54 protein-coding genes, 2 tRNA genes and 3 pseudogenes (2 of these 59 cut by a window edge) are annotated in these 57190 nt (G+C 40.5%); 45 read left to right on the top strand and 14 right to left on the bottom strand.

What is annotated here, in order from left to right:
• On the bottom strand, nt 1-20 hold the 5' end (the start) of the coding sequence (locus SK637_RS02950) for a metal-dependent transcriptional regulator (RefSeq protein WP_033688330.1). Its footprint begins 631 nt before the window's first position; 20 of the gene's 651 nt are visible here — the first part of the coding sequence; its start codon is at nt 18-20; its stop codon lies off the left edge, out of view.
• Nucleotides 21-131: 111 nt separating this feature from the next.
• Between SK637_RS02950 and SK637_RS02955 the strand changes: the two genes are divergently transcribed.
• From SK637_RS02955 to SK637_RS02965, 3 genes are all read left to right on the top strand, one after another.
• Nucleotides 132-974, top strand: a complete 843-nt coding sequence (locus SK637_RS02955) for a metallophosphoesterase family protein (RefSeq protein WP_033688331.1) — start codon at nt 132-134, stop codon at nt 972-974.
• A 75-nt stretch (nt 975-1049) separates the two neighbouring features.
• Entirely contained in the window at nt 1050-1487 is a 438-nt protein-coding gene (locus SK637_RS02960; RefSeq protein ID WP_033688332.1) for an Rrf2 family transcriptional regulator, read from the top strand.
• A gap of 68 nt (nt 1488-1555) precedes the next feature.
• Nucleotides 1556-2575, top strand: coding sequence for a YdcF family protein (locus SK637_RS02965; protein ID WP_033688333.1), 1020 nt, complete (start codon nt 1556-1558; stop codon nt 2573-2575).
• A gap of 88 nt (nt 2576-2663) precedes the next feature.
• On the opposite strand, the gene SK637_RS02970 is transcribed toward SK637_RS02965, so the two are convergent.
• Nucleotides 2664-3737, bottom strand: coding sequence for a DUF2974 domain-containing protein (locus tag SK637_RS02970; protein WP_033688334.1), 1074 nt, complete (start codon nt 3735-3737; stop codon nt 2664-2666).
• A gap of 260 nt (nt 3738-3997) precedes the next feature.
• On the opposite strand from SK637_RS02970, the gene SK637_RS02980 reads away from it, so the two are divergent.
• The 4 genes from SK637_RS02980 to SK637_RS02995 all read left to right on the top strand — a co-directional run bounded on the left by SK637_RS02980 (nt 3998) and on the right by SK637_RS02995 (nt 9289).
• A complete protein-coding gene (locus SK637_RS02980) occupies nt 3998-4675 on the top strand; it encodes a response regulator transcription factor (RefSeq protein ID WP_033688335.1) in 678 nt (225 codons plus the stop codon).
• On the top strand, nt 4668-5642 hold the full coding sequence (locus tag SK637_RS02985; protein ID WP_033688336.1) for a HAMP domain-containing histidine kinase: 975 nt from the start codon (nt 4668-4670) through the stop codon (nt 5640-5642). The genes SK637_RS02980 and SK637_RS02985 overlap by 8 nt, the downstream gene beginning before the upstream one ends.
• 796 nt (nt 5643-6438) lie before the next feature.
• Nucleotides 6439-7950 (top strand): ATP-binding cassette domain-containing protein, encoded by a 1512-nt coding sequence (locus tag SK637_RS02990; RefSeq protein WP_004242726.1) that lies wholly within the window; start codon nt 6439-6441, stop codon nt 7948-7950.
• 289 nt (nt 7951-8239) lie between these two features.
• Nucleotides 8240-9289 carry a DUF389 domain-containing protein gene (locus tag SK637_RS02995; protein WP_033688337.1) on the top strand — a complete coding sequence of 350 codons (1050 nt, stop codon included), beginning with the start codon at nt 8240-8242 and terminating at the stop codon, nt 9287-9289.
• 243 nt (nt 9290-9532) lie between these two features.
• Here SK637_RS02995 and thrS read toward each other — a convergent pair.
• The 3 genes and pseudogenes from thrS to SK637_RS09735 all read right to left on the bottom strand — a co-directional run bounded on the left by thrS (nt 9533) and on the right by SK637_RS09735 (nt 12171).
• Nucleotides 9533-11474, bottom strand: a pseudogene (gene thrS / locus SK637_RS03005) (threonine--tRNA ligase).
• A 40-nt stretch (nt 11475-11514) separates the two neighbouring features.
• Nucleotides 11515-11723 (bottom strand): annotated as a pseudogene (locus SK637_RS10280) (hypothetical protein).
• Nucleotides 11724-11796: 73 nt separating this feature from the next.
• Nucleotides 11797-12171: a hypothetical protein gene (locus SK637_RS09735; RefSeq protein WP_033688339.1), complete on the bottom strand. Its 375-nt coding sequence runs from the start codon at nt 12169-12171 to the stop codon at nt 11797-11799.
• Between the two features lie 202 nt (nt 12172-12373).
• On the opposite strand from SK637_RS09735, the gene rpsO reads away from it, so the two are divergent.
• The 5 genes from rpsO to SK637_RS03045 all read left to right on the top strand — a co-directional run bounded on the left by rpsO (nt 12374) and on the right by SK637_RS03045 (nt 16676).
• Nucleotides 12374-12643 carry a 30S ribosomal protein S15 gene (gene rpsO, locus SK637_RS03025; protein WP_001018251.1) on the top strand — a complete coding sequence of 90 codons (270 nt, stop codon included), beginning with the start codon at nt 12374-12376 and terminating at the stop codon, nt 12641-12643.
• Between the two features lie 526 nt (nt 12644-13169).
• Nucleotides 13170-14216 carry a FecCD family ABC transporter permease gene (locus SK637_RS03030; RefSeq protein WP_033688340.1) on the top strand — a complete coding sequence of 349 codons (1047 nt, stop codon included), beginning with the start codon at nt 13170-13172 and terminating at the stop codon, nt 14214-14216.
• Between the two features lies 1 nt (nt 14217).
• Nucleotides 14218-14973 carry an ABC transporter ATP-binding protein gene (locus tag SK637_RS03035; RefSeq protein ID WP_033688341.1) on the top strand — a complete coding sequence of 252 codons (756 nt, stop codon included), beginning with the start codon at nt 14218-14220 and terminating at the stop codon, nt 14971-14973.
• Between the two features lie 19 nt (nt 14974-14992).
• On the top strand, nt 14993-16003 hold the full coding sequence (locus SK637_RS03040; RefSeq protein ID WP_033688342.1) for an ABC transporter substrate-binding protein: 1011 nt from the start codon (nt 14993-14995) through the stop codon (nt 16001-16003).
• Nucleotides 15984-16676 carry an alpha/beta hydrolase-fold protein gene (locus tag SK637_RS03045; RefSeq protein ID WP_033688344.1) on the top strand — a complete coding sequence of 231 codons (693 nt, stop codon included), beginning with the start codon at nt 15984-15986 and terminating at the stop codon, nt 16674-16676. The genes SK637_RS03040 and SK637_RS03045 overlap by 20 nt, the downstream gene beginning before the upstream one ends.
• Before the next feature lie 43 nt (nt 16677-16719).
• On the opposite strand, the gene SK637_RS03050 is transcribed toward SK637_RS03045, so the two are convergent.
• Nucleotides 16720-17469: a lysophospholipid acyltransferase family protein gene (locus SK637_RS03050; protein ID WP_033688346.1), complete on the bottom strand. Its 750-nt coding sequence runs from the start codon at nt 17467-17469 to the stop codon at nt 16720-16722.
• Between the two features lie 129 nt (nt 17470-17598).
• On the opposite strand from SK637_RS03050, the gene SK637_RS03055 reads away from it, so the two are divergent.
• The 6 genes from SK637_RS03055 (at nt 17599) to SK637_RS03080 (ending at nt 24707) form a co-directional block, all read left to right on the top strand.
• The gene (locus tag SK637_RS03055; RefSeq protein ID WP_033688428.1) at nt 17599-19935 is read left to right on the top strand and encodes a cation-translocating P-type ATPase; all 2337 of its coding nucleotides are present in this window, start codon (nt 17599-17601) and stop codon (nt 19933-19935) included.
• Between the two features lie 101 nt (nt 19936-20036).
• The gene (locus SK637_RS03060) at nt 20037-20714 is read left to right on the top strand and encodes a tRNA (adenine(22)-N(1))-methyltransferase (RefSeq protein WP_033688347.1); all 678 of its coding nucleotides are present in this window, start codon (nt 20037-20039) and stop codon (nt 20712-20714) included.
• The gene (locus SK637_RS03065) at nt 20701-21498 is read left to right on the top strand and encodes a Nif3-like dinuclear metal center hexameric protein (protein WP_033688349.1); all 798 of its coding nucleotides are present in this window, start codon (nt 20701-20703) and stop codon (nt 21496-21498) included. The genes SK637_RS03060 and SK637_RS03065 overlap by 14 nt, the downstream gene beginning before the upstream one ends.
• A 16-nt stretch (nt 21499-21514) precedes the next feature.
• Nucleotides 21515-22618 (top strand): NAD(P)/FAD-dependent oxidoreductase, encoded by a 1104-nt coding sequence (locus SK637_RS03070; RefSeq protein ID WP_033688350.1) that lies wholly within the window; start codon nt 21515-21517, stop codon nt 22616-22618.
• Between the two features lie 102 nt (nt 22619-22720).
• Nucleotides 22721-23740 (top strand): UDP-glucose 4-epimerase GalE, encoded by a 1020-nt coding sequence (gene galE / locus SK637_RS03075; RefSeq protein ID WP_033688352.1) that lies wholly within the window; start codon nt 22721-22723, stop codon nt 23738-23740.
• Nucleotide 23741: 1 nt separating this feature from the next.
• Nucleotides 23742-24707 (top strand): glycosyltransferase family 2 protein, encoded by a 966-nt coding sequence (locus tag SK637_RS03080; RefSeq protein ID WP_033688354.1) that lies wholly within the window; start codon nt 23742-23744, stop codon nt 24705-24707.
• 57 nt (nt 24708-24764) lie between these two features.
• Here the strand turns inward: SK637_RS03080 and SK637_RS03085 are convergent, their stop codons facing one another.
• A complete protein-coding gene (locus tag SK637_RS03085; protein ID WP_161970138.1) occupies nt 24765-24962 on the bottom strand; it encodes a ferredoxin in 198 nt (65 codons plus the stop codon).
• Between the two features lie 44 nt (nt 24963-25006).
• Here SK637_RS03085 and SK637_RS03090 point away from each other — a divergent pair, with 44 nt between their 5' ends.
• From SK637_RS03090 to SK637_RS03125, 8 genes are all read left to right on the top strand, one after another.
• A complete protein-coding gene (locus tag SK637_RS03090) occupies nt 25007-25498 on the top strand; it encodes an SAG1386/EF1546 family surface-associated protein (RefSeq protein WP_033688356.1) in 492 nt (163 codons plus the stop codon).
• Between the two features lie 9 nt (nt 25499-25507).
• Nucleotides 25508-26179, top strand: coding sequence for a (d)CMP kinase (cmk, locus tag SK637_RS03095; protein WP_033688358.1), 672 nt, complete (start codon nt 25508-25510; stop codon nt 26177-26179).
• Between the two features lie 130 nt (nt 26180-26309).
• Entirely contained in the window at nt 26310-26648 is a 339-nt protein-coding gene (locus tag SK637_RS03100) for a zinc ribbon domain-containing protein YjdM (protein ID WP_001061583.1), read from the top strand.
• A gap of 2 nt (nt 26649-26650) precedes the next feature.
• On the top strand, nt 26651-27280 hold the full coding sequence (locus SK637_RS03105; protein WP_033688359.1) for a Pr6Pr family membrane protein: 630 nt from the start codon (nt 26651-26653) through the stop codon (nt 27278-27280).
• Nucleotides 27281-27404: 124 nt separating this feature from the next.
• On the top strand, nt 27405-28556 hold the full coding sequence (locus tag SK637_RS03110) for an MFS transporter (protein WP_033688361.1): 1152 nt from the start codon (nt 27405-27407) through the stop codon (nt 28554-28556).
• A gap of 99 nt (nt 28557-28655) precedes the next feature.
• Nucleotides 28656-29405, top strand: coding sequence for a tRNA pseudouridine(38-40) synthase TruA (truA, locus tag SK637_RS03115; RefSeq protein ID WP_033688362.1), 750 nt, complete (start codon nt 28656-28658; stop codon nt 29403-29405).
• A complete protein-coding gene (locus tag SK637_RS03120) occupies nt 29395-30168 on the top strand; it encodes a bifunctional hydroxymethylpyrimidine kinase/phosphomethylpyrimidine kinase (protein ID WP_033688363.1) in 774 nt (257 codons plus the stop codon). The genes truA and SK637_RS03120 overlap by 11 nt, the downstream gene beginning before the upstream one ends.
• On the top strand, nt 30146-30607 hold the full coding sequence (locus SK637_RS03125; RefSeq protein WP_033688364.1) for an ECF transporter S component: 462 nt from the start codon (nt 30146-30148) through the stop codon (nt 30605-30607). The genes SK637_RS03120 and SK637_RS03125 overlap by 23 nt, the downstream gene beginning before the upstream one ends.
• A gap of 213 nt (nt 30608-30820) precedes the next feature.
• Here SK637_RS03125 and SK637_RS10075 read toward each other — a convergent pair whose 3' ends face one another.
• The 5 genes from SK637_RS10075 to SK637_RS03150 form a co-directional block, all read right to left on the bottom strand.
• Nucleotides 30821-31027, bottom strand: a complete 207-nt coding sequence (locus tag SK637_RS10075) for a hypothetical protein (RefSeq protein WP_033688366.1) — start codon at nt 31025-31027, stop codon at nt 30821-30823.
• 17 nt (nt 31028-31044) lie between these two features.
• Nucleotides 31045-32127 (bottom strand): M24 family metallopeptidase, encoded by a 1083-nt coding sequence (locus SK637_RS03135; RefSeq protein WP_033688369.1) that lies wholly within the window; start codon nt 32125-32127, stop codon nt 31045-31047.
• A 127-nt stretch (nt 32128-32254) separates the two neighbouring features.
• Nucleotides 32255-33037, bottom strand: a complete 783-nt coding sequence (gene gatD, locus SK637_RS03140; RefSeq protein ID WP_000263158.1) for a lipid II isoglutaminyl synthase subunit GatD — start codon at nt 33035-33037, stop codon at nt 32255-32257.
• Nucleotides 33037-34380: a lipid II isoglutaminyl synthase subunit MurT gene (murT, locus tag SK637_RS03145; protein WP_000770026.1), complete on the bottom strand. Its 1344-nt coding sequence runs from the start codon at nt 34378-34380 to the stop codon at nt 33037-33039. The genes gatD and murT overlap by 1 nt, the downstream gene beginning before the upstream one ends.
• Nucleotides 34381-34477: 97 nt before the next feature.
• A complete protein-coding gene (locus SK637_RS03150; RefSeq protein ID WP_023945448.1) occupies nt 34478-35794 on the bottom strand; it encodes an FAD-containing oxidoreductase in 1317 nt (438 codons plus the stop codon).
• A gap of 329 nt (nt 35795-36123) precedes the next feature.
• Here SK637_RS03150 and cshA point away from each other — a divergent pair, with 329 nt between their 5' ends.
• The 5 genes from cshA to SK637_RS03180 all read left to right on the top strand — a co-directional run bounded on the left by cshA (nt 36124) and on the right by SK637_RS03180 (nt 42126).
• Nucleotides 36124-37698, top strand: a complete 1575-nt coding sequence (gene cshA, locus SK637_RS03155; RefSeq protein WP_033688371.1) for a degradosome RNA helicase CshA — start codon at nt 36124-36126, stop codon at nt 37696-37698.
• A 252-nt stretch (nt 37699-37950) separates the two neighbouring features.
• Nucleotides 37951-38739, top strand: a complete 789-nt coding sequence (gene codY, locus SK637_RS03165; RefSeq protein WP_000940738.1) for a GTP-sensing pleiotropic transcriptional regulator CodY — start codon at nt 37951-37953, stop codon at nt 38737-38739.
• The gene (locus tag SK637_RS03170) at nt 38739-39314 is read left to right on the top strand and encodes a cysteine hydrolase family protein (RefSeq protein WP_033688373.1); all 576 of its coding nucleotides are present in this window, start codon (nt 38739-38741) and stop codon (nt 39312-39314) included. Before codY ends, SK637_RS03170 begins: the two co-directional genes overlap by 1 nt.
• A gap of 80 nt (nt 39315-39394) precedes the next feature.
• A tRNA-Leu gene (locus SK637_RS03175) sits at nt 39395-39480 on the top strand.
• Between the two features lie 243 nt (nt 39481-39723).
• On the top strand, nt 39724-42126 hold the full coding sequence (locus SK637_RS03180; RefSeq protein ID WP_033688375.1) for an SIALI-17 repeat-containing surface protein: 2403 nt from the start codon (nt 39724-39726) through the stop codon (nt 42124-42126).
• An 80-nt stretch (nt 42127-42206) separates the two neighbouring features.
• Here SK637_RS03180 and SK637_RS03185 read toward each other — a convergent pair.
• Nucleotides 42207-42507: pseudogene (locus SK637_RS03185) on the bottom strand (transposase); the annotation flags it as partial.
• Nucleotides 42508-42796: 289 nt separating this feature from the next.
• Here SK637_RS03185 and SK637_RS03190 point away from each other — a divergent pair.
• From SK637_RS03190 to SK637_RS03245, 12 genes are all read left to right on the top strand, one after another.
• Entirely contained in the window at nt 42797-44074 is a 1278-nt protein-coding gene (locus SK637_RS03190; RefSeq protein WP_033688376.1) for an ABC transporter permease, read from the top strand.
• 12 nt (nt 44075-44086) lie between these two features.
• Nucleotides 44087-44734 (top strand): ABC transporter ATP-binding subunit Vex2, encoded by a 648-nt coding sequence (gene vex2 / locus SK637_RS03195; protein ID WP_000173725.1) that lies wholly within the window; start codon nt 44087-44089, stop codon nt 44732-44734.
• Nucleotides 44735-44789: 55 nt separating this feature from the next.
• Entirely contained in the window at nt 44790-46169 is a 1380-nt protein-coding gene (gene vex3 / locus SK637_RS03200) for an ABC transporter permease subunit Vex3 (protein WP_033688377.1), read from the top strand.
• A gap of 142 nt (nt 46170-46311) precedes the next feature.
• Nucleotides 46312-46968, top strand: a complete 657-nt coding sequence (gene vncR, locus SK637_RS03205) for a response regulator transcription factor VncR (RefSeq protein ID WP_033688378.1) — start codon at nt 46312-46314, stop codon at nt 46966-46968.
• Nucleotides 46965-48293 (top strand): sensor histidine kinase VncS, encoded by a 1329-nt coding sequence (gene vncS / locus SK637_RS03210; protein WP_033688379.1) that lies wholly within the window; start codon nt 46965-46967, stop codon nt 48291-48293. The genes vncR and vncS overlap by 4 nt, the downstream gene beginning before the upstream one ends.
• Nucleotides 48294-48433: 140 nt before the next feature.
• Nucleotides 48434-49315: a class II fructose-bisphosphate aldolase gene (locus SK637_RS03215; RefSeq protein ID WP_033688381.1), complete on the top strand. Its 882-nt coding sequence runs from the start codon at nt 48434-48436 to the stop codon at nt 49313-49315.
• A 221-nt stretch (nt 49316-49536) separates the two neighbouring features.
• Nucleotides 49537-51759: an N-acetylmuramoyl-L-alanine amidase family protein gene (locus SK637_RS03220; RefSeq protein ID WP_033688382.1), complete on the top strand. Its 2223-nt coding sequence runs from the start codon at nt 49537-49539 to the stop codon at nt 51757-51759.
• A gap of 293 nt (nt 51760-52052) precedes the next feature.
• Nucleotides 52053-53045: an ABC transporter ATP-binding protein gene (locus SK637_RS03225; RefSeq protein WP_033688385.1), complete on the top strand. Its 993-nt coding sequence runs from the start codon at nt 52053-52055 to the stop codon at nt 53043-53045.
• 1 nt (nt 53046) lies between these two features.
• Nucleotides 53047-53865: an ABC transporter permease gene (locus tag SK637_RS03230; protein WP_033688387.1), complete on the top strand. Its 819-nt coding sequence runs from the start codon at nt 53047-53049 to the stop codon at nt 53863-53865.
• 1 nt (nt 53866) lies between these two features.
• On the top strand, nt 53867-54652 hold the full coding sequence (locus SK637_RS03235) for an ABC transporter permease (RefSeq protein WP_033688391.1): 786 nt from the start codon (nt 53867-53869) through the stop codon (nt 54650-54652).
• Between the two features lie 100 nt (nt 54653-54752).
• A tRNA-Thr gene (locus SK637_RS03240) sits at nt 54753-54825 on the top strand.
• Nucleotides 54826-55014: 189 nt separating this feature from the next.
• Entirely contained in the window at nt 55015-55323 is a 309-nt protein-coding gene (locus tag SK637_RS03245) for a hypothetical protein (RefSeq protein ID WP_033688392.1), read from the top strand.
• A 79-nt stretch (nt 55324-55402) separates the two neighbouring features.
• Here SK637_RS03245 and SK637_RS03250 read toward each other — a convergent pair whose 3' ends face one another.
• On the bottom strand, nt 55403-55762 hold the full coding sequence (locus tag SK637_RS03250) for a DUF3397 family protein (protein WP_033688394.1): 360 nt from the start codon (nt 55760-55762) through the stop codon (nt 55403-55405).
• Between the two features lie 91 nt (nt 55763-55853).
• On the opposite strand from SK637_RS03250, the gene mnmL reads away from it, so the two are divergent.
• Both mnmL and mnmM read left to right on the top strand, forming a co-directional pair.
• Entirely contained in the window at nt 55854-56810 is a 957-nt protein-coding gene (gene mnmL / locus SK637_RS03255) for a tRNA modification radical SAM protein MnmL/YtqA (RefSeq protein WP_033688430.1), read from the top strand.
• Nucleotides 56794-57190: the 5' portion of a tRNA 5-(aminomethyl)-2-thiouridylate-methyltransferase MnmM gene (mnmM, locus tag SK637_RS03260; RefSeq protein ID WP_033688396.1), read on the top strand. Its footprint extends 161 nt past the window's final position; the window shows 397 of its 558 coding nt (coding positions 1-397); it begins with the start codon at nt 56794-56796; its stop codon lies off the right edge, out of view. Before mnmL ends, mnmM begins: the two co-directional genes overlap by 17 nt.

Genomic DNA, 57190 nt, shown 5'->3' on the forward strand with positions numbered 1-57190 from the left:
TCTTCTTTATTCGGGGTCATTCGTTTCCTCTTGTCTAATATCTTTATCTAGTATATCAAAAAAAGCTAGATTTCTCTAGCTGTGACTTTTTATGTTATACTTATTGCAAGAGAAAAAACGAGGAGATGGATATGACGAAAATAGCTCTTCTTTCAGATATTCATGGCAATACCACTGCTTTAGAGGCAGTTTTGGCAGATGCTCGGGAGCTAGGAGTGGATGAATACTGGCTTTTGGGAGACATTCTCATGCCAGGAACAGGGCGTAGAAGGATTTTGGACTTGTTGGATCAACTACCGATTACGGCTAGAGTTTTGGGAAACTGGGAAGACAGTCTGTGGCATGGTGTCCGTAAGGAATTGGATAGTACTCGTCCCAGTCAACGCTATCTCTTACGCCAGTGCCAGTATGTTTTAGAGGAAATTTCCATAGAAGAAATTGAACTGCTCCACAGTCAACCACTCCGGATTCATCGTCAGTTTGGGACTTTGACGGTAGGAATTAGCCACCATCTTCCTGATAAGAACTGGGGGAGAGAGTTGATTCATACTGGAGCGCAAGAGGATTTTGACCGCTTGGTGACCAATCCGCCTTGTGATATTGCTGTTTATGGTCATATTCACCAGCAGTTGCTTCGTTACGGGACTGGTGGGCAATTGATTGTCAATCCGGGTTCAATTGGCCAGCCTTTCTTTCTAGATGCCCAGTTGCGGAAGGACTTGCGGGCCCAGTATATGATTTTAGAGTTTGATGACAAGGGCTTGGTAGATATGGACTTCCGACGGGTAGACTACGATGTGGCAGCTGAATTGCAGTTGGCTAAAGATCTTAAACTTCCCTATTTTGAGGTTTATTATGAAAGTCTGGTCAATGGTATCCACCATACTCATCATCAGGAATTTTTGAGAGAACTGGCCCAGAAAGAGGGCTATGATAGGGAATTAGATGCCTGGTTAAAAGGTGGTAATGATTGACATTACAACTAAAAAGGGTATAATAATAGAAAAAGAAGAGTAGAGGCAGGGTAGCCTCGTAAAAAGGAGAAGAGGATGCAAATTCCAAGTAGATTTACCATTGCGACTCATATGCTGATAATTATCGCTCTCAAGGGGCAGGAAAACAAGGTGACCAGTGATTTTCTGGCTGCTAGTGTCGGGGTCAATCCTGTTATTATCAGAAAGACCTTGTCCCAGTTGAAGAAGGCAGAGCTGATTTCAGTAGCGCGCGGAACGGGTGGAACAGAGATTGTTAAGGATCTCAAAGACATTAGTCTATTAGATGTTTATCAGGCGGTTGAGTGTCTTGGTAAGACAGGTCAACTCTTCAGTTTCCATGACAATCCAAATCCAAATTGCCCAGTCGGATCTCATATTCATGATGTTTTGGATCAAAAATTGGAGAGAATTCAGTTAGCTATGGAGGCAGAGCTTGGTCAGACCAGTCTAGAACAAGTCGTGGCCGATGCAGAGAGTCAGATGAAGGAGTAAGAGGGGTAGATGCCCTCTTTTTTTCTTTGGATAATTATGATAGAATGAACTCATAAAAGGAGGAAGAAATGTATCTCGTTATAGGAATTGTATTAGCATTTATAGTGTCATTTTGGAAGGATAATAGAAGTTTGTGGAATCCAGTATTATTCTTATTATCCCTCATTTCCAGTTATTTTTATCTAGGCTACCTTTTTTATCAAAATGGGTATGAGAAGATTCATTTCGCTTTTTTTATATTTCCCTTTATTTTACTTCCTTTTTTGCTTTTTCTAAGTGGCATCTTTCTAATCTATAATGGGGTCATTTTGTTGAAGCGAGAGGGACGTTCAAAGGCTAATTATCTCTCCATGCTCCTTGGAATAGTCATTTTGCTATTTTTTGCTTTGATGTCATTTCGATTGGGAGGACGACATGAATTATTTTACACCAATCACTTTCTAAATATTTTATTTGCATTTATTGCTTATTCTTACTTTATTTTTGGTTTTGCTTTTGTGGCTTTTATTCTGTACTCTATCTTATATCTCTTTATTCCTAAGAAGAAGCATTATGATTTTATTATCATTCATGGTGCAGGTTTGTTAGACGGAGAAAAGGTAACACCTTTGCTGAAGAGAAGAATTGATAAGGCAGTGGAAGCTTATCACAAGTCTAAGAATCCTCATATCAAAATCATTTCCAGTGGTGGTCAAGGAGGAGATGAGAAGATTTCTGAAGCGCAGGCCATTACAAACTATCTTCTTGAAGAGACAGATGTTCCCCAAGATGCGATTATTCTGGAAGATCAATCAAGGACTACCTACGAGAACCTTCTCTTTTCTAAGAAACTTGGTGAGGAACTGGTAGCCAAACCTCAATTCCTCTTTGTTACAAATGACTATCATGTTTTTCGTACCAGTACCTATGCGCGTAAGTTAAATATGAAGGGAGATGGCCTCGGATGTAGGACGGCAGGCTACTACATACCATCTGCTTTTATTCGGGAGTACGTAGCGCTCTGTGTCAAGATGAAATGGCTCTTCCTTGCCTTATATGTCCTGCTGTTAGTTATCATTTTGTTAGCCTATAAAGGGGTTATTTGGTAGTTAGATTTTATTAAAAAAGACTTAGAATGCACATGAAAGTCTGTGTTCTAGGTCTTTTGTTTTATATACATTTGATTTTTGAAAGCTACTATCTATTCTTCCAGGCTTGGTAACGGGTATCAATTAATAATTGGGTAAGACGTCCCATAGTTTCCCTTTCTTCTGGAGTGAGGAATTGAACTTGGACGAATAGATGACGAATGTGTTCGATAGCTTTTAAGGAAGACAGGTCATTGATGGAGCTAATCCCAGCATCTAGAATGGTGCCAAAGAAGAGGTCGAAATAGAGCTGGAGTTCCTCATCAGGGACTGTGGCCACCCATTCTTTGAAGGTTATGTCAATTTGTTGGCTATCACTGTTGGTTTTATCCAGTTGGACGAAGTGCTTGTCCTCAATCTGCCAACTAAAGGTATCGTGCTGGGCGATACCACCCAAGGCAGTACTGTGCACGATGATTTGGTGGTTAGGAATTTCCATCATCATACCGATAATAGACCCTTGTGGGATGAAGACCTTGGTTCTATCCATTATCCTTTGATAGCCCTCGGTTTGTGTCAGTTCTTTGTGGAGACCAGGCGCATCAAAGGTATAAACTGCTGTGATTTGATTTTGTAAACTTTTCTCAATTTGACTAGCCGCATAGATGGCTAGATTGCCTCCCTTGGAATGCCCAGCCAGAATGACCTTTTGCTTAGGATGTTGGGCAAAAAAGTTCTTTAAATAGCGGAGAGCGTGCTTTTGAGCAGGAATTTCCTTCATATAGGTCAGGTGGAAATCTTCCTTCCAGCCAATGATACTATCATCTGTCCCACGAAAGACAATCAGATAGGTATCGAGAGTGAGGCGGTAGGTCATAGCCGCAAACTGTTTTTGCAATTCAGGATCAATGTCATTGATAAAATGGGAGAGTTTGCAATTTTTGAAGCGCTTGTGTTGAGATAGCTCATCCAATAGCTGGAGACGATTTTTGCTGGTCAACATGTTAGGCTCCCTTGGAACCTGAGGTACCAGGTCTAAAAGTCGCTGAGGAACTGTAGAGACCAGATTATCAAAGGAGAGGTAGGTGGTTTCTGTTAAGGCTAGAATATCTAATTCATTCAAAGGAAGGTCGTAAAAGGAATCGTAAGCGACATCTTTCAGATAATCAAAAATATTGACCATAAGAGCTCCTTTCTTTTCTTTATCTTATCAAATTTCCCTCAAATTAGCTAGTAGGGTTGCCTCACTTTGTTATCTAAAAACAAGCTATTTCAAATTCATACTCTTCGAAAATCAAATTCAAACCACGTCAACGTCGCCTTGCCGTACTCAAGTACAGCCTACGGCTAGTTTCCTAGTTTGCTCTTTGATTTTCATTGAGTATCAGTTTCAGATCTTCTAGCATGGAAAAATCTGTTATAATAATAGAAAAGGAGAATCAGATGCACAAGATTTTATTAGTAGAAGATGATCAGGTCATTCGTCAACAGGTCGGGAAAATGCTCTCTGAATGGGGATTTGAAGTGGTTCTGGTAGAAGACTTTATGGAAGTTTTGAGTCTATTTGTTCAGTCGGAGCCTCATCTGGTCCTCATGGATATTGGATTGCCCTTTTTTAACGGCTATCACTGGTGTCAGGAAATTCGCAAGATTTCCAAGGTGCCTATCATGTTTCTGTCTTCGAGAGACCAGGCTATGGATATTGTCATGGCAATCAATATGGGGGCGGATGACTTTGTGACCAAGCCTTTTGACCAGCAGGTTCTTTTAGCCAAGGTTCAGGGCTTGTTGCGTCGTTCCTATGAGTTTGGGCGTGACGAGAGTTTACTGGAATATGCTGGTGTTATCCTCAATACCAAATCAATGGATTTACATTATCAAGGGCAAGTCTTGAATTTGACTAAGAATGAATTCCAGATTTTACGCGTTTTGTTTGAGCATGCGGGCAATATTGTAGCGCGTGATGACCTCATGCGGGAACTTTGGAACAGTGACTTTTTCATTGATGATAATACCCTCTCTGTCAATGTGGCTCGTTTGCGTAAAAAATTGGAAGAGCAGGGCTTGGTAGGATTTATCGAGACCAAGAAAGGGATAGGGTACGGACTGAAGCATGCTTGATTGGAAACAATTTTTTCTAGCCTATCTGCATTCCCGTAGTCGTCTGTTTGTCTATCTGATTTCTTTGACGTTTCTGGTCTTACTCTTTCAGTTTTTATTTGCCAGTTTGGGAATTTACTTTCTCTACTTTTTCCTCTTGTGTTGCTTTGTAACCATCTTATTTTTCACTTGGGACATATTGGTAGAAATGCAGGTCTATCGTCAGGAACTTCTCTACGGTGAGAGGGAAGCCAAATCTCCTTTGGAAATAGCTTTAGCAGAAAAATTAGAAGCGCGTGAGATGGAACTCTATCAGCAGAGGTCAGACGCAGAAAGAAAACTGACGGATTTGCTGGATTACTATACCTTGTGGGTCCATCAGATAAAGACCCCCATTGCAGCCAGTCAACTCTTAGTTGCAGAAGTAGCCGACCGCCAACTGAAGCAGCAATTAGAACAGGAAATTTTCAAGATTGACTCCTATACCAATCTAGTCTTACAATACCTGCGTTTAGAAAGTTTTCATGATGATTTGGTCTTAAAGCAGGTTCAAATTGAGGACTTGGTCAAGGAAATAATTCGTAAATATGCTCTTTTCTTTATTCAAAAAGGCCTAAATGTCAATCTACATGACCTTGATAAAGAAATCGTGACGGATAAAAAGTGGCTGCTAGTGGTCATTGAACAAATTATCTCAAATAGTCTCAAGTACACCAAGGAAGGTGGTCTGGAGATTTATATGGAAGGCCAGGAACTCTGTATAAAGGATACAGGAATCGGGATAAAAAACAGTGATGTCCTCCGAGTCTTTGAACGTGGTTTCTCAGGATATAATGGACGCCTAACCCAACAGTCATCTGGACTTGGACTTTACCTATCTAAGAAAATTTCTGAAGAATTGGGTCACCAGATTCGTATTGAGTCTGAGGTTGGAAAAGGAACGATAGTGCGGATTCAGTTTGCTCAAGTGAACCTAGTCCTTGAGTGAGCAGAGACAATGAGTTTTTACCCAATCTCTTTTTGCTATATTTCAGGATATTTGAAGACTGTTTTTTACAAAACCAATAATAGAATTTTTAATACAGAATATAGTATAAATACTGGTTCAAAGTGAAGTTTTGTATGCTTTATACTTTTGTTGAGTATAAAATCTATAATCTAAGGGTGAATTACAAAAATTAATTTGAGATGAAGTGAATTGTAGACTTGGGAAATGTCTCCTATTCGATTTCAGAATGAATCGTTGATACAGGATTAAAAGAACTGCAGCTTTCTTTTTATTTTGAATGAGATAGGTGTATATAGATTTGTGTAACTGGTGTAGAACTGTTTCCAAGAATTTATTGAATGTATCGAATACACACATTCTATTGATTTTGAACCAGTTTTTAATTTCTAAATGTTATAATAGTTTTATCAAGTAAAAGGAGACTGCCATGATTGGAGACAATATAAAATTCTTACGAAAATCACATAATCTGATATAACCAGATTTTCACGGATTGTGGGTGTGTCACGAAATAGCCTAAATCGTTAGAAAAACTGAAAAAGCTTACTTTCAATAGAAGTATTAGAAATATTCATTTTACATCTATCAAAGAAACATGGGATAGACCTATATTTTACAAAATAGCAAATTATATTTTGAATGATAGTAAAAACGGCAGTACTTGTGTGATTTACAATTATTGCACTCAATGTCCGAGTATCGCACTATCTGAAATAGGGAATAGTAGAGATTGTTCTGCGATATGTAAAAAACGCATTAGCAAGGAGTATCGTATATGCTACCATATCTTAAAACTATTAGATGGTATCTCTTCTTTAATTTTCTTTTTGGTGTAGTATCGAATATCTGCACAGCTTTGTTACCGTATTTCACGCAGGCATTAATCAAAGGGGATTATCAAGTAGCTCTATATGGTTACTCTATGTCAGTGGCAGGCTATTTGAGTTGTAACTATATCCAAATGATACTTGATTGGAAGCAGGGGATTATCTTTTCGACTACTTTGAAAAATGAGTGGTTTCGTTCACTTCTGGGACTCAGTCACCACGATTTCAAGCAGAAAACAGTAGCAGAGTATATTTCCTATCAATCTAATGACCTAGATTCGTTGGAAAAGGATTACCTTCCTCCATTGATGAGTTTTATCAAACAAATTTTACGTATCATCATTTACGCTTTCATTATTAGCAGAACAATTAATCCTATTGTATCACTGATTTTAATCTTTTCCACTGGAATTAGTATTCAAATTCCTAAAATCGTTGGGAAGTTGACCGCTAATCGTAGACAGGTTTACTTGAAAAAACAAGGAGATTACTATCGAACTTTGGAGGATTTGCTCATGGGACATCATTTGGTAAATAAACTAACTATGTCGCATTTTTTGAATCAACAAAAGAGTTCTCTAAAGAATTTGCAGGATAAGTATTTTAAGTATGGTTTGACAAAAATTACAGGCATCTTATTGACAGGTGTTTCTTTTGAATTCATTAGTCTTGTTCTGTTTATTTATTTAGCCTACTCTCTATCTCACCAGCAACTCGGTATTCCTGAGGTGGTGGCGAGTTTCGGATATATTAATGCTTTTTCTGAACCAATACAGGAAATCCTTTATGATTTACAAATGTTAGAGTCTGTAAAGCCTGTAATCAAGAGTTTTCAAAACATTGTTGGGAGACCCGTTTCAGTTCAAGCACCTCAACATTCTTTTGATACGATTACTTTGAAAAACATTTCCAAACAACTGGGAGAATCAAAATTGATAATTACTTCCGCTACGATTCAAAAAGGGGATAAAATTGCGCTTATTGGTAAGAATGGGTCTGGAAAAAGTAGTCTTCTCAACATTTTAAATGGAACAGATGAAGATTTTGAAGGACAAATTGTGCTAGATGGGCTTGTTTTGGACCATCTTTGGGGAAGATTCGGTATGATTCTGCAACAAGAACATACATTTATTTCGAGTTATGAAAATAATGTAACGCTATTCAATAGTTTCAATGAAAAATTCAGAGAAGAAGATTTTGAAAAAATTCCACCACAATCCCTGTCAGGTGGTCAGCAACAACGAATGTATTTAAATCGTGAGAAAAATCGTAAAAATCCATTGCTTATCCTAGACGAACCTTTCTCTGCCTTGGATACTAATCAGTTTAAAATGGAATTGGAAAGAGTTCTGGAACTACCAAGTGCCGTCATTGTTACTTTACATCGCCAAAACGAATTATTAAGTAAGTTTGACCAAGTTTGGGAAATTAAGAATGGAGAACTTGTAATTTTGAAATAGCTAAATTATAAAGAATAAAACGCATAGTATCAAGGTTCAGGAGATACCGTTTTTCTTTTTATAATAAGGAATCTAAAATTTCTTGCTTCCTCTATCTATTCAATTGATAGGTTTCGTCAGAGAAAGACTATAAAATTTTTGATATAATGTTAAGGATGGACTGACGGATACTTAAAGGATCATTTTCAAAAGAATAACAGATGGGAAGAAAAATATGTAAGATTGGACAGAAACTTCTCTACCATCATCCATGCAGAAACAAGATTATATGAAGTAAAAGGAGTAACCAATGACCGGAAACTATTCAACACGTGAATACCGTGAGAAATTATATGATGATCTTCATGTTCGATTAAGAGATATAGGGATTTTGATGTGTGCGATTTTTATTGCCTCTATCGGCCTAAATATGAATTCAACAGCTGTCATTATTGGAGCTATGCTGATTTCCCCTCTTATGACACCGATTGTTGGACTCGGATTTGGTTTAGCTATTTTTGATACGCGTTTAATCAAGCAATCTCTAGAGGTTTTATTTACTCAAGTATTGGTCAGTTTGCTTGTCTCGGCTCTGTATTTCTGGATTTCTCCCTTATCTTATGAAAGTAGCGAATTGATTGCACGAACCTCTCCAACCATTTGGGATGTGCTCATTGCTATTGCTGGTGGGATAGCAGGCGTAATTGGTTCAAGGAAAAAAGAAGCAAACAATATCGTGCCAGGAGTAGCCATTGCAACAGCTCTGATGCCACCTATCTGTACTGCAGGTTACGGTTTAGCTAATGGAAATGTACGATTTTTATTTGGAGCTCTCTATCTTTTCTTGATCAACTGTGTTTTTATCATGCTAACCAACATTGTTGGAACAAGAATTTTAATGAGAAAATCTCCCTTAAGTTCATTTAAAGAGCTCAACATTAAAATGAGAATTGGGTTGATATCCTTGATTGTATTATTGATTCTTCCAGCTAGTTATTCAGCAGTCACTCTGACGATAGATCAAGCGCGAAAAGAAGGAATCAAACAGTTTGTAGGAAAAGAGTTCGCCAATCACACGGTCATTAATCAAGTCTACAAGTCAAGGAACAATGAATTGGTCTTGACGGTTGTTGGAGATCCGATTTCAGAAGAAGAATTAGAAACGCTCCACCAAAAACAAGCCTCTTACGGTATTCAATCTGTTCAATTGAAAGTCAATCAAGTCCATAATTCGACAAAATTAGACAGTGATACGACCAAGGAATTTTATGAAACCATTAACAAGTATATCAATCAAAAACTCTCTGAAAAGGATTCACAAAAAGATCTCGTAAAAGAAAATGAAGCAGACAAGGATTGAAGATATTGACCTTATCTAACTCATGAAAGCAAATCTTGTGTGGTGGTTTGGTCAATCACTACTAGCTCGGATTAAATAATACTCTTCGAAAATCAAATTCAAACCACGTCAGCGTCGCCTTACCGTACTCAAGTACAGCTTGCGGCTAGCTTCCTAGTTTGCTTTTTGATTTTCATTGAGTAAAAATATAAAAAGCAACAGCTGTTTCAGTTGTTGCTTTTTAGCTAGCTAGGATTTTATCTCTTATTTCTCAACGCGTGATTTGTTGGCGATATCAGCTAGGATAGCTTGAACAAAGTCATCTACTGAGACAGTTTGTGTTTCTTTTTGGCCATAGCGACGAACGTTAACAGTTCCGTCTTCCATTTCCTTGTCTCCAACGATCAATTGGTAAGGAATCTTGCTTGTTTGTGAAGCACGGATCTTGAACTGCATTTTTTCATTGCGCTCATCTACGTCTGCACGGACACCACGGTCACGGAGTTTCTTAGCTACTTCCCATGCGTAGTCTACGTGTTTTTCGTTAGATACTGGGATGAGGGTTACTTGGTGTGGTGCAAGCCATGTTGGGAAGGCACCCTTGTAGTTCTCAATCAAGATAGCTGTGAAGCGTTCCATAGTTGAGATAACTCCACGGTGGATCATAACTGGACGGTGCTCTTCACCATCAGCTCCGATGTATTTAAGGTCGAAGCGTTCTGGAAGCAAGAAGTCAAGTTGGATAGTAGAAAGAGTTTCTTCTTTTCCAAGAGCGGTCTTAACTTGAATATCCAATTTTGGTCCGTAGAAGGCTGCTTCACCTTCGGCTTCAAAGTAGTCCACGCCCATTTCATCAAGGGCTGCACGAAGCATGGTTTGAGCATTTTCCCACATCTCATCGTTGTCAAAGTACTTGTGAGTATCTTGAGGGTCACGAAGAGAGAGGCGGAAGCGATATTCAGTCAAGTTGAAGTCTTCATAAACATCGATAATCAACTGAAGAGCACGTTGGAATTCTTCTTGGATTTGTTCTGGAGTCACAAAGAGGTGACCATCGTTGAGTGACATTTCACGTACACGTTGAAGACCAGTCAGGGAACCAGATTTTTCGTAGCGGTGCATCATACCGATTTCAGCGATACGGATTGGCAACTCACGGTAAGAGTGAACATGGTGTTTGAAGACTTGGATGTGGTGCGGACAGTTCATTGGACGAAGGACAAATTCTTCCCCGTCACCCATGTCCATAGTTGGGAACATGTCTTCTTGGTAATGATCCCAGTGACCAGAAGTCTTGTAAAGTTCAACAGAAGCAAGTGGTGGAGTGTATACGTGTTGGTAGCCTGAAGCCAACTCTTTGTCAACGATATAGCGTTCTAACTCACGACGGATAGTCACCATTTGGCAACCAGAATGGAAGTCCTTGACCAACTTCTTGAGAAATCATGAAGAGGTCAAGCTCTTTACCAAGTTTACGGTGGTCACGTTCCTTAGCTTCTTCACGCATTTGGAGGTAGTTTTTCAAGTCTTTTTTGTCAAACCAAGCTGTACCATAGATACGTTGCATCATAGCGTTATCACTATTTCCACGCCAGTAAGCACCAGCTACATGGAGAAGGTGGAAGATTTGGATACGGCCTGTTGATGGGACGTGAGGGCCACGGCAAAGGTCTACATACTCACCTTGACGATAGATAGTCAAACCACCTTCGTCTTCAGAGTGTTCTTCAATCAATTCCAACTTGTAAGGGTCGTTTTTAAAGATTTCACGTGCCTCGTCTTTAGTCACTTCTTCACGAATTGATGGGAAGTTTTCTTTGACAATTTTTTGCATTTCTTCTTCGATGCGAGGAAGGTCTTCGTTAGAGATTTGACCAGCTGTGTTGTCAGTATCGTAGTAGAAGCCGTCCTCGATGGCTGGACCAACACCCAAGTGAATGTCTGGGAAAAGACGACGAGCTGCTTGGGCAAACAAGTGAGCGGCTGAGTGACGCAAGATTGGAAGGGCATCTTCGTGGTCAGGTGTCACAATTTCGATGCTTCCATCTTCAGTGATAGCACGAGTAGTGTCGATGAGTTTGCCGTTAAATTTACCAGCAAGAGCTTTTTTAGCTAGGGAATTGCTGATAGATTGGGCTATTTCAAAAGTAGTAACGCCAGATTCGAATTCACGAACAGCGCCATCTGGGAAAGTAATGTTAATCATGATGTTCTCCTTACTTATATTATTGACGAATGTGTTAACCCTATTCTGAAAACAGAGACAGAGGACTGTGAAAGCTAGAAAAACAAAGAGCGACATCCTCAAAAGGACGTCGCAACGTGGTTCCACCTTCATTTATGTTCCTCAAAAAAGAGGGACACCTCTGATTGGCTCTAACGTGGCCACCGTTTTATGTTTTCATAAAAAAGTCAAGAGTAGTATCAGTTTAGGCTCTCTATGCGTTTCCAGCAACCACGCACTCTCTAGTAGAAAGGGACTAAGTGACTTGTCTCTATGGATTATTATAGCATGATTGTGAGATTTTTCAAGGATTTTGTGAAAGTTTTTTGTTTTTCATTTTTTGTAGAATATGCTTGATACCAATACCGGAAGCCAGACCCATCAGAGCCAAGGTTTCATAGGCTAAAAAGTAAAACCAGATAAATTCACCAAAGGTTATGATAGTAAAGCAAAAGAGCAGTCCGTTACCAATTAACCACCAAAGTGAGAAACGGACACGGTAGCTATAAAGTAGCGATATAATCAAGATTACCAGAGGTGTAAAGAAGAGAATATTATTTACGTAGAGACTCTTGAGCAAAAGGGGGTCAGAAACAACTAGCAAGAACAACTCATAAAGTGGCCAATAAAAGAAAAAGATGACCAGATAGTAGGGGAGATGGGAATAGAATCTAGGCATGCTAATCACCTCGTTTAAAAACAGATAACTTAGATTTCTTGCTATAATTATTATAGCATGTTTAAAACAAGAAAGTAAATCTGTTGACAAAGAAGTTAGTTATTGGTAGAATAGGGATTGTCGTAAAGACAAATAACTTCTTCTTGGTTACAGGCATGCCAACCTGTCACTCGGATGAAGCCAAATAAAAAGGAGAAACATCATGGCAATCTCAAAAGAGAAAAAAAATGAAATCATCGCACAATATGCACGTCACGAAGGTGATACAGGTTCAGTAGAGGTTCAAGTTGCTGTCCTTACTTGGGAAATCAACCACCTTAACGAACACATCAAACAACACAAAAAAGACCACGCTACTTACCGTGGATTGATGAAAAAAATCGGTCGCCGTCGTAACTTGCTTGCATACTTGCGTAAAAACGACGTTAACCGTTACCGTGAGTTGATCAACTCTCTAGGACTTCGTCGCTAATCTGCTTTATTTTCCACTTACATTGCGTTGTCACCTTACCTCGATATACTCAAGTATAATCTTCGGTTACGGTTCCTAGCACTGTAAGGTAAAATAAACCAGATATTCTCCCTTCGGGGAGATTTTTTTGTTTCACTAAAAATTTTGTACAACCTTCGCCTCGTCGCTAGTCTATAAACGGTTTATCCAGCAAGACTGGAGCTCTCTGATTTTTAGAGGGCTTTTTGTTTTTATCTGCTTGCTTAAGCCGTGTTCAATTGAGCATATCTTGATAATGAAGCTACTCTAAATTGGATAGCTTTTTTGTATGGATTTTATCCCAATCTCAAATCAGCTCTCTGACTTCAGAGGGCTTTTTTTGTTGTCACCTTACCTTGATATGCTCAAGTATTATCTTTGGTTACGGTTCCTAGCGCTGCAAAACCAACTATATTCATTTGTTCTCATCTTGTTACACAGTTGAAAATATGGTATACTTTTTATGAGATTTTTCTAAATTTTTAAGATTCTATCAAAGGAGGTTTGCATGCTTTCCAAATTTTCTGGAAGCCGACAAGACCAGCAATTTGTGTTACTTTTAGTTATTTTGCTAAGTATTTTAGGGATTTCTCTCTTTCTAGCAGTTTCAATGGGATCCGTTGCGATTGAACTAGGAGATACCTATCGGATTATTTTGAGCAGGTTGGGATTTCCTCTTGAGATAGGAGAGGTTTCCAAGTCTACTCTTGCCATTGTATGGAATATGAGATTCCCTCGAGTATTGTTAGGTCTGATAGTAGGAGCAGGCCTTTCTATGTGTGGTAGCGTGATGCAGTCTACAGTGAACAATCCCATCGCAGAGCCTTATGTCTTAGGAATCTCTGCGGGTGCAACTCTAGGTGCAACCTTGAGCATCATTCTTGGTTTAAAAGTGATGATTAGCCTTGGAGCTTTTCTTGGAGCTATTTTAGCAACAATTGCTGTCCTCATCATTGCCTCTATGCAGGGAAGGATGACAACTTCCAGTCTGATTTTATCGGGAACGGTGGTCAACGCTCTCTTTCTGGCCTTTTCAAACTTTATTATCTCAGTTGGGGCTAATGCGGACAGTGTGATGACCATTAAGTTTTGGACAATGGGTTCGCTCGCTGGGACTACCTGGTCTGACTTAGTCCTGCCAACTATAGTAGTGGGAATGGCCTTTCTATTTTTCGCTACCCAGTATCGTGTTTTTAATGCCATGATGATGGGAGATGAGGCTGCTTTAACTTTGGGAATTCCTTTACGCTTTTATTGGTATCTTTATGTGACAATGGTGGCTGTGCTGACAGCAGTCTTAGTGGCAACCTGTGGGATTATTGGATTTGTCGGTCTGATTACTCCTCACTTAGCTCGAGGGTTAGTAGGAACGAATTATAAGAGACTTTTTCCTGTTGCGACCATACTGGGTGCCCTCTTTGTCATCTGGGCAGATGTACTCTCTCGTGTCACTATTCCAAATGCTGAGTTGCCGATTGGTATTTTCACGGCCTTGGTAGGTGCTCCCTTCTTTATTTACATTGTTGGAGGTAGGCGAAGGGAGGTGAGGGGCTGATATGGACTTGATTTGTCAGGATGTCCACTTTGGACTGGGAGAGAAGAAAATCCTCAAAGGAGTCTCTCTTAAGGTTGAGGGGAATCAATTTCACACGATATTAGGACCAAATGGAAGCGGGAAAACCAGTCTACTTAAACTCCTTTATCGTCAGGAAAAGGTGGACAAAGGCTTGATAAGCCTAGATGGAAAGCCTCTGGAACAATGGACGCTCAAAGAAACAGCCAAGCAAATGGCAGTTGTGACCCAGTTTAACCAGCTGCAGTTTGATTGTACAGTTGAGGAAATCGTCTTGCTGGGAAGAACTCCCCACCTCTCTTTTTTACAGAAGGAAAGGGAAAGGGATTTTACACTCGTTCAAGATGCCCTCGTTAAGGTGGATATGCTCGAGAAGAAAACTCGTCTCTATTCGTCTCTGTCAGGGGGAGAGAAACAGCGAGTCTTACTAGCCCGCGCCTTGGCGCAAGAACCGACTCTCTTGCTACTGGACGAACCAACCAATCACCTGGATATCAAGTATCAGCTAGACTTGTTGGCCATTGTGAAGGAGCTCAAGGTCAATGTTCTAGCTGTCCTGCATGATATTCAACTTGCTTGTCGCTATTCGGATTATCTCTATCTAATGAAAGAGGGAGAAATCCTTTACCAAGGGACTCCAAAGGAGACCATCACCCCTGAGTCATTGCAAACTGTATACGGAGTTCAAAGTCAGGTTACTTGGACTGAGGATCAGCAAGCCATGATTTACTATTTATAAGAATGAAAAGGAAAACAAGATGAAAAAAACACTCAGTATTTTACTGGTAACAGTAGCTACCCTAACCATGGCAGCTTGTGGCAACACTACTACAGAAAAAGCTACGACACAATCAAGCGCAGAAACAAGTCAAAAGGCCAGTACAGAGACGACTTATCCGCTAACGGTCAAAACCTATGATGCAAAAGGAACTGAAGTTGAACAAGTTTTTGACAAGGCACCTGAAAAAGTGATCACCAACAATCTTTCAACTACTGAAATCTTATTGGAGTTGGGGTTGAAGGATAAACTTGCTGGCATGCTCAACCCTGACAATGCTGTAACAGATAAATATAAGGACGCGATTGCGACTATTCCTCAAATCGGCGATAAAAAAACAGTCTCACAAGAGACAGTTCTTTCTTATGAACCAGACGCTGTGATGGGTCGAAACATGATGTTTTCTGAAAAATCCTTGGGGACAGTTAGCACTTGGAATGAAAATAAAATCCCAGTCTATACGCAAAAAGCTTCTCTCTCAACGATTCAGCAAGATTTGGGGAATATTGTAGAAGATGTCAAAAATATTGGAATGATTTTCAATGTTCAGGACAAGGCCAATGAATACGCAGCCCAATTACAAGCTAAAATTGACGCTGTTAAGAAAGCAAATCCAGCAAGTCAAGGTGAAAAGAAAAAGGCTTTGATTATGGTTGCTTATAATGATGAAACCTTCGGTGCCTACAAGTCTGCTTTGCAAGAAAGTTTGCTGAACCAACTTGGTTATACCAACGTTGCTACGGGGACATCAGGCTTGACCTTGGAAAATCTCGTGTCAATGGATCCTGAGTTGATTATCTATGTGACCAGCGACCGCAATAAAAAATTGGATGAAAAAGCAGTAGAGTTGATGAAGGCAAATGCTGTTTTAGAAGGTGTTCCTGCTATTAAGAATCAAAAAATCATGACTATCTCTTACGATGAGTTGATGGATTACGGTCCAGCAGTGATTGATTCCCTTGAGAAAATCAATGACTTTATCAATAAATAATGAGTTTGATTGGGAAGGAATCCAAGTCCAGGTCAGCCTGCCTTCAACCTATGATCCCAATCAAACCTATCCGGCTATTTTATTGAATGATGGAAACTTGGGCTTTCTATCGTCTCTTTCTGAATCTGTGATTTTAGTGGGCTTGGCCTCTAAAAATCGCTTAGACGACTACACTCCCTGGGCGACATCAGCTCTGAGAGATGGAGCTCCAGATTTTGGAGGTCAGGTCAAGGTCTATCATGATCATTTATTTGGAGGTCTTTTAGACAAGTTGCAGTCACTTTATCGCCTGGACGAAACTCGCCTTGCTTATGGAGGCTACTCACTAGGTGGTTTGGCGGCAGTCTACAGTCTTTTCAGCTTTGACAAGGTTTCCTGTGTCTTTTCGATTTGCGGTTCCTTTTGGTATCCTGATTTTGTGACTTACTGCAAGGAAGAAAATGTGAAAAATTTGGACTGTTTGCTGTATTTACAGAATGGTCAAACAGAAGGAGCACACCATACTAATCGATTAGCTCAAGCACCAGTCTATGCTGAGAAAATCCATACCAGTCTTCAGAAATGCTATCCGAACGGTCAGTTTGTCTTTGATCCTTATGGACACCATGAACAAGTAGCTGAACGCTTTCTGGCCTTTTCTGGCTGGTTGGCCCAAAAATGGAAAATCGAATAAAAGATTTATCCCTTGGCTTTTGCCAAGGGATTGTTGTATTTATTTAACCAAGGTTTTCTCTCTTTTTATCTGGATTCCATATGAAGCTTGCGATAAAGCTAAAGATGATGGTTAGGATAGCGAGGATAATCGCAAGGATGAGGGCAGGGATGCGGATAAACCACCAGAGTGGGTTTGGTTTTTTATCATTGTGCCATTGTTTCGTTTCGTCGTCCAGACGTTGAAATTCTGCTTGGATACGATTGGCGACTGTTTCAATGCCTTCATCATTCATTTTCTTGATATCTGAGATATCGATTGGATTTCCAAAGTTCATATCGACACGCTCACGGCTAACTAATCCCTTCAAAGTCATGGGACCGGTGTAGGTAACCGGCATGATACGGACCTTGGCCATTTTGGCAATCAGGGCTACGCCACCCTTGACATCGTTTGAGTGACGGCTCCCGCTTGGAAACATGATGAGAGAGCGGTCACTTTTTTTGAGAACATTGATAGGATATTTGATGGCAGAAGCACTAGGATTTTCACGGTCAATAGGAAAGGCACCACACATACGAATCCACCAACCAAAGATACGGTTGGTAAAGAGTTCTTTTTTTGCCATAAAGATAAATTGTTTTGGTTTGGTCGCAAAGGCCATGTAAACAGGATCCCACCAGGTACGGTGAGGGGCAACCAGAATATAATTTTCATCTTGAGTAGGAATTTTATCAGTATTATGATAGTGGGCATTGCCATTGATGGACCATAGGAGCAATACAACCAATCCACGTAAATAAGTATAAAACATGCGATCTCCTTCGATTATTTTCTTATTATTATACCTTATCAAAGGAGGGCTGGCAAACTTTTCCCTTGACCAGGTCCATATTTGGGATGAGATTAGAATTCTTTTAGAAAAAATGATATGATAGAATTTATGGATAAAAATAAGATTATGGGATTAACCCAAATAGAAGTTAAGGAAAGACAGGCTAAGGGCTTTGTCAATGATTTTACTGCATCGGCCAGTACTAGCACTTGGCAAATCATCAAACGAAATGTCTTTACCCTTTTTAACGCTTTAAACTTTGCCATTGCTTTGGCCCTTGCCTTTGTGCAGGCTTGGAGCAATCTGGTCTTCTTTGCCGTTATCTGCTTTAACGCTTTTTCTGGAATTGTGACCGAGCTGCGGGCTAAGCACATGGTGGACAAGCTCAATCTCATGACCAAGGAAAAGGTCAAGACTATTCGTGATGGCCAGGAAGTTGCTCTGAATCCTGAAGAATTGGTGTTAGGAGATGTCATTCGCCTGTCGGCTGGAGAGCAGATTCCCAGTGATGCCTTGGTTTTGGAAGGCTTTGCGGAAGTCAATGAAGCCATGTTGACTGGTGAGAGTGATTTGGTGCAAAAGGAAGTGGATGCCTTGCTTTTGTCAGGAAGTTTCTTGGCCAGTGGGTCAGTTTTAGCTCAAGTTCACCATGTCGGTGCAGACAACTATGCTGCCAAACTCATGCTGGAAGCTAAGACCGTTAAACCAATCAACTCTCGTATCATGAAATCGCTGGACAAGTTAGCAGGTTTTACTGGAAAGATTATCATTCCCTTTGGTCTAGCTCTCCTGCTAGAAGCCTTGATCCTAAAAGGCTTGCCTCTTAAGTCGTCCGTTGTAAATTCGTCGACAGCCCTTTTGGGGATGTTGCCCAAGGGAATTGCCCTTTTGACCATTACTTCGCTTTTGACTGCGGTGATTAAGTTGGGCTTGAAAAAGGTCTTGGTGCAGGAGATGTACTCTGTTGAGACCTTGGCGCGCGTGGACATGCTCTGTCTGGACAAGACGGGTACCATCACCCAAGGAAAGATGCAGGTGGAAGCTGTCCTTCCTTTGACCGAAGAGTATGGAGAATCAGTACTTGCTAGCATCTTGGCCAGCTATATGGCCCATAGTGAGGATAAAAATCCAACAGCTCAAGCCATTCGCCAGCGTTTTGTGGGAGAAGTTACTTATCCTATGATTTCGAATCTTCCCTTCTCAAGCGACCGCAAGTGGGGAGCTATGGAATTGGAAGGTCTGGGGACAGTTTTCTTAGGGGCGCCTGAGATGTTGTTGGACTCTGAAATCCCTGAAGCCAGAGAGGCCTTGGAGAGAGGGTCACGTGTCTTGGTCTTAGCTCTTAGTCAGGAGAAATTAGACCATCACAAACCACAGAAACCATCTGATATTCAGGCTCTGGCTTTGCTGGAAATCTTGGACCCCATTCGGGAGGGAGCAGCAGAGACGCTGGACTATCTCCGTTCTCAGGAAGTAGGACTCAAGATTATCTCTGGTGACAATCCAGTTACGGTGTCTAGTATTGCCCAGAAGGCTGGTTTTGCGGACTATGACAGTTATGTAGATTGCTCGAAAATCACGGATGAGGAATTGGTTGCTATGGCTGAGGAGACAGCTATTTTCGGACGTGTTTCCCCTCATCAAAAGAAACTCATCATCCAAACACTGAAAAAAGCAGGGCATACAACGGCTATGACAGGGGATGGAGTTAATGATATTCTGGCCCTTCGTGAGGCGGATTGTTCCATCGTAATGGCGGAGGGAGATCCTGCGACTCGTCAGATTGCCAATCTGGTTCTCTTGAACTCTGATTTTAATGATGTTCCTGAGATTCTTTTTGAAGGTCGTCGTGTGGTGAATAATATTGCCCACATTGCACCGATTTTCTTGATAAAGACCATCTACTCATTCTTGCTCGCAGTTATCTGTATCGCCAGTGCTTTACTAGGTCGGTCTGAGTGGATATTGATTTTCCCCTTCATTCCGATCCAGATTACCATGATTGACCAGTTCGTGGAAGGGTTCCCACCATTCGTTCTGACTTTTGAGCGAAATATCAAACCTGTCGAGCCAAACTTCCTCAGAAGATCCATGCTTCGTGCTCTACCAAGTGCTCTCATGGTAGTGTTCAGCGTTCTTTTTGTGAAAATATTTGGAAGTAGCCAAGGTTGGTCTGAGTTAGAAATTTCAACTCTACTCTATTATCTCTTGGGGTCAATTGGTTTCTTATCTGTATTTAGAGCCTGCATGCCATTTACCCTATGGCGTGTCCTCTTGATTGTTTGGTCAGTAGGAGGCTTCCTAGCCACAGCTCTCTTCCCAAGAATTCAAAAACTGCTTGAAATTTCAACCTTAACAGGACAAACATTACCTGTTTATGGTGTCATGATGTTGGTCTTTACCGTGATTTTCATCCTGACTAGTCGCTATCAAGCCAGAAAATAAAGAAAGGCTGCAATCTGTGGATTGCGGTCTTTTTAGGTACAAGATTGCCAGCTGAAATGTGGTATAATAAGAGGTAATAGAGTTTTGGAAAGAGAGAGAAGATGATTTCAAAGAGATTAGAATTAGTGGCTTCTTTTGTGCCACAGGGAGCCATTTTACTAGATGTGGGGAGTGACCATGCTTATCTGCCTATCGAGTTGGTGGAGAGAGGCCAAATCAAAAGCGCCATTGCAGGTGAGGTGGTGGAAGGTCCCTACCAGTCTGCGGTCAAAAATGTTGAGGCTCACGACCTAAAGGAGAAAATCCAGGTTCGTTTAGCCAATGGCTTGGCAGCATTTGAAGAGGCAGACCAAGTGTCTGTCATTACCATTGCTGGTATGGGTGGCCGTTTGATTGCTAGGATTTTAGAAGAAGGCTTGGACAAGCTGGCTAATGTAGAGCGTTTGATCCTCCAGCCTAATAATCGTGAAGACGACTTGCGTATTTGGCTACAAGAGAACGGATTTCAGATTGTAGCTGAAAGCATTTTAGAAGAAGCTGGCAAGTTTTACGAGATTTTGGTGGTGGAAGCAGGACAAATGAAGTTATCAGCCAGTGATGTCCGCTTTGGTTCCTTCTTGTCCAAAGAAGTCAGCCCAGTCTTTGTCCAAAAATGGCAAAAAGAAGCAGATAAGCTAGAATTTGCCCTCGGACAAATCCCAGACAAAAATCTGGAAGAACGTCAAGTTCTAGTAGATAAAATTCAAGCCATCAAGGAGGTTCTCCATGTTAGCAAGTGAAGTCATTAAACGTTATGAAGCCTTTTGTCCTCAGGAATTTTCTATAGAGGGAGACAGTCGTGGTCTGCAAATCGGCACTTTAGACAAGGATATCCAAAGAGTCATGGTGGCTCTCGACATTCGTGAAGAGACGGTGGCAGAGGCTATTGAAAAGGGTGTGGATTTGATTATCGTCAAGCACGCGCCTATCTTTCGTCCTATCAAGGACTTGGTAGCCAGCCGTCCGCAAAATCAGATTTACATTGATCTCATCAAGCATGACATCGCAGTTTATGTCAGCCATACCAATATTGACATCGTTGAAAATGGTCTCAATGATTGGTTCTGTCAGATGCTAGGTATCGAGGAAACGACTTATCTGCAGGAAACTGGCCCTGAACGTGGGATTGGACGTATTGGGAATGTTCAGCCTCAGACTTTTGGGGAATTGGCCCAACATGTCAAGCAAATCTTTGGTCTAGATAGCCTTCGAATGGTGCATTATCAAGAGAATGATTTGCAGAAATCTATTTCAAGAGTAGCAATTTGTGGTGGAAGCGGGCAGTCTTTCTATAAGGATGCTTTAGCAAAGGGGGCAGATGTCTATATCACTGGTGATATCTATTACCATATTGCTCAGGATATGCTGTCTGATGGTTTGCTAGCATTGGACCCAGGTCACTATATAGAAGTGCTTTTTGTGGAAAAAATTTCTGCACTCCTTACTCAATGGAAAGCTGAAAAAGGCTGGACAATCGATATTGTACCTAGTCAAGCATCGACCAATCCTTTCCACCATATCTAGTTAGAAAGTGAAAACAATGAAAAAAGTTGCTATTATTGGAGCAGGGATTGTAGGTGCAACAGCTGCCTACTACCTCTCGCAAGAAAGTGACCTAGAGGTGACCGTTTTTGACCATGGACAAGGTCAAGCTACCAAGGCCGCAGCAGGAATTATCAGCCCTTGGTTTTCCAAACGCCGCAATAAGGCCTGGTACAAAATGGCGCGCTTGGGGGCTGACTTTTATGTGGATTTATTAGCTGATTTAGAGAAGTCAGGACAAGAAATCGACTTTTACCAGCGTTCGGGAGTCTTTCTCCTGAAAAAGGATGAAACTAAGTTGGAAGAACTCTATCAACTAGCCCTCCAGCGTAGAGAAGAATCTCCTTTGATAGGGCAATTAGCCATTCTGGACCAAGCATCAGCTAATGAATTATTCCCTGGCTTGCAGGGATTTGATCGCTTGCTCTATGCTTCTGGTGGAGCGAGAGTAGATGGCCAGCTCTTGGTCACTCGTTTACTAAAAGCTAGTAAGGTTGAAGTGGTGAGAGAAGAGGTGGGTCTAAATCCTTTATCAGCAGGCTACCAGATTGGAGACCGCGTTTTTGAACAGGTTATTTTAGCGACAGGTGCTTGGTTGGGGGACTTGTTAGAACCCTTGGGTTATGCTGTGGATGTCCGTCCTCAAAAAGGACAGCTCCGAGATTATCAACTTGCCAAAGACATGGAAGCTTACCCTGTTGTTATGCCAGAAGGGGAGTGGGATTTGATTCCTTTTGCAGGTGGGAAATTATCCCTAGGCGCTACTCATGAAAATGACATGGGATTTGACTTGACCGTGGATGAAACCTTGCTCCAGAAAATGGAGGAGGCAGCCTTGCCTCACTACCCAGTCTTGGCAGTGGCGACTTCAAGAGCTGAGCGTGTGGGAATCCGTGCCTATACCAGTGATTTCTCACCTTTCTTTGGGCAGGTGCCTGAATTGGCAGGTGTTTATGCTGCTAGTGGACTAGGTTCATCAGGCCTCACAACTGGTCCTATCATTGGTTACCATCTAGCTCAACTGATCCAAGAAAAGGAGTTGACCTTGGAACCTGAAAACTACCCAATTGAGAACTATGTCAAACGAGTAAAAAGCGAATAAGAATTTTACTGAAATTTTATCCTACCCTCTAGGATGGCAAATGACATTCCCTATCAAAAATGGTAAAATAAGAAAAAATAATCCGAGAATCGAGGAAAGAAGATGCAAGAAAAGATTTTGGTAACGGGTGGAGCTGGTTTTATCGGAACCCACACTGTTATTGAGTTAATCCAAGCAGGTCATCAAGTTGTTGTGGTGGATAACCTTGTGAATAGTAATAGAAAAAGTATAGAAGTTGTTGAAAGAATCACAGGAGTTGACATTCCCTTTTATGAGGCAGATATCCGTGATACAGATACCCTCAGAGACATTTTCAAACAAGAAGAACCAACAGGAGTTATTCACTTTGCTGGTTTGAAGGCTGTCGGTGAATCTACCCGTATTCCTCTTGCCTACTATGACAACAATATTGCTGGAACTGTTAGCCTTTTGAAAGTTATGGAAGAAAACAATTGTAAAAACATCATTTTCAGTTCTTCTGCGACAGTTTACGGGGATCCGCACACAGTACCCATCTTGGAAGATTTCCCACTTTCAGTGACCAACCCATATGGCCGCACTAAGCTTATGCTTGAGGAAATTTTGACAGATATCTACAAGGCAGATTCAGAATGGAATGTGGTCTTGCTTCGTTATTTCAACCCAATCGGAGCGCATGAGAGTGGTGATTTGGGAGAAAATCCAAACGGTATTCCAAACAATCTCTTGCCATATGTGACTCAAGTAGCCGTTGGAAAATTAGAGCAAGTGCAAGTGTTTGGAGACGATTACGATACGGAAGACGGAACTGGTGTTCGCGATTATATCCATGTTGTTGATTTGGCCAAAGGTCACGTTGCAGCTCTGAAAAAAATCCAAAAAGGTTCAGGTCTAAACGTTTATAACCTTGGAACAGGTAAAGGCTACTCAGTTCTTGAAATTATCCAAAACATGGAAAAAGCAGTGGGACGTCCAATTCCTTACCGCATTGTAGACCGTCGCCCAGGGGATATTGCTGCCTGCTATTCAGATCCTGCAAAAGCCAAAGCAGAACTGGGCTGGGAAGCAGAATTAGACATCACCCAAATGTGTGAAGACGCATGGCGTTGGCAAAGCAAGCATCCAAATGGATTTGAAGACTAAGATGGTGATGTCAATCATTGTCCCCTGTTTAAACGAAGAGGAAGTACTTCCTCTTTTTTATCAGGCTTTGGAAGCTTTACTTCCAGATTTGGAATCGGAAATCGAGTATGTCTTTGTCGATGATGGATCGAGCGATGGGACCTTGGAACTCTTAAAGACCTATCGGGAGCAAAATCCGGCAGTTCATTATATTTCTTTCTCGCGAAATTTTGGCAAAGAAGCTGCTCTCTATGCAGGCTTGCAATATGCGACAGGAGACCTAGTGGTGGTAATGGATGCAGACCTCCAGGATCCTCCTAGTATGTTGCTTGAGATGAAAGCCTTACTAGACCAGAATGCAGATTTAGACTGTGTAGGAACACGGAGAACTAGTCGGGAGGGAGAACCCTTCTTTCGCAGTTTCTGTGCTGATCTCTTTTATGGCTTCATGAAAAAAATTAGTCCAGTAGCCCTGCCGTCAGGTGTCCGTGATTTTCGCATGATGAGACGGTCTGTAGTCGATGCTATTTTAAGCTTGACTGAGTCCAATCGTTTTTCGAAGGGACTCTTTACCTGGGTCGGCTTTAAAACCCACTATCTGGACTATCCAAATGTCGAAAGGCAGGCTGGCAAGACCAGTTGGAGTTTTAGGCAACTCTTTTTCTACTCTATTGAAGGGATTGTTAACTTTTCAGATTTTCCCTTGATTATCGCCTTTGTGGCAGGTCTCCTATCTTGTTTTATTTCTCTACTAATGACCTTTTTTGTTGTGGTTCGGACCCTCATTTTGGGCAATTCGACATCAGGTTGGACATCTCTGATGGCTGTTATTCTCTTCCTTGGTGGGATTCAACTCTTGACCATTGGGATTCTTGGCAAGTATATTAGTAAGATTTATCTAGAGACTAAAAAAAGACCACTTTATCTCGTCAAAGAAAAAAGTGACCTTCCTGATTTTACAGAAAAAAATAAAGAGAAAAGACTATAATTTTGCATGGAAATATGCTAAACTAGAAGGAGTGGAACGTTCTTGTCGATATTAGAGTTAATCTTTAATCAAGGCATGTGTCGGACAGTTTCTAACAGCTTCTACAACGTCCTGACTAGGAGAGATTTCTTTTTCTAGTTGGTCAGGGTCATCGTAAAAACGCACGATTCCATTATCGTGGTAATCAAATAATTCAGAATAAGTTTGGCAAAGCCCACAGGCGATGCAGCGTTCAGGTATAAGTGTGATTTTCATATTTATATTGTAATAAGAAAAGTAAAAAAAACAAGGAGTAAGGTATGGCAAAAGAACCGTGGCAAGAAGATATTTATGAGAATCAAGAAGAAACAAGATCAGAACGTCGTAAGAGAGAACAAGGTGGAGGAGTGCTGGCTAATCGTATCTTGACTATTCTAGCAAGTATTTTCTTTGTGATTGTAATCGTGATGATTATTGTTCTGATCTATCTTTCGTCAGGTGGGAGTAATCGCACAGCAGCCTTGAAAGATTTTCACGATTCAGATACAAAAGTAGAGCAAGTTTCTTCCACTTCTAGTAGTAGTTCAGAGCAGGCATCTTCTAGTTCAGAGGAGAAGGTAGAAGAGTCATCCAGTAGTTCAGAACATCCAACTGATCCAGAAGGGACTACAAAAGTTATGGCTGGAGAAGGAGAAGCAGCTATTGCCGCTCGTGCAGGAATCTCGATTGCTCAATTAGAGGCTTTGAATCCTGGACATATGGCTACAGGATCTTGGTTTGCAAATCCTGGAGATGTGATTAAGACTAGATAGGAGTCATAAATGAAGACGATTCAAATTGCTATCGATGGTCCAGCTTCAAGCGGTAAGAGTACGGTTGCTAAGATTATTGCTAAAGATTTTGGGTATACCTATCTAGATACAGGTGCCATGTATCGTGCGGCGACCTATATGGCTCTGAAACACCAGTTAGGAGTGGAAGAGATTGAGGAACTTTTAGCCTTATTGGACCAGCATCCAATCAGCTTTGGGCGTTCAGAAACTGGAGAACAGCTTGTCTTTGTAGGAGATGTGGATATTACCCATCCTATTCGTGAAAATCAAGTGACCAATCATGTTTCTGCTATTGCGGCAATTCCTGAAGTACGTGAGAAACTAGTTTCTCTTCAACAAGAGATTGCCCAGCAAGGTGGGATTGTCATGGACGGTCGCGATATTGGAACTGTTGTATTGCCACAAGCAGAACTGAAAATTTTTCTAGTAGCTTCTGTTGATGAAAGAGCAGAGCGTCGTTACAAGGAAAATATTGCCAAGGGAATTGAAACAGACCTTGAAACCCTAAAAGAGGAAATTGCTGCGCGTGACTACAAGGATAGTCATCGTGAGACTTCGCCTCTCAAACAAGCAGAGGACGCTGTCTATCTTGATACAACTGGCTTGAACATTCAGGAAGTAGTTGAAAAAATCAAAGCAGAAGCTGAAAAAAGAATGTAGATATAGAAAAGCCGATAGATTGATATCGGTTTTTTTCTATATTTGTCAAAATGCTGATTTTAGGGTATAATAGTTGCTGTTCGAGAAATTTTGATTTTCAAAGAATAGTGAATGATGATAAGGAGAAACCATGAACAACTTACCAAATTGCCCAAAATGTAACTCAGAGTATGTCTACGAAGACGGTGCCCTACTGGTTTGCCCAGAGTGTGCTCATGAGTGGAATCCTGCTGAAGTTGCAGATGTAGAAGAGGGCCTTGTTGCTATCGATGCCAACGGGAATAAATTGGCTGACGGTGATACTATAACCCTCATCAAGGATTTGAAAGTAAAAGGTGCGCCAAAAGATTTGAAACAAGGGACGCGCGTGAAAAATATCCGCATCGTAGAAGGCGACCACAATATCGACTGTAAAATTGATGGCTTTGGTGCCATGAAACTCAAATCAGAGTTTGTGAAGAAAATTTAAGCATGTCAAAGAATTATAAACTTGTATTTTATAGCCGTATCTTCTTGTTTCTAGCGGCTTTTACGGGAGTTTATCTTGAAATCGCCAAGCATGGTGGATTTGGGATGCTTCTCTATTACACGGTTCTGTCCAATCTCTTAGTAGCGATTTTTACGCTCTATCTCCTAAAGGTTATGAGCCGTTTAGGTGAAAACTGGCAAAGGCCAAGTCTCTTGCGCTTAAAAGGTGGGGTCACTATGAGTATCATGATTACCTGTGTGATTTACCATTTCCTCTTGGCACCCATAGCGACTAATTTCTATACCCTAGAAAATTTCCTTTGCCACTATATCGTTCCCCTCTGGTTTTTAGCAGATACCCTCTTTTTTGACAAACAGGGTCAATACAAGATTTGGGATCCAATTGTGTGGACGATTTTACCCTTGCTGTATATGATTTTTGCTCTTTTTAATGGCTTGGTACTGAAACTTGATGTTCCTAATTCTAAGGTCAGTCCCTTCCCTTACTTCTTTTTGAATGTGAACAAGGGGTGGGATGTCGTGTTCAAGTGGTGTCTGATTATCTTTGTTGCCTATATGGTGGCAGGATTTATCTTCTACTTTATCAAGCAAATCAAGAGAAAGTCATCCTAAGATACAAGGGATTCATTTTCAAGTTTAAGAAGGAGTCTATACACCAAAGAGGCTTCTTCTTTTCTTGCTTGTTTGATAACTATCAAAAAAGTAGAAGATTAAGAGAAATATAGAAAGAGATTTCATGAAACAATTTTTAGAACGGGCCAGTATTTTGGCTCTCTCCCTCGTTTTGATTACCTCCTTTTCCATCTCGAGTGCCCTGCCAGCCATGTTTGACTATTATCAAGGCTATCCTAAGGAACAAATTGAGCTCTTGGCGAGCTTGCCATCCTTTGGAATCATGATTATGTTATTATTAAATGGTTTCTTAGAAAAAATATTTCCTGAGCGCTTACAGATCAGTTTGGGATTGCTGATTTTATCACTAAGTGGAACGGCTCCCTTTTGGTATCAAGCCTATCCCTTTGTCTTTGGAACACGGATTCTTTTTGGCTTGGGAGTTGGGATGATCAATGCCAAGGCCATTTCCATTATCAGTGAACGCTATCAAGGAAAAACGCGAATTCAGATGTTAGGGCTACGCGGTTCTGCAGAGGTTGTTGGGGCTTCTCTCATTACCTTGGCAGTCGGCCAATTGTTGGCCTTCGGTTGGACAGCTACCTTCCTAGCCTATAGTGCTGGATTTTTGGTACTGACCCTTTATCTGCTCTTTGTCCCTTATGGAAAGGAAAAGAAAGAAGTCAAGAAAAAAGCGAAGGAAGTAAGTCGCTTAACTCGAGAAATGAAAGGCTTGATTTTTATCCTAGCTATCGAAGCGGCAGTTGTAGTTTGTACCAACACGGCTATTACCATTCGTATTCCAAGTTTGATGGTGGAAAGAGGACTGGGAGATGCTCAGTTATCTAGTTTTGTTCTTAGTGTCATGCAGTTAATCGGGATTGTGGCTGGGGTGAGTTTCTCTTTCTTGATTTCTATCTTTAAAGAGAAACTGCTCCTATGGTCCGGTATTACCTTTGGCCTAGGGCAAATTGTGATTGCCTTGTCTCCATCCTTGTGGGTGGTAGTGGCAGGAAGTATTCTGGCTGGCTTTGCCTACAGTGTAGCCTTGACGACGGTCTTTCAACTGGTCTCTGAACGAATTCCAGCTAAACTCCTCAATCAAGCAACTTCATTTGCTGTATTAGGCTGTAGTTTTGGAGCCTTTACGACTCCATTCGTTCTAGGTGCAATTGGCTTACTAACTCACAATGGAATGTTGGTCTTTAGTATCTTAGGAGGGTGGTTGATTGTAACCTCTATCTTTGTCATGTACCTACTTCAAAAGAGAGCTTAGGATTGGTTTCCTAAGTTTTTCTTTTTGTGAATTTTGTACCCAGACAATAGTTGTTTTAGAATCTTGTTTACAGACTATTTTCTTGATAAAATAGAAGTTATGACGAGATATAAAGCAACTATTTCCTATGATGGTTACGCCTTTGCTGGTTTTCAGCGCCAGCCCCATGCGCGTAGTGTTCAGGAAGAAATTGAAAAAACCTTGACGAGACTCAATAAAGGGCAAGCCATTACTGTTCACGGTGCTGGTAGGACAGATAGTGGGGTTCATGCTCTGGGACAGGTGCTTCATTTTGATCTACCTTATCAGATGGATGAGGAGAAGCTCCGTTTTGCTTTGGACACCCAGTCTCCTGAAGATATTGATGTGATTTCGATTGAGCTTGTGGCGGATGATTTTCATTGCCGTTATGCCAAGCATAGCAAGACCTATGAGTTTATCGTGGATAGAGGACGTCCCAAAAATCCTATGCGCCGTCACTATGCCACCCACTTTCCTTATCCGCTTGATGTGGAACGGATGCAGATTGCAATCAAGAAGCTAGAGGGAACACATGATTTTACAGGTTTTACAGCCTCTGGGACTAGTGTGGAGGATAAGGTTCGTACCATTACAGAAGCTAGTTTAACAGTCGATAAGACGGGCCAGTTTTTGACTTTTACCTTTTCAGGAAATGGTTTCTTGTATAAGCAGATTCGCAATATGGTGGGGACACTGCTCAAAATCGGCAACAAGCGTATGCCAGTAGAGCAGATTGACCTCATCTTGGAGAAAAAGGACAGGCAGCTTGCAGGTCCCACTGCAGCACCAAATGGTTTATATTTAAAGGAGATTCGTTATGAAGAATAATCGTATTTTAGCACTTTCAGGAAATGATATTTTTAGTGGTGGTGGTTTGTCCGCTGATTTGGCTACTTATACCTTGAACGGCTTGCATGGCTTTGTAGCAGTGACTTGCTTGACAGCCTTGACAGAAAAAGGCTTTGAAGTCTTTCCAACTGACGATACCATTTTTCAACATGAATTAGATAGCTTGCGTGATGTGGAATTTGCAGGTATTAAGATTGGTCTTCTACCAACTGTCAGTGTGGCTGAGAAGGCCTTGGACTTTATCAAGCAACGCCCAGGAGTTCCTGTGGTATTGGACCCTGTCTTGGTCTGCAAGGAAACACACGACGTAGCAGTTAGTGAACTCTGCCAAGAGTTGATTCGCTTTTTCCCTTATGTCAGTGTGATTACGCCTAATCTTCCTGAAGCAGAATTATTGGCTGGTCAGGAAATCAAAACCTTGGAAGACATGAAGGCTGCAGCTCAGAAATTAAATGACTTAGGAGCGCCAGCAGTCATTATCAAGGGAGGCAATCGCCTTAGTCAGGACAAGGCTGTAGATGTCTTTTATGACGGACAGACCTTTACAGTCCTAGAAAATCCCGTTATCCAAGGACAAAATGCTGGCGCAGGTTGTACCTTTGCCTCTAGCATTGCCAGTCACTTGGTTAAAGGTGATGAACTTTTACCAGCAGTAGAAAGTTCTAAGGCTTTCGTTTTTCGTGCTATTACACAAGCAGATCAGTATGGAGTAAGACAATATGAAGCAAACCAAAACAACTAAAATCGCCCTTGTATCCCTATTAACCGCTCTTTCTGTGGTTCTAGGCTATTTCTTAAAAATTCCAACACCGACAGGCATTCTAACTCTTTTAGATGCGGGTGTCTTCTTCGCGGCCTTCTACTTTGGTAGTCGTGAAGGGGCTGTAGTCGGAGGACTAGCAGGTTTCTTGATTGACCTCTTATCAGGCTATCCTCAGTGGATGTTATTTAGCTTGGTCAACCATGGCTTGCAGGGATTTTTCGCAGGATTTAAAGGAAAAACTCAGTGGTTAGGTCTCGTTTTGGCAACTATTGTTATGGTTGGGGGCTACGCCCTAGGTTCAACTTTAATGAATGGCTGGGCTGCAGCCCTACCAGAAATCCTACCGAATTTCATGCAAAATATGGTAGGGATGATTGTAGGATTTATTCTTAGTCAAAGTATCAAGAAGATTAAGTAATACTCTTTGAAAATCTCTTCAAACCAGGTCAGCTTCACCTTGCCGTAGATATGGTTACTGACTTCGTCAGTTCTATTCACAACCTCAAAACAGTGTTTTGAGCAACCTGCGGCTAGCTTCCTAATTTGCACTAGTATAAAGAGGCTGAGTCAAAAGTCTTTCAAATAAGAAAAACGCATAGTATCAGGTCTTGAAACCTTGATACTATGCGTTTTATTGTGGGAAGATTTTATACTCTTCGAAAATCTCTTCAAACCGCGTCAACGTCGCCTTGCCGTAGATATGGTTACTGACTTCGTCAGTTCTATCCACAACCTCAAAACAGTGTTTTGAGCTGACTTCATCAGTCTTATCTACAACCTCAAAACATTGTTTTGAGCAACCTGCGGCTAGTTTCCTAGTTTGCTCTTTGATTTTCATTGAGTATTAGATGAATATTAATCAAAATAAAGCAAGTCTTTGCTGGTGCTTGTAAAGAGGTCAAAGCCATCCTTGGTAACAACACCGCAGTCTTCAATACGAACACCGACTTTACCAGGGATATAGATACCTGGTTCAACAGAGAAGCACATGCCTTCTTCGATGACCATGTCGTTTCCTTCCATGATGGATGGGAATTCGTGGACATCCATACCGATACCGTGACCGAGACGGTGGTTGAAGTACTCGCCGTAACCAGCTTTTTCGATGACCTCACGAGCAGCACGATCCACTTCATGGGCAGTCACACCTGGTTTGATAAAGTCAAGAGCAGCTTGTTGAGCTTCAAGAGTCAAGTTATAAATGTCTTTCTTGAATTGGTCTGGTTTACCAACAGCGACTGTACGAGTCATATCTGAAGCATAGCCGTTGACCAGAACACCGAGGTCAAAGAGGAGAAGAGCATCATTTTCAACCTTATTAGCTGCTGGAATACCGTGTGGATTTGCAGCATTATCACCAGTCAAGACCATGGTGTCAAAGCTCATTTCATAACCTTCACGCTTCATAGCAAAGTCAATTTGAGCGATGATATCTGTCTCTGTCTTATCAAGAGAAATATTATCAAAACCAACCTTAACTGCCTTGTCCGCATAGAGACCTGCAACCATCATTTTTTGCACTTCATCAGCTGATTTGATGAGGCGCATGCGTTGGATACGAGGAGTGAGGTTTTCAAACTCAGCAGTTTCAAAAACAGTTTTTAAACCATGATATTTGGTCAAGATGAGATTGTCAAACTCAACAGCAACACGTTTGAAGTCAAGTTGTGGAAGAGCATGTTTCATTTTTTGCCATGGATTTTCAGAATCCACATAGCCCACAACTGGGAAGGAAACAGTGCTGCTTGCACGCTCAACCTCAAGGGCTGGGACAAAGAGGAGGGGTTCCTGATCCGCTAGGACAAAAAGGAACATTTGGCGTTCATGGGGATCACTGTAAAAGCCAGTGAGGTAATTGATTGTGACGGGGTCAGATACGACAGCGACGTCTAGTTTTTCTGATTCAAGATATGTTACGATTTGTTGTAATTTAGACATATGCTACCTTCTTTCTACCCCTCTATTTTGGCAAAAAATGAGAGAAAATGCAAGGGAGAAGGGTAAAAGAAAAGACAAAAAGAACTCCGACAAGATAACGGAGTTCTTTGATATAGTTTCACTTTGTTTAAGAAAAGTCAGCTTTGCTTTTGACGTCGCTGTATTCCTCAGCGATTTCTTGGCTGAGAATGTCCTCATAAGCAGGGAGTTGAATGTCCTGACCATATTTCTTCTTAAGGGCAGTAGTGACTAGGCGATAAGCTAGATTGGCATTACGAGAGAGGATAGGGCCGTGGAAGTAAGAACCAAAGACATTCTTATAATGAACCCCTTCGCCGACTTTTTCTTCGTTGTTTCCATTTCCATAGACAACCTGTCCTAGTGGTTTTTGGTCATTTGAGAGGAAGGTACGGCCCTGATGATTTTCAAAACCATAGTAGGTTTCATCGAAATCTTCATTATGAATCTTGATGTCCCCGATAAAACGGTTATTGGTCTGGTTGAGCGTGTAGTGGCCCATGACCCCTAGTCCTTCGATGCGTTTGCCTGAAGCTTCAACATAATATTGACCCAATAGTTGGAAACCACCACAGATAGCGAGAACTACACCGTCGTTTTGGATGTAGTTATCAATGCTTTCTTTTTTAGCAGGTAGATCGTCTGCAATAATACTTTGTTCAAAGTCTTGACCGCCACCGAAAAAGACAATGTCGTAGTAATTTTCATCAAAATCATCATGAAGTGAAACGATGTCAATGGTCACATGGGCTCCCAGTTTTTCAGCCACATACTTGAGCATGAGGATGTTTCCATTGTCCCCATAGGTATTCATGAGGTTACCGTAGAGGTGGGCAATGTTGAGCTGATAGGGGTAATTTCCAGCTTTTGAGGAAAGTGAAGTATAAACCATTAGTTCATCTCCTTTCTAACAATCTGACGACTAGCCAGCAGTTCGCGGAATTCAAGCATAGCAGTATAGGTAGCCAAGATATAGGCATGCTTGCAGTCTTGGTTTTCAATGGTTTTAAGAACTTGTTCCAGATTACTTGTCTCAGTAATTTTATCAGCTGGATAGCCAGTTACTCGTAGACGACGAGCGATTTCAGAATGGCGAACACCGCCAGCATTGATTTCAGGAATGTCCATGTCAGTAATTTGTTCAAAATCAGCATCCCAGATCCAGCTAGTATCAATTCCATCAGCATAGTTGGCATTAAGAAGAACAGATAGACTAAATGGATAAGGTGCTAGTTTAATCATCTCGATAGCTTGGGTCGCACCGACTGGATTTTTAATCAAGACGAGGGTACATTCCTTATTACCAATATGGAAGGTTTCTTGGCGTCCAAAGACAGCACGGCTCTTATCAAATCCCTGCTTGATGAGTTGCGAATCTGCACCAAGGAAACGGGCGATAGCAACCGCAGCTAGGGCGTTGTAGATATTGTAGAGACCACCGATTTGAATACCGTATTCTTGTCCGTCAATGACAAAGCGAGAGCGATTGTTGGTTAACTCAACCAGTTCTGTCAAGCGATAGTCTAATTCAGGACGTTTACATTCGCAACCTTCACAGATATAGGCACCCAAGTTTGCATAGGTATTGTGCTCGTATTTGAGGATACCTTGACAGTCAGGACAGAGAATCCCTTCTGTATTGTAGTGAGCCAGTTGGGCGGGGCCTTTCTCCAAGTCAAAACCAAAATACTGTACGGGATTTGGGATAGCTGGCTTGTAGAAAAGCGGACTGTCTCCATTAAGAAGAACAGTGGCAGTAGGCACCTTACGAATAGCATCCAAAATCATCTTGTAAGTTGTGTAAATCTCACCATAGCGGTCCATCTGGTCACGGAAGATATTGGTGATAACAAATAAGCTTGGCTGGATATAGTCACAGATACGAGATAGACTGGCTTCATCGATTTCTAGAACGGCAATATTTTTACCAGTTTTAGACGATTTGGCAGTTAAGAAGGTCGTTGCGATCCCTGTAATCATGTTGGCACCGCTTGGGTTGGTCAGAACTTGACCATAAACCTCTTTTAAAATGCCGACAGTGAGGGCAGTTGTCAAGGTTTTCCCGTTGGTTCCAGTGACCACGACAATCTCGTAGTTCTTAGCTAGGTGTTGTAAAATATCTTTATCAAATTGAAGGGCGAGTTTTCCTGGGAGCGTACTTCCACGGCCAAGACGGCTTAAAACGAAGTGGGAAGAACGCCCAGCAAGAAGGCCCAAAGTAGTTTTTAATTTCATGTTTCTATTATATCATAAAAGAAGGAAAAGACAGATTTGAGGTTCCGCAGAAGTAAAAACAGCCCCAAGAGGGCTGTTCGATACGATTAAACTCAACTTAAATCGCAAACAAGTCATTCAAATTCTCAGCTAAGGTTGGGTGAGTGAAGATTTGTTTTGTGAAGTAAGTGTAAGGAATCTTGTTGTCCATAGCAACAGTGATGATGTTGATGATTTCTTGAGAACCTTCTGAGAAGATGCTTGCTCCAAGAATTTCTTTTGTTTCAGTATTAACCACAGCTTTGAAAGCTCCTCGAAGGTCTCCGTTTACGTGACCACGAGGCATTGCTGCAACAGGGATTTCCTTAACAGCGTATGGAAGTTTCAAATCAGCTGCTTGGCTTTCAGTCAAACCAACTTGTGAAAGGGCAGGTGTGATGAACATAGTATTTGGTACATTGAGACGGTCTTCAAGTGTGTAGCTGCCATCTCCAGCAAGGTAGCTGTATACAACACGGAAGTCATCAAGTGAAATGTAAGTAAATTGAAGGCCACCGTTGACATCTCCAACTGCAAAGACACCAGGAACGTTTGTTTGACAATGTTTGTCTACTTTAATAGCGCCACGTTCAGTTAGTTCAATATCTGTATTTTCAAGTTGAAGTGGTTCTACATTTGGTTTGCGTCCTGTCGCGTAGAGAAGGGCATCAAAACGGTAAGTTTCATTTTCTGTTACGACAAGCACTTGTTCACCGTCATTTTTAATTTCAGTAGTACGGATGTTTTGAAGCAATTCAATACCGTCTTCTTCCATGTATTGCTTAGCAAGAGCTGCGATGGAAGGTTCTGCACGAGGTAGGAAAGTATCCAAGGCATCTAGGACTGTAACCTTGCTTCCAAGTTTGTTGTAAAGGCCTGCAAATTCAAGACCGATATTTCCACCACCAAGGACTCCAAGTTTTTCAGGTAATTTGTCCAAGTTTTGGATACCTGTTGAGTCAAAGACGTTTTTGCTTGTAGCCAGTCCAGGGATTGGCAAGACGTTTGAAACAGCACCAGTGTTGATGACGATTGTTTCAGCGGTCAGTTCTTTCTTTTCATCACCAGCTTGGATTTCGATGACTTTATTTGAAAGGAAGTGAGCTTCCGCATCAAAGATATCTACGCCTGTACCAGCAACAGTAGCATAGTTTTTACCGTTTAGGCGACCAGTGATAGTGTTTTTGGTAGCAATCACTTCTTCAAAAGACAAGTCTTTCTCAGCAGCAACTAGCAAAGTTTTAGTTGGGATACAACCGATGTTGATACAAGTTCCACCGTACATAGCTTTGCTACGTTCAACGAGGGCAACTTTTTTGCCAGCTGAAGCCAATTTACCTGCTAGTGTTTTACCAGCTTTACCAAATCCGATAACGATTAAATCATAAGTTAACATTTAGAGTTCCTCCTATTCGATTTTCATTCTAGCACAAGAAAAAAACTTTTGCACAATTCTGCTACGCTTTAAAAAAGTTTATGAAATAGTGGAAATTATAGCCTTATTTTATCAGAAAAATCGTTTACATGAGTTTATCGATGGATTGGGCTATCTTTTGCTCTGTTCTTGTGTTATACTAGATAGGTTGCAAAGAAAACAGTACTTTTCTTTTGTGGAAAAGAAGCAACACGATTTTATATCCAGTATATGAAAATACGTCATAAAAAGAAAAGTATAAACTAAGCCCTATAGGGTGGCTTCGCACCACCTTTAGAAAGAAGAATAACGTGAAATTTAATGAATTAAACTTGTCTGCTGATTTGCTAGCAGAGATTGAAAAAGCTGGTTTTGTAGAAGCCAGTCCGATCCAAGAACAAACTATTCCCTTGGCCCTTGAAGGCAAGGACGTTATCGGTCAAGCTCAGACTGGTACAGGAAAAACTGCAGCCTTTGGCTTGCCAACTCTTGAAAAAATTCGTACAGAAGAAGCGACTATCCAAGCCTTGGTCATCGCTCCAACTCGTGAACTAGCTGTCCAAAGTCAAGAAGAACTCTTCCGCTTTGGTCGTAGTAAGGGAGTCAAAGTTCGCTCAGTATATGGCGGATCAAGCATTGAAAAACAAATTAAGGCTCTTAAATCTGGTGCCCATATCGTGGTGGGAACTCCAGGTCGCCTCTTGGACTTGATTAAACGCAAGGCCTTGAAATTACAAGATATTGAAACTCTTATCCTTGACGAAGCGGATGAAATGCTCAACATGGGCTTCCTTGAAGACATTGAAGCTATCATCTCCCGTGTCCCTGAAAACCGTCAAACTTTGCTTTTCTCAGCAACTATGCCAGATGCCATCAAACGTATCGGTGTTCAGTTTATGAAAGAGCCTGAGCATGTCAAGATTGCGGCTAAGGAATTGACAACAGAATTGGTTGACCAATACTATATCCGAGTCAAAGAACAAGAAAAATTTGATACCATGACTCGTCTTATGGATGTGGAACAGCCTGAGCTTGCTATCGTATTTGGTCGTACCAAACGTCGTGTAGATGAATTGACTCGTGGACTTAAAATCCGTGGTTTCCGTGCAGAAGGAATTCATGGAGACCTAGACCAAAACAAACGTCTTCGTGTCCTTCGTGACTTCAAAAACGGAAATCTCGATGTTTTGGTTGCGACAGACGTTGCAGCGCGTGGCTTGGATATTTCAGGTGTGACCCATGTCTATAACTACGATATTCCACAAGATCCTGAAAGTTATGTTCACCGTATCGGTCGTACAGGTCGTGCTGGTAAGTCAGGTCAGTCTATTACTTTCGTATCACCAAATGAAATGGGCTACCTCCAAATCATTGAGAACTTGACTAAGAAACGCATGAAAGGACTCAAACCTGCAAGTGCAGAAGAAGCCTTCCAAGCAAAAAAACACGTAGCTCTCAAGAAAATCGAACGTGATTTTGCAGATGAGACTATCCGTGCCAACTTTGAGAAATTTGGTAAGGATGCTCGTAAGCTAGCTGCCGAATTTACTCCAGAAGAATTGGCAATGTATATCTTGAGTCTGACAGTCCAAGACCCAGATAGCCTTCCTGAAGTGGAGATTGCACGTGAAAAACCACTGCCATTTAAACCATCAGGTAATGGCTTCGGTGGTAAAGCTAAGGGAGGTCGTGGAGGCCGTCGTGGGGACGACCGTCGAGACCGTGATCGCCGTGGCAATGGTCGTCGTGATGATTTCAAAAAAGGAAGTCGTGGCAATGATCGTTTTGATAAGGAAAAACGTTACCGTAAGGATAATAAAAAACCACGCAATACTTCAAGTGAAAAGCAAACAGGCTTTGTGATTCGTAACAAGGGCGATAAATAAGAAAAAGCGGTTCAAAATGAATCGCTTTTTTATATAAGGAGACCGAATGGAAAAGAAAGATAAATAATATATATATTATCTTCTTGTAATATTATAATACACAAAAATATGGGGCTTGTCAATAGAAAAGAAGCAATTTAATTAAAAATATTCTTGTTTTTTTAATTGCAATTAAATAAGCAATTTTCAGATAATAATTGAAAATTCAAGCTGTTTATGTTATAATGATAGCGATTAAATTCGAGGTGAAAAATGGCACATTTATTAGAAAAAACTAGAAAAATTACTTCTATCCTGAAGCGCTCAGAGGAGCAGTTGCAGGAAGAACTTCCCTACAATGCGATTACCCGTCAATTGGCAGATATTATTGACTGTAACGCCTGTATCGTCAATAGCAAGGGACGTCTCCTTGGTTATTTCATGCGTTACAAAACCAATACAGATCGTGTAGAGCAATTCTTCCAAACTAAGATTTTCCCAGATGACTACATTCAAGGTGCGAACATGATCTACGATACAGAAGCCAATCTGACAGTTGATCATGATTTAAGTATTTTTCCTGTGGAAAGTCGTGCCGACTTTCCAGATGGTTTGACGACTATTGCACCGATTCATGTATCAGGGATTCGCCTTGGCTCTTTGATTATTTGGCGCAATGATAAAAAATTCGAAGATGAGGACTTGATCCTTGTTGAGATTGCCAGTACCGTGGTTGGGATTCAACTCCTTAATTTCCAACGTGAAGAAGATGAGAAAAATATCCGTCGCCGTACTGCTGTTACCATGGCGGTTAATACTCTGTCTTACTCCGAACTTCGTGCTGTTTCAGCCATTTTAGGGGAATTAAATGGAAATGAAGGGCAGTTGACTGCGTCAGTGATTGCAGATCGTATCGGAATTACTCGCTCTGTGATTGTAAATGCCCTACGTAAACTTGAGTCTGCAGGGATTATTGAAAGTCGCTCACTTGGAATGAAGGGAACCTATCTTAAGGTCTTGATTTCAGATATTTTTGAAGAAGTGAAGAAAAGAGATTACTAATGACTAAGGCTTTAATTTCGATTGATTATACAGAAGATTTTGTTGCTGATAGTGGAAAATTGACAGCAGGTGCTCCAGCTCAGGCAATTTCGGATGCCATCAGCAAGGTAACTCGATTAGCTTTTGAACGAGGAGATTACATCTTCTTTACAATAGATGCTCATGAAGAAAACGATTGTTTCCATCCAGAAAGCAAGCTGTTTCCTCCTCACAATTTGATTGGGACTAGTGGACGGAATTTATACGGAGATTTGGGAACCTTTTATCAAGAGCATGGTTCAGACAGTCGTGTCTTTTGGATGGATAAACGCCATTACTCAGCTTTTTCAGGGACTGACCTGGATATCCGTTTGAGAGAGCGGAGAGTGTCTACTGTTATCTTAACAGGTGTCTTGACGGATATCTGTGTCTTGCATACAGCTATAGATGCCTATAATCTAGGATATGATATCGAGATTGTTAAACCAGCTGTTGCTTCCATCTGGCCTGAAAATCATCAATTTGCCCTAGATCATTTCAAAAATACACTCGGAGCTAAGTTAGTAGATGAAAATCTAAATGAAATTTCAGAGTAATTTGGTAGATGAAATGAAAAAAATTGAAAAAAAGTGTTGACAAGCATCCTAAAAGTTGATATACTAGTAAAGTAATCGACGCGGGGATGGCGGAATTGGCAGACGCGCAGGACTAAGGATCCTGTGACCGCTTTAGGTCGTGAGGGTTCAAGTCCCTCTCTCCGCATAGGATAAGAGTTAGCTTAGGCTAGCTCTTTTGTTTGGCTCTTTGTCAACTTTAGTGGGTTGAGAAAACCTAAGATCTAGAAAGGACGAAATTCGTCCTTTTTTTGATATTGTCGAAACACTACATATTGAGGTTGATGTAAACTGGTATATAGTTCCCAATTTTTATTTCACGATTGTTTCTATTGCTTTAATTTTTATGATATAATGTAATAAATTATAAAATTTAAGGACTGGTTTCATTATGTTTAAAAAAGAGCAAAAAGAAAAATTTTCTTTTCGTAAGTATAAGAACGGACGTACTGATTCTAAATTAATTGGTGCGACTGTTTTAGCTGTAGGGATTGGTTTGTCTGTTGGAGCAAATGCTGTTCAGGCTGACGTTGTATCTAGCAATAACAGCTCAGCAACTTTGGTTAGTGACACAGCGAAGGTTTCGTCTGCATCATCAGCTACATTTAGAGATGATGAGAACCCCTCTAATGTCGTAAAAGTAGATGCAATATTAGATAAAGATGTTGCTGAACCAACAAAAGCAAATAAAAGCGTTGGAGAGTCTGATGGTGCAGACGTATTAAACTTAAAAGCAGAAGCTACTGTAAATTACAAGTTAGATTCTGATGGATCTGTTTTGAAATCAGAAAAGGTTCAGCTTGGTTCTGGGACTGTAACGACTCCTTATGATAAAAAAGGACTTGCTTACGATACGGACGGTAAGAACTATCGTGAATCTGTTGTAGAAAAAACAGGTAGTTCTTTATCAGATGCAACAGGCAAAGAAAAACAAATTAAAGCAAACGGTAAAACTTATGAATATGTTCGTTCAGAGCTAGAAGGAACTAATAGCTTTAATTATGATAAGACTAAGTTCAATAATATTGAAGCTGCTGTATCTCCAGAGGGATTGCAAAATAAAGCTGGGGAAGTTGATTACACTAAGCTGACTGGTAAGGTTTATATTGTTGAAGAAACTGCAGATGGTCAATACGGTAAATATGTGGTTGCTGACAGTGTTGCAAATCAGGACGTAGCTGTAGCAACATGGAAGAATGGTTTGTCTACTGCAAAAGATTTTACAAAAGAAAATGTAACTCTTAAAAGTGGAGATTCAATTCTTGTTCTTGATAAAGATACTTACGCAGTAGGGTCAAATGCTAAAAAACACATTAAAAAGATTGAAATTAATAGAATTGAAACAGAACCGATTCCTCCCGATACAGGATATGCGACCGTAAAAGGTGAACGTTTGTTATCTGATGGAACTATCATCAATTATGCGATTGGAACAGTTTCATCTGATGGAATAATTTCATCTGGAACTAAATTTAAAGATTCTTCAAGTGATTATGAGTTAGGAACTGGAGACGATACTGAAGAATTGCTTGAAGATGGCGCTTTTTTGAAATTTGACACAAACGATAAAATTAAAATTAAAACGATCCCTCTTCGTAATGTAAATAAGATTAGTCAGACTTTTAATGTTCATCCTGTTGATAGTGAAACACATTTAGCTCCTGAAAAATCAACCTTATCTGACCATTTAAGAGATATTAATTCGCTTTATTTAGACATTGCAAATATGTTTGAGAAATCTACTTTTGGAAGTAATGATTATCGAAGAAATTTAAGAAAAGAGGCTGGCAAGGTAAGTACTTATATCGAAGAAACTGCTAATTTTGTAAGGAATAATGGTATTAAATTTGGCTTAGTAAATAAGGAACTAGTCTTTTATCATCAAGATAAAAGCAAGTTAGACGAATTAAGAGATAAGATTAAAAACACTAGAAATGTTTTGAACGGTTTGTCTTCAAAATTAGAAGGTTCCATTCATGATAAAACTTTAGATCCCGAAGCTAATGTAAGTTATGAAGGGGAGTTAACTTATGATTCTAGCAACCCTTTACTACTTACAGGTAATTTAAATTTTAGTTATCAAAGATATTTTGGGGGATCTGCTGGTGAAAAAGTCACTGAGACTATAGTTTATGATGATGACATTGAAGTTGATAATTACTGGACAAATGGAAAAGTAACTATTTCCAAAGATAAAAAATCTATCGTGTTAAGTGATTCTTCTACAAAAGAAGCAAACGCTGAAAGAACTGAAACAACTTCTTCAATCACCTACACTCCTAAAGAAGTTCTTTCAGTAGTTCGAGCTTATAAGGTTGTTGCTGAAGGAACAGCTACAGTTAACCATTATTATGTTGAAACTCCGGAATTTACAGGTGGAGTTGTTCCACTTGCCCCTCCTGTAGTAGAAATTCCTGAATTTAACGGTGGCGTGAACCCAATTAAACCGCCAGTTTTAGAGGTTCCTGAGTTGGATATCCCAGTTATTCCAATGGAAGAGATGTCTGATCCAAGACCAGTTGAAAAACCAAAACCTAAGCCAAAACCGAAAGAAGACGTCACTATTATTCCTGCCGACTTCTCTAAAGTGGAAGAATCAAGAGTGAAGGAAGAGTTGAAGCCAGTTGCTGAAACTCCTCGCTTAGAACCAAAACAAGAAGTAGTAGCACCTCAAGAGGAAAAAGCTATGCTACCAAATACAGGAACTAAAGATAGCTCTTCATTAACTTGGTTAGGGTTGATTGGATTGTCTGCTGTATTGGGAATTTCTAAACTTAAGAAAACTAGGCTTTAAAAAGTAAAAGACATTTACCATTCTCTTTAGGATGTAAGTGTCTTTTTGGCTCTTTGTCAACTTTAGTGGGTTGAGAAAAGCTAAGATCTAGAAAGGACGAATTTCGTCCTTTCTTTTTTGATATTCAGAGCGATGAAAATCTTTTTTTGAAGTTTTTAAAGTTCCGAAAACCAAATGCATTCAGTTTGATAAGTTTGATGAGATTATTAGTCGCTTTCAATTTTGCGTTGGAATAAGGTAACTGAAGAGCGTTGACAATTTTCTCTTTATCCTTGAGGAAAGTTTTAAATCCAGTCTGAAAAAGAGGATGAACTTGCTTTAGATTGTCCTCAATGAGTCCGAAAATTTGTCAGGCTCTTTATTCTGAAAGTGAAAAAGCAGGCTCCATAATATCCATAGGGGATTTACCCACTACAAATATTATAGAGCCTTTGTTTTTCTAAAGAAGACTAGAGGAGGCGTTTTGGATATCGGAAGGTATTGACATCAAGAACTATCATTTATAGAATAGTGTCGCTTTTTGATTGGTGAAATGTGTTCTAATATGAGGAAAATTAGCAGTTGTTAGCTTTCTTTATTTTTTCAAAAAATAAATCAAAAAGTTTTTTTGTATTTCATAAACATTTCATATTTGGATTTTATAATAGTCTTACAAATATGGAGGTGACAAATGAATCCGATCCAAAGAGCTTGGGCTTATGTCAGCAGAAAACGACTGAGAAGTTTTATTTTATTTCTGATTTTATTGGTCCTATTGGCTGGAATTTCAGCCTGTCTGACTCTGATGAAGTCCAACAAAACAGTTGAAACCAATCTTTACAAATCACTCAATACCTCTTTTTCTATTAAGAAGATAGAAAATGGTCAGACATTCAAGTTGTCAGACCTAGCATCTGTAAGCAAGATTAAGGGACTGGAAAATGTTTCTCCTGAACTCGAGACGGTCGCAAAACTAAAAGACAAGGAAGCAGTGAGTGGCGAGCAGAGCGTGGAACGTGATGATTTGTCCGCTGCGGATAAGAATTTGGTTAGCTTAACAGCTCTTGAAGATTCATCTAAGGATGTCACCTTTACCAGCTCGGCTTTCAACTTAAAAGAAGGGCGACATCTTCAAAAAGGGGATTCAAAGAAAATCATCATCCACGAAGAGTTGGCTAAGAAGAATAGTCTTTCCCTTCATGACAAGATTGCCTTAGATGCTGGTCAGTCAGAAGCTGGCAAAGGGCAAACAGTGGAGTTTGAGATTGTCGGCATCTTTTCTGGTAAAAAACAAGAGAAATTTACAGGCTTGTCTTCTGACTTCAGTGAAAACCAGGTTTTTACAGACTATGAAAGTAGCCAAAGCCTTTTGGAAAATAGTGAAGCTCAAGTCAGTGCAGCACGCTTCTATGTAGAAAATCCTAAGGAAATGGACGGACTCTTGAAGCAGGTGGAAAACTTGGCTTTGGAAAATAACGGTTATCAAGTTGAGAAAGAAAACAAGGCTTTTGAACAAATCAAAGACTCGGTTGCTACCTTCCAAACCTTCCTAACCATCTTCCTTTATGGGATGTTGATAGCAGGAGCTGGGGCCTTAATTCTTGTTTTGTCTCTCTGGTTGAGAGAAAGGGTCTACGAAGTGGGAATTTTACTGGCACTTGGAAAAGGCAAGAGCTCGATTTTCCTACAATTCTGTTTAGAGGTAGTTTTGGTATCTCTCGGAGCTTTGCTTCCAGCATTTGCTGCAGGAAACGCCATCACAACTTACCCACTCCAAACTCTACTAGCAAGTGGAGATCAGACAAGCTTACAAGATACACTAGCCAAAGCAAGCAGTCTATCAACCAGCATCCTATCTTTTGCAGAATCCTATGTTTTTCTAGTTCTGCTTAGTTGCTTATCTGTAGCCCTTTGTTTCCTATTCTTATTTAGAAAATCGCCGAAAGAAATTTTATCATCTATTAGTTAAGAAGGAGAAATCATGACTTTATTACAATTACAAGACCTTACCTACCGTTATAAGAACACTGCTGAAGCAGTCCTATATCAGATCAATTATAATTTTGAACCCGGGAAATTTTACAGTATTATTGGGGAATCAGGAGCAGGAAAATCCACACTCTTGTCCCTACTTGCTGGTCTAGATAGTCCTGTTGAAGGTTCTATCCTTTTTCAAGGAGAGGACATTCGTAAGAAGGGTTATTCCTACCATCGCATGCACCATATTTCCCTGGTCTTTCAAAATTATAACTTGATAGATTATCTTTCTCCACTGGAAAATATCCGCTTGGTCAACAAAAAGGCAAGCAAGGATACACTTCTTGAGCTTGGTTTGGATGAAAGTCAGATCAAGCGGAATGTTCTCCAGTTATCAGGTGGTCAACAACAACGTGTTGCCATTGCTCGTAGTTTGGTATCAGAAGCTCCAGTAATTCTAGCAGATGAACCAACAGGAAATCTGGATCCTAAAACTGCTGGAGATATTGTCGAACTGCTCAAATCACTTGCCCAGAAAACAGGTAAATGTGTCATTGTCGTAACCCATAGCAAAGAAGTGGCACAAGCGTCAGATATTACACTTGAGTTGAAAGATAAGAAACTAACTGAAACTCGCAATACGACGAAATAATATGAGCTTTTTCTGTTAGAACTATAAAATAGAACAAATTCTAGAAAGGGAATATATGTTACACAACGCATTTGCCTATGTTACAAGGAAGTTTTTCAAATCGATTATTATCTTCCTGATTATTCTCCTCATGGCAAGCTTGAGTTTGGTCGGCTTGTCGATCAAGGGAGCTACTGCCAAGGCTTCTCAAGAAACCTTTAAAAATATCACCAATAGCTTCTCCATGCAAATCAATCGTCGCGTCAATCAAGGAACGCCTCGTGGTGCTGGGAATATCAAGGGTGAAGATATCAAAAAAATCACCGAAAACAAGGCCATCGAGTCTTATGTTAAACGCATCAACGCTATCGGGGATTTGACTGGCTATGAACTTATTGAAACTCCAGATACCAAGAAAAATCTGACACCTGACCGTGCCAAACATTTTGGAAGTAGCTTGATGATTACAGGTGTCAATGACTCCTCTAAAGAAGACAAGTTTGTCTCTGGTTCTTATAAATTGGTTGAAGGAGAGCACTTAACAAACGACGACAAGGACAAGATCCTCCTGCACAAGGACTTGGCAGCCAAACACGGCTGGAAAGTAGGGGACAAGGTCAAACTAGACTCTAATGTCTACGATGCAGACAATGAAAAAGGTGCCAAGGAAACAGTCGAAGTGACAATCAAGGGACTCTTTGATGGTCATAATAAGTCAGCAGTAACCTACTCACAAGAACTCTATGAAAATACAGCCATCACAGACATCCATACAGCTGCTAAACTATATGGTTATACAGAAGACACAGCTATTTATGGGGACGCAACCTTCTTTGTAACAGCGGACAAGAACTTGGATGATGTTATGAAAGAGTTGAATGGCATCAGCGGTATCAACTGGAAGAGCTACACACTTGTGAAGAGCTCCTCTAACTACCCAGCTCTTGAGCAATCTATCTCTGGTATGTACAAGATGGCCAACCTCCTCTTCTGGGGTAGCTTGAGCTTCTCAGTCCTTCTTCTTGCTCTCTTGCTCAGCCTTTGGATCAATGCTCGTCGCAAGGAAGTGGGAATCCTCCTCTCTATCGGTCTCAAGCAGGCAAGTATCTTGGGTCAATTCATCACCGAATCCATCTTGATTGCCATCCCTGCTCTTATTTCTGCTTACTTCCTAGCCAACTACACAGCGCGTGCAATAGGAAATTCTGTTCTTGCTAATGTGACTTCAGGTGTTGCCAAACAGGCTAGCAAGGCGGCTCAAGCCTCTAATCTTGGTGGTGGTGCAGAAGTAGACGGCTTTAGCAAGACCTTGTCGAGCCTAGATATTTCTATTCAGACATCAGACTTTATCATCGTCTTTGTCCTTGCCTTGGTTCTAGTGGTTCTTGTTATGGCGCTTGCTTCAAGCACTCTCCTTAGAAAACAACCAAAAGAGCTTCTGCTGGATAGTGAATAACAAACTTGCTACCTATTCTCCCCTAAATGGGGTATAATATAGGTAGCATTTTTATCTATTTCATCTTGATAAGGCCTCTTTCTTTCAGGATGAAACTGATATAATTTACAAGAAATTTAAAGGAATGTGAAACGTTTTTTCTATGAAAATTTTAATTGTAGAAGATGAAGAGATGATCCGTGAGGGGGTCAGTGATTATTTGACGGATTGTGGTTATGAAACCATTGAGGCGGCAGATGGGCAAGAAGCTTTAGAAAAATTTTCCAGCTATGAAGTAGCCTTGGTTTTACTGGATATCCAGATGCCTAAGCTCAATGGTCTGGAAGTGCTAGCGGAGATTCGTAAAACCAGTCAGGTTCCTGTCCTGATGTTGACCGCCTTTCAGGATGAGGAATACAAGATGAGTGCTTTTGCTTCTCTGGCAGATGGCTATCTGGAAAAGCCTTTTTCTCTATCCCTCTTAAAAGTGAGGGTAGACGCGATTTTCAAGCGCTACTACGATACAGGACGAATCTTCTCTTATAAGGCTGCCAGGGTGGATTTTGAGAGCTACAGTGCCAGCCTAGCAGGTCAAGAAGTGGCTATCAATGCCAAAGAGTTGGAAATTCTTGATTATTTGGTTAAAAATGAAGGACGAGCCTTGACTCGTTCTCAGATTATCGATGCGGTCTGGAAGGCGACAGATGAGGTCCCCTTTGACCGTGTCATCGATGTCTATATCAAGGAATTGCGGAAAAAGCTAGACTTGGACTGCATCCTCACTGTGCGCAATGTTGGTTATAAATTGGAGCGAAAATGAAACGAACAGGTTTATTTAAAAAGATATTTATCTATACCTTCTCGATTTTTAGTGCTCTGGTAATTTGCCTTCACTTAGCCATTTATTTTCTCTTTCCTTCGACTTATCTGAGTCATCGTCAGGAAACCATTGGCCAGAAAGCGACAGCCATTGCCCAGTCCCTAGAAGGGAAAGATAGGCAAAGTATCGAGCAAGTCTTAAACTTGTATTCCCAGACTAGTGATATCAAGGGGGCCGTTAAGGGCGAGATGACCGAGGACAAGTTAGAAGTCAAGGACAGTCTTCCTTTTGATACATACCGCCAGACAACCTCTCTCTTTATTGAGGAGCGCGAGGTGACAACGCAGGACGGTGGTACCATGACTCTCCAGTTTCTAGCTTCCATGGATTTACAAAAGGAAGCAGAGCAAATCAGTCTCCAGTTTCTTCCCTATACCTTGTTGGCATCCTTTCTGATTTCTCTTTTGGTAGCCTACATCTATGCTCGGACCATTGTGGCCCCTATTTTGGAAATCAAGCGGGTGACCCGACGGATGATGGATTTGGATTCCCAAGTGCGATTGCGCGTGGATTCTAAGGATGAGATTGGTGATCTCAAGGAACAAATCAATAGCCTTTACCAGCATCTTTTGACTGTTATTGCGGACTTGCATGACAAGAATGAAGCCATTCTCCAGCTGGAAAAGATGAAGGTCGAATTCCTACGAGGAGCTTCTCATGAATTGAAAACACCGCTGGCCAGTTTGAAAATCCTGATCGAAAACATGAAAGAAAATGTCGGGCGTTATAAGGACAGAGACCGCTATCTGGGAGTTGCCTTGGGGATTGTAGATGAGCTTAATCACCACGTTCTGCAGATACTTTCCCTCTCGTCTGTGCAGGAATTGCGAGATGATAGGGAACAAATTGACCTACACCAGATGACGCAAAGTTTAGTCAAGGATTATGCCTTGCTAGCCAAGGATAGAGAGCTCCAGATAGACAATAGTTTGACTCATCAACAGGCTTATCTAAACCCATCTGTCATGAAGTTGATTCTGTCTAACCTTATCAGTAATGCTATTAAGCACTCTGTTCCAGATGGCTTAGTTCGCATTGGAGAAAGAGAAGGGGAACTTTTTATAGAAAATAGCTGCAGTCCAGAAGAACAAGAAAAACTGGCCCAGTCTTTTTCTGATAATGCTAGTCGCAAGGCCAAAGGGTCTGGGATGGGGCTCTTTGTGGTCAAGAGTCTATTAGAACATGAAAAATTAGCTTATCGTTTTGAGATGGAGGAGAATCGTTTGACCTTCTTTATAGCTTTTCCAAAAGTTGTCCAAGACTAGGGAGAGAAAGGGTTTACATAGATGAAGCTAGAAGAAATTCAATCGAAACTGCGGGAAAAACTAGATTTTTTTGTCAAAAAGTGATAAAATGAACAATGTAAATGGGATGACCCATAAAAATATACAGGAGGCCTGATAAAATGGCAATCGTTTCAGCAGAAAAATTTGTCCAAGCAGCTCGTGACAACGGTTATGCAGTTGGTGGATTTAACACAAACAACCTTGAGTGGACTCAAGCTATCTTGCGCGCAGCAGAAGCTAAAAAAGCTCCAGTTTTGATCCAAACTTCAATGGGTGCTGCTAAATACATGGGTGGTTACAAAGTTGCTCGCAACTTGATCGCTAACCTTGTTGAATCAATGGGTATCACTGTACCAGTAGCTATCCACCTTGACCACGGTCACTACGAAGATGCACTTGAGTGTATCGAAGTTGGTTACACTTCAATCATGTTTGACGGTTCACACCTTCCAGTTGAAGAAAACCTTAAATTGGCTAAAGACGTTGTTGAAAAAGCACACGCTAAAGGTATCTCAGTAGAAGCTGAAGTTGGTACTATCGGTGGTGAAGAAGACGGAATCATCGGTAAAGGTGAATTGGCTCCAATCGAAGACGCTAAAGCAATGGTTGCAACTGGTATTGACTTCTTGGCAGCTGGTATCGGTAACATCCACGGTCCTTACCCAGCTAACTGGGAAGGTCTTGACCTTGACCACTTGCAAAAATTGACAGAAGCTCTTCCAGGCTTCCCAATCGTATTGCACGGTGGATCAGGTATTCCTGATGAGCAAATCCAAGCAGCTATCAAACTTGGTGTTGCGAAAGTTAACGTTAACACTGAATGCCAAATCGCATTCGCTAACGCAACTCGTAAATTTGCTCGTGATTACGAAGCAAACGAAGCAGAATACGACAAGAAAAAACTCTTCGACCCACGTAAATTCTTGGCTGACGGTGTAAAAGCTATCCAAGCATCAGTTGAAGAACGTATCGACGTATTCGGTTCAGAAGGTAAAGCTTAATCTAGCTTAACAATACAGATGAAACCTGCCCATTGGGTGGGTTTTTTGGTGTGTGAAAAATAAAATAAATGATATGGACTTTGTATTATGCCTTTGATATAATTAATTTAGCTTAAAGGTAAATATCAAGTTTTTTAATATGTGGTAATATATAGTTTTAAAACTTAATAAAGTTACTAGCTAGTTTTAGTATATTAGAATTATTAGAGTTTAGGTTAGAGATGAAAGATAATATCGTAAGTTTTTTTCAGTATTTTTTATGGAAAAGAAAAATTAAAGAGGTTCATACTCACAGTGAGGCTAGTGTTAGACGAACTTTTAGGTCTATTGCACAGAATGGATTTGATTATTATGGTGAGTCAGTACCTTATGGACGGGCTAAGTGGTTCATTGAGTCAGAAAAAGAATTTTATAATGAATTCTCTAATACTGAATTTGAATATTTTGGTTATTCTCCGGTTAGAAGTGTAAAGGAAGAAGATTTCAAAGAATATGGTTTACTCTTGACCCAGTATGGAATTTTCGAAAAAATGCAAATCAAGGATCAAGACAGATGTAATGTACAATTTTTCCCATTTTCAAATTTATGGAAAGTAGAGGTAGATGATAATGATCAGTTAGCATTTTACTATCCATATGGGATTATTAAGCGTTTGAATGTCACGAATAGTTTGAATTATGTTGTTAGAGAATTGAATGAATTGATTGCCTCTGGTTATACAAATGATGTACAAGCTGAAAATTTAAACACACAGTTATTAAAAATTGGTAAAAAGAATGTTAATTCAACTACCTTTAGAAGAGGAACTGAAATAGGAGTTGTTTCTTGGATTTTATTAAGTGTTGGTGATAGATTACATAAAGCTCAAATAAATGCAATGGTTAGCGCTCCTTCAGGCCATGGACATGCAGCTGAGTTTGCAAATAATCTAATGGATAAGATTAAATATCCATTCCACCATGTAAGACAAACAGGTCAAGATAATGCAAAAAATGGTGCGGATAGAATGGTTGGAAATCAAAAAATTCAAACTAAGTACTATAACAATGCTAGAGGTACTGTAAATGCAGCTTTTGAATCTAAAAACGATGGAGGGATGTATAAGTATAATGGAATGCAATTGGAAGTTCCTAAAGATCAATATGATAAAGCAGTAGAGTTATTTGAAGAAAAAATTAGACAAGGTAAAGTTGAAGGAGTTAATAATCCAGCTGAGGCAAAAAATATCATCAGAAAAGGTCATATTACCTATAATGAAGCAAAATTGATAGCTAAAGGAGGTAATTTGACCTCTATTAAATTTGATGCAATTGATGGAGCTATTAATTCATTACCAGGTGTAGGTATAAGCTTTGTTATTGTCTTTTCTCAGGCTAAATGGTCGGGTGCAGAAACCAAAGATGCAGCTCTAATGGCTGGTAAAGCAGGATTACGAACCCTAGCTATGGGAACTAGTATCTATGTTGCGTCACAGCAATTTGCAAAAATATTTACAAAACAAATTAATGATTATTTTGGAAAAAAAATTACAGCTGAAGTGGTTGCAAGACGAGCTGCGCCAGTGATATCGTTCGCTATTATTATGGGTCCAGATATTTTTGAAACTCTTGTTGGAAGAATTTCTTCCCAGCAGTTATTAAAAAATGTAGCAGTTGCTGGGGGCGGTATGATGGCAGGAGCTGGTGCAGGTGCAGTTGGTGGTGCAATTGCTGGACCAATAGGAGCATTTGCAGGTGCGATTATAGGAGGAATTGCAGGAGGAATAGGAGCAAAAGCAATTGCAGATCAGTTCATAGAAGATGATCGTGTGGAAATGTTTGCTCAATTAAAAGAAGAGTTTATTGATATTGTGATGGTTATTTCGCTATCTCAAAAAGAGTTTAATAAAATTCAAGAAGATGTCTTTAATGAACAATTAGAAGGTTTATTGAAGGATATGTTCCAGAGAAAAGAAAATAGCCGAACTTATGCGAAAGAGTTTGTTGAGGAAAAAGTTAAATCTGTCATAAAAGATAGAAAACGAGTTGAATTGAAGGATATTATTGAGGCTGTTCAAGTAATAAATGATATTCAAGATTCATCGGAATCAGGATGGATACAAAATGATGGCGCTTGGTACTATCTAAATAATAGCGGTTCTTTAGCAAGGGGGTGGATTCAAGATAATGAACATTGGTACTATCTAAGTGAAGATGGAGCCCTGGTAACAGGTTGGTTTAAGTATAATGATGTCTGGTATTACTTGAAAGATAATGGAGCTATGGCGACAGGTTGGATTCAAGATTCAGGAAAATGGTATTATTTAAATGAGGACGGATCAATGGTAACAGGTTGGTACCAAGTTGGCGAAATATGGTATTATTCATATTCTTCAGGAGAACTCGCAGTTAATACTACCATAGACGGGTATAGAGTTAATGAAAATGGAGAATGTGTTGATTAAATTGAATATTTGAGATGAAATCATTTTTAATACTAACCTGCCCATTGGGTGGGTTTTTTGGCGTTTTAAGGAAACTATTAAACCAGAATATTGGATTTAAACTATCATTTTATGAGAAAAATTTTCAATTTCACAAATTTTAGGCAAACGCTTGCATTCTGGTTTTTATTGGACTATAATAGGTTGGTATAAAGCCTTCTGTAATAATAAAACGTAAAAGGTATAGAAAGTAAGGATTTAGAATACTTGTAGTCAAAAGACAATGTTACTATTCCTTACATAGGGAGATCAATATGGCAATGATAGAAGTGGAACATCTTCAGAAAAATTTTGTGAAGACTGTTAAGGAACCGGGATTGAAGGGAGCTTTGCGCTCCTTTATTCATCCTGAAAAGCAGACCTTTGAAGCGGTCAAGGATTTGACCTTTGAGGTTCCAAAAGGACAAATTTTAGGATTTATCGGAGCCAATGGTGCTGGGAAGTCGACAACCATCAAAATGTTGACAGGAATTTTAAAGCCGACATCTGGTTGTTGTCGGATTAACGGCAAGATTCCACAGGATAATCGTCAAGATTATGTCAAGGATATTGGCGTAGTTTTTGGACAACGCACCCAGCTATGGTGGGATTTGGCTCTGCAAGAGACCTACACGGTCTTGAAAGAGATTTACGATGTGCCAGATTCGCTCTTCCATAAGCGCATGGACTTTTTGAATGAAGTCTTGGATTTGAAGGATTTTATCAAAGATCCCGTGCGCACTCTTTCACTGGGTCAAAGGATGCGGGCGGATATTGCGGCTTCCTTGCTCCACAATCCCAAGGTTCTCTTTTTAGATGAGCCGACCATTGGTTTGGACGTTTCGGTCAAGGATAACATTCGTCGGGCTATTACCCAGATCAATCAGGAGGAAGAGACTACTATTCTCTTGACCACTCACGACTTGAGTGATATTGAGCAACTTTGTGATCGGATTTTTATGATTGACAAGGGGCAGGAGATTTTTGATGGAACGGTGAGCCAACTCAAGGAAACCTTTGGTAAGATGAAGACACTCTCCTTTGAACTGCTACCAGGTCAAAGTCATCTCGTTTCTCACTACGAGGGTTTGCCTGATATGATCATTGATAGACAAGGAAATAGTCTCAACATTGAATTCGATAGTTCTCGCTACCAGTCAGCTGACATTATCAAGCAAACCCTGTCTGATTTTGAAATCCGCGATTTGAAGATGGTAGATACGGATATTGAGGATATTATCCGTCGCTTTTACCGAAAGGAGCTCTAAGATGGTCAAATTGTGGAGACGTTATAAACCCTTTATCAATGCAGGTGTTCAGGAATTGATTACCTATCGAGTCAACTTTATTCTCTATCGGATCGGCGATGTTATGGGTGCTTTTGTGGCCTTTTATCTCTGGAAGGCTGTCTTTGATTCTTCACAAGAGTCTTTGATTCAGGGCTTCAGTATGGCAGATATCACCCTCTACATCATCATGAGTTTTGTGACCAATCTTCTTACTAGGTCAGATTCTTCCTTTATGATTGGGGAGGAGGTCAAGGATGGTTCCATTATCATGCGCTTGTTGAGACCAGTGCATTTTGCGGCTTCTTACCTCTTTACTGAGCTTGGGTCCAAGTGGTTGATTTTTATTTCTGTTGGACTTCCATTTTTAAGTGTCATTGTTTTGATGAAAATCTTATCTGGGCAAGGGATGGTAGAAGTGCTGGGATTAACTGTCCTTTATCTTTTTAGCTTAACGCTGGCCTATCTGATTAACTTTTTCTTTAATATCTGCTTTGGATTTTCTGCCTTTGTGTTTAAAAATCTATGGGGTTCCAATCTACTCAAGACTTCCATAGTGGCCTTTATGTCTGGGAGTTTAATTCCCTTGGCTTTCTTTCCAAAGGTTGTTGCAGATATTCTGTCCTTCCTGCCTTTTTCATCCTTGATTTACACTCCGGTCATGATTATCGTTGGGAAATATGATGCCAATCAGATTCTTCAGGCGCTCGGTTTGCAGTTTTTCTGGCTCTTAGTGATGGTGGGCTTGTCTCAGTTGATTTGGAAACGAGTCCAGTCATTCATTACCATTCAGGGAGGTTAGTATGAAAAAATATCAGCGTATGCATCTGATTTTTATCAGACAATATATCAAGCAAATCATGGAATACAAGGTGGATTTTGTAGTTGGTGTGCTGGGAGTTTTTTTGACCCAAGGCTTGAACCTCTTGTTTCTCAATGTCATCTTTCAGCATATCCCCTCGCTAGAAGGTTGGACTTTTCAAGAAATTGCCTTTATCTATGGTTTTTCCTTGATTCCCAAGGGACTGGACCATCTCTTTTTTGATAATCTCTGGGCGTTAGGGCAACGCTTGGTGAGAAAAGGTGAGTTTGACAAGTATCTGACTCGTCCTATCAATCCGCTCTTCCATATACTCGTTGAGACCTTTCAGATTGATGCCTTGGGCGAGCTCTTGGTCGGTGGTATTTTATTGGGAACAACAGTGACCAGCATTGCTTGGACGCTTCCAAAATTCCTGCTTTTCCTAGTTTGTATTCCTTTTGCGACCTTGATTTATACTTCCTTGAAAATCGCGACAGCTAGTATCGCTTTTTGGACCAAGCAGTCGGGCGCCATGATTTATATTTTCTATATGTTCAATGATTTTGCCAAGTATCCGATTTCGATTTACAATTCAGCTCTTCGTTGGTTGATTAGCTTTATCGTGCCTTTTGCTTTTACGGCCTACTATCCTGCCAGCTATTTCTTGCAGGACAAGGATGTAATCTTTAACATCGGAGGTTTGATGTTGATTTCTCTGGCTTTCTTTGTCATTTCCCTTAAACTTTGGGATAGGGGCTTAGATGCCTACGAAAGTGCAGGTTCTTAAGTTGAATACTATCAAAGCCTTGTCTTAGGACAGGCTTTTTCTAATAGAGATGAAAATTCCTTGACATCTATCCTCAGAGTGCTATACTGTAAGTGGAATAGCCGATTTAGCTCAGTTGGTAGAGCAAGGCACTCGTAAAGCCTAGGTCACAGGTTCAATCCCTGCAATCGGCAAAATGAAGAAACTCATTCTACTGGGTTTCTTTTTTCTTAACTATTAAGCCGCTTAGACCGAGATAGAGACCAGATAGACAAAAGAGCTTGTTCTTGAAACTGACCTCTGCTATAATGATTTTTGTAAGGTACGTGAGGCATCGATACCAGTTAACTCAAGTTCCTAAAAAAGAAATTGGAGATAAACAAATGAAAAAGTTATTAGGGCTTGTATTTTTAGTAGCAGCAGCGATAGTAGTGTATTTTGGTTCTGTAGGTTGGCCAAGTTTAAATGTCAACCTCTGGTCATTGATTCCGGTAGGGCTGTTCCTCTTTTTCACTCTAGAGAATCTTTTGAAAAAGGATTACAAGGCTAGTCTGATGTGTTTGATTATTGCCTTTATTATTGCGAATGCAATTTTGGACCTTTTGCCAATTCCAAGTAGCTTGGTAATTGGAGCAGGTGTACTAGCTTGTGTAGGTATTGGTTACCTCTTTCCTGATAAAGAAGGAAAATAAGAATTATTGAAAAAAGATATAAAGAAAAACACTTCAATCATTGTATTTCGTTTGATTGAGGTGTTTTCGATTTAATTTTTTATTTCTGAGCCATCAATTCAACAATCATCTCGATATACATGACAAGGGTTAATAAGAATCCTGCACGCCAGAAGAATTTGATGAATTTAGGATAGTAAAAACTGCGTTTTTTCAGAAGGAAGAAAAAGACGAGAATAATGGCTAAGAGTGAGAGGGCTAGGCCCAGTCTAGGGAGGAAATTATGGGTAAAGGTTTTAGCAGTAATCAGGTAATACTCAAATACCAAGAATGGAAAAGCCAAATCCGCAAAGTTTCGTCCTAGTTTTTTTAATCTAAAAAGTTTGGTTATGATAATGCAGACTACTAAGGTCAGTATCAATAATAAAATAGATGCTAATTTCATTAAAATCATATCCATATTGTATCATAAAAAATCGCTAAAGGAAACGAGAAACAGAGGAATTTATAGGAAAGTCAGGCTTTTGAGATTGTAGATGTTTTCTGTTATAATGAAAGTTATGAAATCTTATAATACCTTGAATGATTATTATCGAAAACTATTTGGAGAAAAGACCTTTAAAGTCCCTATTGATGCGGGGTTTGACTGTCCTAATCGTGATGGGACTGTGGCTCATGGAGGCTGTACTTTTTGTACGGTTTCAGGTTCTGGAGATGCTATCGTAGCACCGGACGCGCCTATCCGTGAGCAATTTTATAAGGAAATTGACTTTATGCACCGTAAGTGGCCGGATGTTCAGAAGTATCTGGTTTATTTTCAAAATTTTACCAACACCCATGAGAAGGTGGAAGTCATTCGAGAGCGCTATGAGCAGGCTATCAATGAGCCAGGTGTAGTAGGAATCAATATCGGAACGCGGCCAGACTGTTTACCAGACGAAACTATCGAGTATTTGGCCGAGTTGTCGGAGCGCATGCATGTGACGGTAGAATTGGGCTTGCAGACCACTTATGAAACAACCTCTGATCTGATTAACCGTGCCCATTCCTATGAGTTGTACGTGGAAACGGTCAAGCGTTTGAGAAAGTATCCCAAGATTGAGATTGTTTCCCATCTTATTAATGGCTTGCCTGGTGAAACCCATGAGATGATGATTGAAAATGTCCGCCGCTGTGTCACCGATAATGATATTCAAGGGATTAAACTGCATTTGCTCCATCTTATGACAAATACTCGTATGCAACGAGATTACCACGAAGGACGTTTACAATTGATGAGTCAGGATAAATATGTCAAGGTCATCTGTGACCAATTGGAGATCATTCCCAAGCATATTGTCATCCATAGAATCACAGGAGATGCACCTAGAGATATGCTGATTGGGCCTATGTGGAGCCTCAATAAATGGGAAGTCCTCAACAGCATTGAGATGGAGATGCGACGTCGTGGAAGCGTTCAAGGATGCAAGGCTGTAAAACAGGAGTTTGAAAATGAAAAGACCACTTGAGATGGCACATGATTTTTTAGCTGAGGTAGTGACAAAAGAGGATATCGTAGTGGATGCGACCATGGGTAATGGGCATGATACGCTTTTTCTAGCCAAGCTAGCTAAGCAAGTCTTTGCCTTTGATATCCAAGAGCAAGCATTGATGAAAACTCAGCAACGGTTGGAGCAGGCTGGATTGGACAATGCCTTATTGATTTTACAAGGCCATGAGACACTAGACCAGTTTGTGACAGAAGCTAAGGCAGGAATTTTTAATCTGGGTTATTTGCCATCAGCTGATAAGTCTGTCATCACCCAACCTCAGACAACGATTGAAGCATTAGAAAAACTGTGTCATTTGCTTGTCAAAGGTGGACGGATTGCTATCATGATCTACTATG

Source organism: Streptococcus mitis (assembly GCF_000722765.2).
Lineage (GTDB): Bacteria > Bacillota > Bacilli > Lactobacillales > Streptococcaceae > Streptococcus > Streptococcus mitis_AQ.

What these genes read in the sequence shown, in the direction of transcription:
- SK637_RS02955 (WP_033688331.1), top strand. Translation starts at nt 132, where the DNA reads ATGACGAAAATAGCTCTTCTTTCAGATATTCATGGCAATACCACTGCT.
- SK637_RS02960 (WP_033688332.1), top strand. Translation starts at nt 1,050, where the DNA reads ATGCAAATTCCAAGTAGATTTACCATTGCGACTCATATGCTGATAATT.
- SK637_RS02965 (WP_033688333.1), top strand. Translation starts at nt 1,556, where the DNA reads ATGTATCTCGTTATAGGAATTGTATTAGCATTTATAGTGTCATTTTGG.
- SK637_RS02970 (WP_033688334.1), bottom strand. Translation starts at nt 3,737, where the DNA reads ATGGTCAATATTTTTGATTATCTGAAAGATGTCGCTTACGATTCCTTT.
- SK637_RS02980 (WP_033688335.1), top strand. Translation starts at nt 3,998, where the DNA reads ATGCACAAGATTTTATTAGTAGAAGATGATCAGGTCATTCGTCAACAG.
- SK637_RS02985 (WP_033688336.1), top strand. Translation starts at nt 4,668, where the DNA reads ATGCTTGATTGGAAACAATTTTTTCTAGCCTATCTGCATTCCCGTAGT.
- SK637_RS02990 (WP_004242726.1), top strand. Translation starts at nt 6,439, where the DNA reads ATGCTACCATATCTTAAAACTATTAGATGGTATCTCTTCTTTAATTTT.
- SK637_RS02995 (WP_033688337.1), top strand. Translation starts at nt 8,240, where the DNA reads ATGACCGGAAACTATTCAACACGTGAATACCGTGAGAAATTATATGAT.
- SK637_RS09735 (WP_033688339.1), bottom strand. Translation starts at nt 12,171, where the DNA reads ATGCCTAGATTCTATTCCCATCTCCCCTACTATCTGGTCATCTTTTTC.
- rpsO (WP_001018251.1), top strand. Translation starts at nt 12,374, where the DNA reads ATGGCAATCTCAAAAGAGAAAAAAAATGAAATCATCGCACAATATGCA.
- SK637_RS03030 (WP_033688340.1), top strand. Translation starts at nt 13,170, where the DNA reads ATGCTTTCCAAATTTTCTGGAAGCCGACAAGACCAGCAATTTGTGTTA.
- SK637_RS03035 (WP_033688341.1), top strand. Translation starts at nt 14,218, where the DNA reads ATGGACTTGATTTGTCAGGATGTCCACTTTGGACTGGGAGAGAAGAAA.
- SK637_RS03040 (WP_033688342.1), top strand. Translation starts at nt 14,993, where the DNA reads ATGAAAAAAACACTCAGTATTTTACTGGTAACAGTAGCTACCCTAACC.
- SK637_RS03045 (WP_033688344.1), top strand. Translation starts at nt 15,984, where the DNA reads ATGACTTTATCAATAAATAATGAGTTTGATTGGGAAGGAATCCAAGTC.
- SK637_RS03050 (WP_033688346.1), bottom strand. Translation starts at nt 17,469, where the DNA reads ATGTTTTATACTTATTTACGTGGATTGGTTGTATTGCTCCTATGGTCC.
- SK637_RS03055 (WP_033688428.1), top strand. Translation starts at nt 17,599, where the DNA reads ATGGATAAAAATAAGATTATGGGATTAACCCAAATAGAAGTTAAGGAA.
- SK637_RS03060 (WP_033688347.1), top strand. Translation starts at nt 20,037, where the DNA reads ATGATTTCAAAGAGATTAGAATTAGTGGCTTCTTTTGTGCCACAGGGA.
- SK637_RS03065 (WP_033688349.1), top strand. Translation starts at nt 20,701, where the DNA reads ATGTTAGCAAGTGAAGTCATTAAACGTTATGAAGCCTTTTGTCCTCAG.
- SK637_RS03070 (WP_033688350.1), top strand. Translation starts at nt 21,515, where the DNA reads ATGAAAAAAGTTGCTATTATTGGAGCAGGGATTGTAGGTGCAACAGCT.
- galE (WP_033688352.1), top strand. Translation starts at nt 22,721, where the DNA reads ATGCAAGAAAAGATTTTGGTAACGGGTGGAGCTGGTTTTATCGGAACC.
- SK637_RS03080 (WP_033688354.1), top strand. Translation starts at nt 23,742, where the DNA reads ATGGTGATGTCAATCATTGTCCCCTGTTTAAACGAAGAGGAAGTACTT.
- SK637_RS03085 (WP_161970138.1), bottom strand. Translation starts at nt 24,962, where the DNA reads ATGAAAATCACACTTATACCTGAACGCTGCATCGCCTGTGGGCTTTGC.
- SK637_RS03090 (WP_033688356.1), top strand. Translation starts at nt 25,007, where the DNA reads ATGGCAAAAGAACCGTGGCAAGAAGATATTTATGAGAATCAAGAAGAA.
- cmk (WP_033688358.1), top strand. Translation starts at nt 25,508, where the DNA reads ATGAAGACGATTCAAATTGCTATCGATGGTCCAGCTTCAAGCGGTAAG.
- SK637_RS03100 (WP_001061583.1), top strand. Translation starts at nt 26,310, where the DNA reads ATGAACAACTTACCAAATTGCCCAAAATGTAACTCAGAGTATGTCTAC.
- SK637_RS03105 (WP_033688359.1), top strand. Translation starts at nt 26,651, where the DNA reads ATGTCAAAGAATTATAAACTTGTATTTTATAGCCGTATCTTCTTGTTT.
- SK637_RS03110 (WP_033688361.1), top strand. Translation starts at nt 27,405, where the DNA reads ATGAAACAATTTTTAGAACGGGCCAGTATTTTGGCTCTCTCCCTCGTT.
- truA (WP_033688362.1), top strand. Translation starts at nt 28,656, where the DNA reads ATGACGAGATATAAAGCAACTATTTCCTATGATGGTTACGCCTTTGCT.
- SK637_RS03120 (WP_033688363.1), top strand. Translation starts at nt 29,395, where the DNA reads ATGAAGAATAATCGTATTTTAGCACTTTCAGGAAATGATATTTTTAGT.
- SK637_RS03125 (WP_033688364.1), top strand. Translation starts at nt 30,146, where the DNA reads ATGAAGCAAACCAAAACAACTAAAATCGCCCTTGTATCCCTATTAACC.
- SK637_RS10075 (WP_033688366.1), bottom strand. Translation starts at nt 31,027, where the DNA reads ATGAAAATCAAAGAGCAAACTAGGAAACTAGCCGCAGGTTGCTCAAAA.
- SK637_RS03135 (WP_033688369.1), bottom strand. Translation starts at nt 32,127, where the DNA reads ATGTCTAAATTACAACAAATCGTAACATATCTTGAATCAGAAAAACTA.
- gatD (WP_000263158.1), bottom strand. Translation starts at nt 33,037, where the DNA reads ATGGTTTATACTTCACTTTCCTCAAAAGCTGGAAATTACCCCTATCAG.
- murT (WP_000770026.1), bottom strand. Translation starts at nt 34,380, where the DNA reads ATGAAATTAAAAACTACTTTGGGCCTTCTTGCTGGGCGTTCTTCCCAC.
- SK637_RS03150 (WP_023945448.1), bottom strand. Translation starts at nt 35,794, where the DNA reads ATGTTAACTTATGATTTAATCGTTATCGGATTTGGTAAAGCTGGTAAA.
- codY (WP_000940738.1), top strand. Translation starts at nt 37,951, where the DNA reads ATGGCACATTTATTAGAAAAAACTAGAAAAATTACTTCTATCCTGAAG.
- SK637_RS03170 (WP_033688373.1), top strand. Translation starts at nt 38,739, where the DNA reads ATGACTAAGGCTTTAATTTCGATTGATTATACAGAAGATTTTGTTGCT.
- SK637_RS03180 (WP_033688375.1), top strand. Translation starts at nt 39,724, where the DNA reads ATGTTTAAAAAAGAGCAAAAAGAAAAATTTTCTTTTCGTAAGTATAAG.
- SK637_RS03190 (WP_033688376.1), top strand. Translation starts at nt 42,797, where the DNA reads ATGAATCCGATCCAAAGAGCTTGGGCTTATGTCAGCAGAAAACGACTG.
- vex2 (WP_000173725.1), top strand. Translation starts at nt 44,087, where the DNA reads ATGACTTTATTACAATTACAAGACCTTACCTACCGTTATAAGAACACT.
- vex3 (WP_033688377.1), top strand. Translation starts at nt 44,790, where the DNA reads ATGTTACACAACGCATTTGCCTATGTTACAAGGAAGTTTTTCAAATCG.
- vncR (WP_033688378.1), top strand. Translation starts at nt 46,312, where the DNA reads ATGAAAATTTTAATTGTAGAAGATGAAGAGATGATCCGTGAGGGGGTC.
- vncS (WP_033688379.1), top strand. Translation starts at nt 46,965, where the DNA reads ATGAAACGAACAGGTTTATTTAAAAAGATATTTATCTATACCTTCTCG.
- SK637_RS03215 (WP_033688381.1), top strand. Translation starts at nt 48,434, where the DNA reads ATGGCAATCGTTTCAGCAGAAAAATTTGTCCAAGCAGCTCGTGACAAC.
- SK637_RS03220 (WP_033688382.1), top strand. Translation starts at nt 49,537, where the DNA reads ATGAAAGATAATATCGTAAGTTTTTTTCAGTATTTTTTATGGAAAAGA.
- SK637_RS03225 (WP_033688385.1), top strand. Translation starts at nt 52,053, where the DNA reads ATGGCAATGATAGAAGTGGAACATCTTCAGAAAAATTTTGTGAAGACT.
- SK637_RS03230 (WP_033688387.1), top strand. Translation starts at nt 53,047, where the DNA reads ATGGTCAAATTGTGGAGACGTTATAAACCCTTTATCAATGCAGGTGTT.
- SK637_RS03235 (WP_033688391.1), top strand. Translation starts at nt 53,867, where the DNA reads ATGAAAAAATATCAGCGTATGCATCTGATTTTTATCAGACAATATATC.
- SK637_RS03245 (WP_033688392.1), top strand. Translation starts at nt 55,015, where the DNA reads ATGAAAAAGTTATTAGGGCTTGTATTTTTAGTAGCAGCAGCGATAGTA.
- SK637_RS03250 (WP_033688394.1), bottom strand. Translation starts at nt 55,762, where the DNA reads ATGGATATGATTTTAATGAAATTAGCATCTATTTTATTATTGATACTG.
- mnmL (WP_033688430.1), top strand. Translation starts at nt 55,854, where the DNA reads ATGAAAGTTATGAAATCTTATAATACCTTGAATGATTATTATCGAAAA.